We start from the raw sequence: 56,630 nt of genomic DNA, 5'->3' as shown, positions 1-56,630 counted from the left end.
CACGGTGATCGGCTTTTACCTGTTGCTCGCCCTGGGCCCCAACGGCTGGATCGGTCAATTCACCCAGGCCGTCGGGCTGGGCACCCTCACCTTCAGTTTCACCGGGCTGGTGATCGGCTCGGTGATCTACTCCATGCCGTTTGTGGTGCAGCCATTGCAGAACGCATTCTCCGCTATCGGCAGTCGTCCCCTGGAAGTGGCGGCCACTTTGCGGGCCGGTCCCTGGGATACGTTTTTCAGTGTCATCCTGCCCTTGGCCCGCCCCGGTTTCATCACTGCGGCAATCCTCGGCTTTGCCCACACCGTCGGCGAATTCGGCGTGGTGCTGATGATCGGCGGCAATATCCCCGAAAAGACCCGCGTGGTGTCGGTGCAGATCTACGACCATGTCGAAGCCCTGGAGTACGCCCAGGCTCATTGGCTGGCGGCGGCAATGCTGGTGTTTTCATTTCTTGTGCTGCTGGCGTTGTATTCCAGCCGCCGAACCCGGGCCGGCTGGAGCTGATCGATGATTCAAGCGCGTTTTCAGCTCGACCATGGAGACTTCTCCCTGGACCTGGATGTGCAACTGCCGGGCCGTGGCGTGACCGCGCTGTACGGCCAGTCCGGTTCCGGCAAGACCACCTGCCTGCGCTGCATCGCCGGGCTGGAACGGCCGACCCGGGGTTTCATCGAGGTCAACGGCGAAGTCTGGCAGGACAGCGAGCGCGGGGTGTTCGTGCCGCCCCATCAACGGGCGCTGGGGTACGTGTTCCAGGAGGCGAGCCTGTTCGCGCATCTGTCCGTGCAGGCCAATCTGGCGTTCGGCCTCAAGCGCATCGCGCCGGCGCAACGGCGGGTGGACATGGACCAGGCTACCGAACTGTTGGGCATCGGTCACTTGCTCGATCGACAGCCACACAACCTGTCCGGCGGTGAACGCCAGCGGGTCGGCATCGCCCGAGCCCTGTTGACCAGCCCGCGACTGCTGCTGATGGACGAGCCCCTGGCCGCCTTGGATACCCGGCGCAAGAACGAAATCCTGCCTTACCTGCAACGCCTGCACGATGAGCTGGACATCCCGGTGCTGTACGTCAGCCACTCGCAGGACGAAGTGGCGCGCCTGGCCGACCACATCGTGCTGCTGGAGGCCGGTCGCGTGCTGGCCAGCGGGCCGATCGGCGAAACACTGGCGCGGCTCGACCTGCCACTGGCGTTGGGCGATGACGCGGGCGTGGTGGTCCAGGGCAAGGTCAGCGGTTATGACGCTGCCTATCAACTGCTGTCCCTGACACTGCCCGACAGCCTCTTGAACGTGCGTGTCGCCCACACGCCACTGGCCATCGGACAGCCGTTGCGCTTCAAGGTCCAGGCCCGTGACGTCAGCCTCAGCCTGGCGAACGATGCCCAGACCAGCATCCTCAACCGTTTGCCAGTCACTGTGGTCAGCGAACTGGCCGCCGACAACGCCGCCCATGTGTTGATTCGGCTGGAGGCTGCTGGCACGCCGCTGTTGGCGCGCATCACCCGTTACTCCCGGGATCAGCTGAAGCTTCATCCGGGGCAGTTGCTGTGGGCGCAGATCAAGGCGGTGGCGGTGTTGGCGTAGGGTATCGCCCCAGACAAATCCCTTGTGGAAGCGGGCTTGCTCGCGATCGCGGTGGTTCAGTCAACATGGGTGTGAACTGATCTGACGCTATCGCGAGCAGGCTCGCTCCCACAGGTCCGGCGGTCCAACCCTGATTCGTGGGTGTTGCGGGCCACCTCAGAAACTTGGCACGACCGCAATGGGCTGCGGTCAATCGATCACAGGCCCCGGATTTGCTGCCAAGGATTCTTTCATGCCCGACACCCTGCCGCCGGATGCGCTGCCGGCCGATCTGCATTATGTCGATGACACCGCCCCTGGTATCTCCCGCAAAAAGTTGCGGGGCAAGTTCTGCTATTTCGATCCTCAGGGCCAGCGGATCACCGATGCGGCCGAAATCCAGCGCATCAACGCCTTGGCCGTACCGCCGGCCTACACCGATGTATGGATCTGCACCGACCCGCGCGGCCATCTCCAGGCCACCGGTCGGGACGCTCGTGGGCGTAAGCAGTACCGCTATCACCCGCGCTGGCGGGAAGTGCGCGATGCCGACAAATACTCCCGAATGCTGGAGTTCGGCCGTACCCTGCCGCGCTTGCGCAAACGCCTGGAGCAGATCCTGGCCACGCCCGGATTCAGCCGCGACAAGGTCATGGCCACGGTTATCACGTTGCTGGACATCACCCTGATCCGGGTCGGCAACACCCAGTATGCCCGGGACAACCGCTCCTACGGCCTGACCACCCTGCGCAGCAAGCATGTGGAGGTCAACGGCAGCGCAATTGCCTTCCAATTCCGTGGCAAGAGCGGCGTCGAACACCAGATCACCGTGAAAGACCGGCGTCTGGCGCGGATCATCAAGCGTTGCCAGGAGATTCCAGGGCAGAACCTGTTCCAGTACCTGGACGACAACGGCGAACGCCACTCCGTCAGCTCGTCCGATATCAACGCCTACCTCAAGAGCCTCACCGGCGCGGACTTCACCGCCAAGGACTACCGCACCTGGGCCGGCAGCGCGGCGGCTCTGGCGGGGCTGCGACTGCTGTGCTGGGAAACCGAGAGCGAGGCAAAAAAACACCTCGCCGAGATGGTCAGGCAGGTTGCCCGGCAACTGGGCAATACCCCCTCCGTCTGTCGTAAATGCTACATCCATCCCGCCGTGGTGGAGGGTTTCCTGCTGGGTTCGCTGAGGGAGCTGCCCAACCCCCGGGTCCGCAAAGGCCTCAGCGAGGAGGAAGCCGCGCTGGCGATGTTCCTGCAACGCATGGCCCAAACTGCCGAAGCGTGCTGAACCCGGCGAACCACACCTGCGCGAACGCCAACATCCGGCCTCAGACGAGGAACATCCGCGCACCTGCGAACTCCCAACTGTACGGCGCCACCGCTGCGCAGACCGTTCAACGGGAAGTCGACAGGAGTTTGAAATGTCCGAACACATTGTCCATTTTCATTGCCAGATCGATCAGGGAACGACCGAGCGCTTCCGGGACAACTGCCTGGATGCCATTGAAAAAGGCGCCGACTCACTGATGCTCAATCTCTCGACGATCGGTGGCAGTACCAACTTCGGCTTTACCCTCTACACCTTCATCAAATCCCTTCCGGTGCCGGTGCGTGCCGTGAATGCCGGCAATATCGAGTCCATGGGCATCATCATGTACTTGGCCGCCAGCGACCGCACCACCACGCCTCACTCGCGTTTTCTGATTCACCCGATGAACTGGTATTTCGGCCAGAAGTCGGTGGATCACTCGCGTTTGCGGGAATACCTATCCAGCCTGGACAACGACGTGGCGCGGTACGTGGAAATCTACGTCAAGGAAACCGCCGGCGCCGCCACTCAGTTGGACATTTTCAAATGTCTTTGCGCCGAAGAACGGGTCATCCCGGCCGAAAACTCTTTGGCCTTCGGCATCGCGCACCGGGTCGAGCAAGTGGTTTTCCCGGTGGATGCCAAGCATTGGAAAATCAGTGGTGGCGAGGACCAGTGACCCCGTGCGGTCAGTGCGTGCCGTTCGTCATCTGACGAAGCGTTTTCATTAAACTTTTGCCGGCCATTTCCTTTCACAAATTATGCGAGGCTCGTTGCTCGCGTAACCAAAATGAGGATGCTCGAAATGGCCAGTAGTGGAAACAAAAACCAAGGCAACTTCGCAAATGATCGGGAAAAAGCATCGGAAGCCGGCAAGAAAGGCGGCCATGCGTCGGGCGGTAACGTTGCAAGTGATCGTCAGAAAGGCACTGAGGCGGGCCGCAAAGGAACTGACCGCAACCAAGGCGCGGGCAGAAAATCGTAACCTGGAAAATCGCTGGGGCGCACGCCTGCTGCGCTCCGGCGCTTAATCTGTCATTGCCCTGAGGCGTCGATCAGCGTCCGCTATAAGCCTTTTTCACCATGTCGATCCAGATCGGGTCCAGCCGAGCTTGCTCGCTGTCGAGATTGAGCGCCTGCATCCTTGTCAGATGCTCATCAGCCTCTCGGGCGAGTGAGCCCTGGGCGCTGGAGTTGGCGTCCAGTTGATGCATCTGCGTCAATCCCAGATGATAAAACCGTAGCAGCTTCATGGCCGCCACGTCCTGGGCCTGCACACCGGCCTTCACCTGGTGCATCACATTGGTGATGCTCATCAGGCTGCGCTTGAGCTGCCAGCCGTACACCGCCGCGGCCATCCACGGCTGCGACCAGAAATACAGACGCATCAAGGCGACCATCACCAACACCGCGGCAATCACCCCGCCGAGATTGAAGCGAAAATTATCCCCCCCGGGTGTGCCGAACAGCATCACCGAAAGGCTGGACAACAGCATCGCCAGTGCCAGGAACGTCACGGCGACGATGAGGGTACTGCGTCGGGTCTGGCGTCGGTAGACTTCGGCGTCCCACGGCTTGAGCTCGAACATCGCGGTGCAATTTCCTTGTGCGGGGTAAAAAAAGTCCCGCATTATCGCCTGCCCGGTGGATTTAGCTATGCTGGAGCTCATTTTGTGTTGCAACCGACCCGAAGGATCCGGATCAAAGTCCATGGCGATACCGCAAGGATCGTGCGATCTTTCTGCGTGGACGTTTTTTTCAAGATGCCGTCGTTGTGAGTACGGCATCGTTTTCAAGGAAAGCTGAATGAATCAAAGACATGTAATCAACGCCTCGGTCAGCCCGAAGGGCAGCCTGGAGACTTTGTCCCAGCGTGAAGTCCAGCAACTGAGTGAGGCCGGTTCCGGCAGTATCTATACCCTCTTCCGCCAGTGCGCCCTGGCCATTCTCAACACCGGCGCCCATGTCGATAACGCCAAGACCATCCTGGAAGCCTACAAGGACTTCGAGATCCGTATTCACCAGCAAGACCGCGGCGTACGCCTGGAACTGCTGAACGCCCCGGCCGACGCCTTCGTCGATGGCGAGATGATCGCCAGCACCCGCGAGATGCTGTTCAGCGCCCTGCGCGACATCGTCTACACCGAGAACGAACTGGACAGCCAGCGCATCGACCTCAGCTCCTCCCAGGGCATCAGCGACTACGTCTTCCACCTGCTGCGCAACGCCCGCACATTGCGCCCTGGGGTGGAGCCAAAAATTGTCGTGTGCTGGGGCGGCCACTCGATCAACACCGAAGAATACAAATACACCAAGAAAGTCGGCCACGAACTGGGCCTGCGCAGCCTGGACATCTGCACCGGCTGCGGCCCGGGCGTGATGAAAGGCCCGATGAAAGGCGCCACCATCGCCCATGCCAAACAGCGCATCCACGGCGGCCGTTACCTGGGCCTGACGGAGCCCGGCATCATCGCCGCCGAAGCGCCGAACCCGATCGTCAATGAGCTGGTGATCCTGCCAGACATCGAGAAGCGCCTGGAAGCTTTCGTGCGCGTGGGCCACGGCATCATCATCTTCCCGGGCGGCGCCGGTACGGCGGAAGAGTTCCTCTACTTGCTGGGTATCCTGATGCACCCGGCCAACCAGGACCTGCCCTTCCCGGTCGTTCTTACCGGGCCCAAGAGCGCCGCGCCGTACCTTGATCAACTGCATGCCTTTGTCGGTGCGACCCTGGGCGAGGCTGCGCAGAAGCACTACCAGATCATCATCGACGACCCGGCCGAAGTGGCGCGGCAGATGACCCAAGGGCTCAAGGCGGTCAAACAGTTCCGCCGCGAACGCAACGACGCCTTCCACTTCAACTGGTTGCTGAAAATCGACGAAGGCTTCCAGCGTCCGTTCGACCCGACCCACGCCAACATGGCCAGCCTGGGCCTGAGGCGCGACCTGCCCGCCCACGAACTGGCCGCCAACTTGCGCCGAGCGTTCTCGGGGATCGTGGCCGGTAACGTCAAGGACAAGGGTATCCGCCTGATCGAAGAACACGGTCCATACGAGATCCACGGCGATGCCGCCATCATGGAACCCCTCGACCGGCTGCTCCAGGCCTTCGTCGCCCAGCACCGCATGAAACTGCCGGGCGGCGCGGCGTATGAACCGTGCTATCGCGTGGTGACCTGACCGGTTCAACGATCACCACAGATCCAACTGTAGGAGCGAGCCTGCTCGCGATGGCGGCGGGTCAGATTGCATCATTGCTGAATGTGCCGACGCTATCGCGAGCAGGCTGGCTCCCACAGGGGGTCTGCTGCGATCACAGCGTCGGGTTCAGTCGCATCCGTCCGGCCTCATCCACCTCAAGGCCAAGCCCACGGTAATCCTTGATCAGCGGATGGGGGGTGGCCACCGGATGCGTATGCGTCGCCGTCACCACCCACACATCCGCTCCCGCCGCCTCGCCGGCCTTGATACCCGCTTCGGCATCCTCGAACACCAGGCAGTCCTGGGCGGCGACTTGCAGGCGCTCCGCTGCCAGTCGATAACAGGCCGGATTGGGTTTGCCGTCGCTCACATCCTCGGCGGTGACCATCACCGCCGGACGTGGAACGCCGGCCGCTTCCATGCGCCGCAAGGCCAGCGCCATGGGCGCCGAGGTGACGATGGCCCATTGCAGGGGCGGTAGGCTGTTGAGCAATGCCGCAGCACCGGGCACCGGCACCACACCTTCCACGTCTTCGATTTCCTCGCGGGTAATCTGCTCGGCCTCGGCCAGGGCATCCACCCCTGGCAGGCGCTGGCGGGCAATGGTGTCGATGGCGCGCACGCCGTGGATGGTCGGCAGAAAGCTCGCCACCTCCACACCGTGACGAAGGGCCCAGCGCGTCCAGATCCGCTCGGCCGCGGCGATGGAATTGAGCAGCGTGCCGTCCATGTCGAAGAGGAAGGCGCGATAGGAAACACTGGAGGGCGGGCGGGCAGACATCGAAATCCTCGGTGATGGCGGTAGGAGAATGCCGGCCACTGTAACATCGCCAGGCACCGAATCCCTGTGGGAGCGAGCCTGCTCGCAATGGCGGTGGGTCAGCGCGCATCGATGCCGAATGTGCCGACGCTATCGCGAGCAGGCTCGCTCCCACAGGTTTTTTGTTGTGTCAGAAAGCGCAGAGCTACACCAACCGCTCAATCCGCTGATGCTGCCAGACCATCTTGTAGTACAGGGTCTGCAACACCAGCATGCTCAAGTAAGCCACCGGAAACGCCATCCATACCCCTTGCAGGCCGAACTGCGCGTCCAGCAGGTAGGCCACTGGCAGCTGAACGCCGACGATGCAGAAGATCGAAATCGCCACCGGCATCAGCACCGTGCCGCTGGCGCGCATGATGCCGCCGACCACCGCCTGGAAGCCGAAGACCAGCAGGCTCCAGAGCATGATGTGCAGCAGGTGTTCGGCCTGGATTCGCGCCGCCGGGTCGGTGATGAACAGTCCCAGCAGCCAGTGAGACAACAGATACCCCAAGACCACCAGCCCACCGGTGAGCCAGACGTTGATCAACAGCCCGGTGCGCAGGATCGGCCCCAGACGCTCCAGACGCCCGGCACCGATGGCCTGGGCGCCGAGGATCGAGGCGGTGATGGCAATCGACAACGCCGGGAACTGCACGTAATTGACGATCTGCGTCACCGCGCCATAGGCCGCCGTGGCCTGGGACCCGTGGCCATTGACCAGCGCCAGGATCACCAGCTCCGACAGTGAGATCACCACCATCTGCAACCCCGTGGGCAGGCCGATGCGCAGCACCTTGCCGAGGATGTCCATGTCCAGGCGCATCGCCGCGAACAACGCCCGGTCCGGCGCCAGGGCGTGCTCGCGACGGTTCAGGCGCCACGCGAGCATGACCATGGCCGACGCCGTACCCACCAGCCCCGCCAGCGCCGCGCTCTCGATGCCCATCTGCGGCAGCCCCAGCCAGCCGCGAATCAGCGCCGGCGTCAGCAGCAGCCCGACGCTGGTGGACACCAGCAAGGCCAGCATGGGCGACAGCGTATCGCTCACCCCGCGCAGCAACTGGGTAAACACCACGAACACCAGCAGTATCGGCAGGATCCACATCATCACCCGGGCATAGGACACCGCGTCCTCCAGCACATCGGCCGGCGTCCCCAGCCCCTGCAGCGCCTGGCGCGCGAACACAGTGCCGAGCACCGCCGCCACCAGCCCGATGATCGCCGCCAGCAATAACGTGGTGCCGGCAATCGCCTTCACCGTGCCGGTTTCCCCGGCGCCGTAAGCCTGCCCGATCAACACCCCCGCTCCCGCGCCCAGGCCAATCACCAGCGCGATAAAGAAAAACAGGATGGGAAACATGCCTGATACCGCCGCCAATGCCTGGGTGCCGAGCATCTGGCCGATGTAGATGCTATTGAGCGTGCCGGACATCGATTGCAGGAAATTGGACAGGACCATGGGGGCCAGGAACAGAAGGTAGATTTTCCAGAGAGGCTGGGTGGGCATGAGGGCTCGTGATGGCAGGTTCAAAATCCGATGCGGGGTAATTTAGCTTATTCCCGGATGGTGGTGAGGGAATCTGTGGGAGCAAGGCGCAAGGGGTTGTGGGCGACTCATCTGTTCGTCAGGGCGCCTCGACATTTCAGCGACTGCGTCTAATCTCAGATAGCACAGTGCCACTCACTGGGCAGGTCAACGCCCTCGGCCATGCAGGAATCGGACGACCGGTCTTAAAGTCCGGGGTGGGGTCGCAGATAACCAGTTATTCGTAAATAACCTGTTAGCAACACTGTTCAAGGACCGAACCATGACGTCGTATTCACACGGTCATTCCCATTCCCAAACTCCGCCGCGCATCCTTTGGTCCAGCTTGTTTGTGGCCCTGATCGCGAGCGTCGGCCTGTTGGTTCTCAACGGCCCAAGTACACAAAACCTGGGGTTGTGTGCCGTGCTCCTGGCCATTGGCGCCGGGGTCGGCGTGTGGGCTGCCCGCGCCCAGCACCAGCAGATCGACAAAGCCGTCGCCGCCGCCATTGCCCATCACGCGCTACACGCCGCCGACCACTTGAACCATAAGGCCAGCGCGCAACTCAACGAAGTCATCCTCGGTGCCATGCCGATCTGGGCCAAGCAGGTGGAAAGCTCCCGGCAGCAGACCGAAACCGCGATCGTCTCGCTGACCAATCGCTTCACCGGCATCTCTTCACGCCTGGAAGATACCGTGCAAGCTTCGCAACTGGCCGCCGGTGAGCTGGCCGGCAACAGCAGTGGCGGCGCCGTGCAGGTGCTGGCCCAAAGCGAAGGTGAGCTGGTCCAGGTCATCGACTCCCTGAAAGCCACCCAGGCCAGCCGCGATGAAACCCTGGCCCAGGTGCGCAACCTCACCGCCTACACCGGCGAGCTGCGGACCATGGCCGCCGATGTCGCGGCCATTGCCGCGCAAACCAACTTGCTGGCCCTCAACGCCGCCATCGAAGCCGCCCGTGCGGGCGAAGCCGGGCGCGGTTTTGCGGTGGTGGCCGACGCCGTGCGCAGCCTGTCGAGCAAGTCCAGCGAGACTGGCCAGCAGATGTCGGCCAAGGTCGACATCATCAATAGCGCCATCACTCAACTGGTCCAGGCCGCCTCCAGCGGCGCGGATCAGGACAGCCAGTCGGTCAGCGTCTCCGAGGACAGCATCCAGCGCGTGCTGGAACGCTTCAAGAGCGTCACCGGGCGGCTGGCCGAATCGGCCGACCTGCTGCAGCAGGAAAGCTTCGGTATTCGCGACGAGCTCACCGAAGTGCTGGTCAACCTGCAATTCCAGGATCGGGTCAGCCAGATTCTCAGCCACGTGCGCGACAACATCGAGGACCTGCATGTGCATATGCAGCAGGCCAGTCAGTCGCCCGACCAGGCCGTTTCCATCGATGCCCGCCAATGGCTGGCGCGCATGGAAACCACTTACGCCACCGAAGAACAACGCCGCAACCACCACGGCGAATCGGGCGCGCACCAGAATTCACAGGAAATAACCTTCTTCTAGGAGAGCCGTTCATGGCTAAAAGTGTATTGGTTGTCGACGACTCCGCGAGCGTCCGGCAGGTCGTCGGCATCGCGTTGAAAAGTGCCGGCTACGACGTGATCGAGGCCAGCGATGGCAAGGATGCACTGGGCAAGCTCAATGGCCAGAAGGTGCACCTGATCATCAGTGACGTGAACATGCCGAACATGGACGGCATCACCTTCGTCAAGGAGGTCAAGAAGCTGGCCAGCTACAAGTTCACGCCGATCATCATGCTCACCACCGAATCCCAGGAGTCGAAAAAACTCGAGGGCCAGGCGGCGGGTGCCAAGGCCTGGGTGGTCAAGCCGTTCCAGCCGGCGCAGATGCTGGCGGCGGTGTCCAAGCTGATTCTTCCTTGATTCGCGGAGAGTGAAATGCCCTTGCTGTACGAAACACAGGACGACACCGCGCAGGTGCAGATCGACGGCGAGCTGACGATCTACACCGCCGCCGACCTCGCCGCGCAGTTGCTGCCGCGCCTGGGGGCGACGCCGCGCATGGCGCTGGATCTGTCGCAGATTACGGAAATGGACGGCGCCGGCCTGCAACTGCTGATGATGGTCCAGCGCGAGGCTCCCAAGGCCGGTACCCGCCTGGAGATAACGGGCCACAGCAAGGCCGTCACGGAAACACTCGCCCTGTGCAACCTGGTTGTATAGAGACCTCGCAACACGTCGGACACGACAAAGGATATGAGCGTGAGCATCAATCTCGATCAGGCACAACAAACGTTCATCGTCGAGGCACGGGAACAGTTGCAGGCGATGGAAGAGTCCCTGCTGCAACTGGAAAGCGACCCGGGCGACGATGATGCTATCGGCGCGATCTTCCGGGCGGCCCATACGATCAAGGGCTCGGCCGGGCTGTTCGGCCTGGAACCCATCGTCAGTTTCACCCACATCGTCGAAGACGTGCTCGATCGGTTGCGCAATGGCAGCGTCGAAGTGGACGCCGGCCTGATCGCCGTGCTGCTCAAGTCCAGTGATCACATGCTGGAGCTGATCAATGTGGTGGCCAACCAGGGCGCGAAACTGGCGCCCCCGGCCCTGGCCCGGGAAATGGAGCTGTGCCAGATCCTTCAGGAATATCAGGCGCCCTCGCCTGCCGAAGCCCCGAAGCCCGCCGAAGCAAGCGACACACAAGCGCCCGCCGAAACGCGCCTCTGGCATATTGCCCTGCGTTTTGGCCCGGAGGTGTTCCGCAACGGCATGGACCCGCTGTCATTTCTGCGTTACCTGCAAACCCTCGGTGAGATCATCCACATCACCACGCTGACCGACGCAATGCCCTCGGCCGAAACCTGGGATGCCGAGTCCTGCTACCTGGGGTTCGACATTGAGTTCAGTTCGGCTGCCGGCCACGGGGCGATCAACGAAGTCTTCGATTTCGTGCGCGAAGATTGCCAGATCCAGATCGTCGCCATTGATGACCCCGTGCCGCAGACGAACACCGGGCTGGTTGCCACCACTCAAGAGCAGGCTGACCCCAACACGGCAATGGTCACCACCGGCGAACTGATGCCGGACCAGCGTTCGGCTGCGCGCATGCCCGCTCAGGTCACGCCCGACAAGCAACCGGCAACCAGCGACGGCAAGGCCAAGGACGGCGCCTATGTGCGGGTCAACGCCGACAAGCTCGACGAGTTGATCAACCTGGTGGGCGAGCTGGTCATCGCCAGCGCCGGCGCCAGCCTGCTGGCCCGCCACTGCAACGACGACTCGTTGCAAGAGTCAACTTCAACGGTGTCCGGGCTGGTGGAAGAGATTCTCGACGGCGCCTTGCGTCTGCGCATGATCCCCATTGGTGAAACCTTCAACCGGTTCCGCCGGGTGGTGCGCGATGTCAGCCAGGAACTGGGCAAGGACATCGACCTGATTATCAGCGGTGCGGAGACCGAGCTGGATAAAACCGTGGTGGAAAAAATCGGTGACCCGCTCATGCACCTGTTGCGCAACGCCATGGACCACGGCATCGAAACCGCTGAGGCGCGGCTGGCAGCGGGTAAACCGGCCAAAGGTCATCTGCACCTCAATGCCTATCACGACTCAGGCAGCATCGTGCTGGAAATCGCCGACGACGGCGCCGGCCTGAACCGTGACCGGATCCTGGAAAAAGCCCAGGAACGCGGCCTGGTTGCCCTTGGCGCCAGCCCCACCGACCAGGAAATCTACAACCTGATCTTCGAGCCGGGTTTCTCCACCGCCCAGGCCGTCACCAACCTTTCCGGGCGTGGCGTGGGCATGGATGTGGTCAAGCGCAACATTACCCTGCTGCGCGGCACTGTCGACCTGGACAGCCAACCGGGCCAGGGCACCGTGGTGCGCATCCGCCTGCCGCTGACGCTGGCGATCATCAATGGCTTTCTGGTGGGCATCGGCCAGTCCACGTACGTCATTCCCCTGGACATGGTTCAGGAATGCATCGAGCTGAGCGAGGACGACGGGGTTTGCAGCCGCGAACAAGGCTACCTCGACCTGCGCGGCGAAGTGCTGCCGCTGGTGTACCTGCGCGATCACTTCAACCACGAAGGCCCGGCCTCGCGCCGGCAGAACGTGGTGGTAGTGCGCTACGCCGAACTCAAGGCCGGGCTGGTGGTGGATGACCTGCTCGGTGAATTCCAGACCGTGATCAAACCCCTGGGCAAGTTGTTCGGCGCGCTGCGCGGCATCAGCGGCTCGACGATCCTGGGCAGCGGCGCTGTGGCGTTGATTCTCGACGTGCCGGCGCTGCTCACGCAGATCGCCCAAATAGACAACCGCTACACCTCGACTCAATCACAACAAGCCACTGCTCGCTGACGCTTTAGCAATTCCATGGAGAGGTACTTCCCAATGAAATGGTTCTACGATCTTAGAATCGCCACCAAACTGATCACCTCGTTTCTGGTGGTGCTCGCGTTGACCGCCGTCATGGGGGTGTTCTCGATTATCCAACTCAACGAGGTCAACGGCACAACCATCGAGATCCGCGAAAACTGGATGACTTCGATGCGCGCCGCCTCGGGCATGCGCTTCTACGCGGCGAACTATCGCCTCAAGGAAAATCGCCACATTTCCGCTGACTCCGAGCAGGAGCGCACGGCCATCGAAAAAGAAGCGGACGAAGCCAAGCAGGGTTTCGAAACGCGTCTGGCGACCTATGAAAAACTGCTGTCCAGTGCCGAAGATCGCCAGCTGTTCGACACTGCCCGCAGTGACTGGGCCGCGTACCTGGCCGTTAGCAAAGACCTGTTCGCACTGTCCCGACAAAATCTGCTCAACGAAGCCCAGACGTTGCTCAAGGGCGAATCCAAACGTCATTTCGACCTGGTGACCGCCGACCTGCAGAAACTGGTTGAGCTCAATGCCGCCGGGGCCGACGTGGCCAGCGCCCATGGTACGGAACTGTATGAGAATGCGCGTCTGTCGATCATCGCCGTGCTGGTTGCCGCCCTGCTGGTGGGCCTGGGCCTGGCACTGTTCATTTCCCGGATCATTTCCCGCCCCCTGAAACAGGCGGCCTTGGTTGCCGAGCAACTGGCCGAAGGCAACCTGAACGCGAAAATCGAAAGCGGCTCCAAGGACGAAACCGGCATGGTGCTCAACGCCATGCAAAACATGGTGGGCAAGCTGTCCCATATCATCGGTGAAGTGCGCAACGCCGCCGACAACCTGGCCAGCGCCTCCGAAGAAGTCAGCGCCACCGCGCAATCCATGAGCCAGGCCACCAGCGAGCAGGCGGCCAGCGTCGAAGAAACCAGCGCCTCCATCGAACAGATGAGCGCCAGCATCAACCAGAACACCGAGAACGCCAAGGTCACCGACGGCATGGCCAGCAAAGCCGCCAAGGAAGCCACCGACGGCGGTGAATCGGTGCAGCAGACCGTGGTGGCGATGAAGAAAATCGCCCAACGCATCAGCATCATCGACGACATCGCCTACCAGACCAACCTGCTGGCGCTCAACGCTGCAATCGAAGCGGCCCGCGCCGGTGAGCACGGCAAAGGCTTCGCGGTCGTCGCCGCCGAGGTGCGCAAACTGGCTGAACGCAGCCAGGTGGCGGCCCAGGAGATCGGCGAGCTGTCGTCCAGCAGCGTCGACATGGCCGAGAAGGCCGGGCATCTGCTCAACGAAATGGTCCCGTCCATCAACAAGACCTCGGACCTGGTGCAGGAAATCAGCGCCGCTTCCGAAGAACAGGCCGCCGGCGTGGCGCAGATCAACACAGCCATGACCCAGCTCAACCAGGTGACCCAGCAGAATGCTTCCAGCAGCGAAGAATTGGCCGCCACCGCAGAAGAGATGAGCAGCCAGGCCGAACAGCTGCAACAGGCCATGAGCTTCTTCACCTTGGACGCACCAGCCAAATCGGCCAGCCAGCCACTGAAGGTGGACAACACGCCAGGTCCGTCCAGTCGCAAGACAGCCCGTGCGCCCGCGGCGGTGATGCCCAAGGCATTTGCCTACAACATGGCCAGCGCGCCAGACGAATCCGAATTCACCCGGTTCTGACGGTCCGGCCCTACGGGCTTCGCTTAAAAGGAGAAAAGGCATGGGCGCCATCGCGACCACACGTCAAGCCGCCATCGCGGTTGAGGAAGAAGCGCAATACCTGACGTTTATGCTCGGCACGGAGATGTTTGCCATCGGCATCCTGTGCATCAAGGAAATCATCGAGTACGGCAACCTGACGGTGGTGCCGATGATGCCGGCCTTCGTACGCGGGGTGATCAACCTGCGCGGCGCGGTCGTGCCGGTGGTGGACCTGTCGGCCCGGTTCGGCCGACAGAACTCGGCGATCACCCGGCGTTCGTGCGTGGTGATCATCGAGGCCAACACCGAGGACGGCCCCGCCCAGGACATCGGCCTGCTGGTGGACACGGTGTCGGCGGTGCTGGAGATCCCGGCTTCGCAGATCGAACCGCCACCGAGTTTCGGGGCGAAGATCCGCGCCGATTTCATCAGCGGCATGGCCAAGGTCGACGGCAAGTTCGTGATCGTACTGGAGGTAGACCGAGTGCTGTCCATCGATGAAATGTCGCAGCTGGCCCAGGCCAGCCCTGCCGCGCTGGAAGCTGAAAACCAATGAACGCAGACACCTGCAAGGAACGCACTGTGAACTCATTGGCGCTCAATGACCGTGAGTTCAGCCAGTTTCAAGCCTGGCTGTATCAAGCCGCGGGCATCAACCTGTCACCGGCCAAGAAGGCCTTGGTGGCCGGGCGGTTGTTCAAGCGCCTCAAGCACTATGAGCTGGGCAGTTATGGCGAGTATTTCAAGCTGATCATGAGCGGCCAGCGCACCGAGGAATTGCAGGTGGCGCTGGACCTGCTCACCACCAACGAAACCTACTTTTTCCGCGAGCCCAAGCACTTCGATTTCCTGCGCGAACATGTGCTGCCCCATGCAACGCCGGGTAAAACCTTCCGCCTGTGGAGCGCCGCCAGTTCCTCGGGTGAAGAGCCCTACAGCCTGGCCATGACCCTGGCCGAAGGACTGGGCACCACACCTTGGGAAATCATCGGTTCAGACATCAGCAGCCAGGTACTGGCCAAGGCCCGTTCCGGACATTACCCCATGGAACGCGCCCGTACCCTGCCCCAACCGTTGCTGGTGAAATATTGCCTGAAGGGCACCGGCAGCCAGCAAGGCACATTCCTCATCGACCGGGCGTTGCGCAGCCGGGTCAACTTCATCCAGGTCAACCTCAACGACACCTTGCCGGAGCTGGGCGAGTTCGATGTCATTTTCCTGCGCAACGTCATGATCTATTTCGACCAACCCACCAAAAGCAAAGTGGTCGCCCGATTGCTCCCACGGCTCAAGTCCGGCGGGTATTTCATCGTGAGCCACTCCGAAAGCCTCAACGGCGTATCCGATGCGTTGAAACTGGTGGCACCTTCGATTTATCGCAAGCCATGAGCGCCGCGCTCAAGCAAATGCCCGAGGTGTATCTGGCGCCCGGCGAGTTTCGTTTCGCCACCAGCCCGACTCGCCTGCGCACCATTCTCGGCTCTTGCGTGGCCGTCACCCTGTGGCATCCGGAGCGCAAGATCGGCGGCATGTGCCATTACATGTTGCCCAGCCGGGCGCGCTGCTCCACGGCGCTGAACGGCATGTACGCCGACGAAGCCATCGAACTGTTCGTCCGCCAGGCAAAGGCCCATCGCACCGAACCCGAGGATTACCAACTCAAGCTGTTCGGCGGCGGCGAAATGTTCCCGGAGCTGCAACGCCAGGTGCCGTTCGGCGACGTGGCGCGGATGAACGTCAACGCAGCGCTGGAAATGGCCGCGCTGTACCGCCTGGACCTGATCGCCCAGGACATGGGCAGCACGGGCTACCGAAGCATCATCTTTGACCTGTGCAGCGGCGACGTGTGGGTCAGGCATCAACCGATAAGGACCCGGCATTAACCATGTCAAAAAAGATAAATGTACTGCTGGTGGATGACTCTGCCGTGGTTCGCCAGGTACTGCTGGCGATCCTCAGCGACACGCCGGACATCCATGTGATGGGTGCGGCGTCCGATCCGATTTTCGCCATGGACAAACTGGCCCGGGAGTGGCCCGACGTGATCGTGCTGGATGTGGAGATGCCGCGCATGGACGGCATCACCTTCCTGAAGAAAATCATGAGCGAGCGTCCCACGCCGGTGGTGATCTGCTCGTCCCTGACGCCCAGGGGCGCCGAAACCACCTTGCAAGCCATGGCCGCCGGCGCGGTGGAAATCATCACCAAGCCCACCAGCGGCTTGAAGAATTTCCTGCTGGAGTCGGCACCGGAGCTGATATCGGCCATTCGCGCCGCCGCCCAGGTCAACGTCAAAAACCTGGGCCGGCGCCCTGCCCCGGCGCCGCTGACCCCAGCCACCAAACTCACTGCCGATGCCATGCTGCCAGCCGCCAACGGCCATGCCATGGCCCAGACCACCGAACGCATCGTCGCCCTCGGCACGTCCACCGGCGGCACCCAGGCCCTGGAAGCGGTGCTGACCGCCTTGCCACGGGTGTGCCCAGGCATCGTCATCGTCCAGCACATGCCGGAAAAATTCACCGCCTCGTTTGCCGCCCGACTCAACAGCCTGTGCCAGATTGAAGTACGCGAAGCCCGCAACAACGACCGTATCCACCCGGGCCTGGCCCTCATCGCCCCAGGCGGCAAACACATGATGGTGACCCGCAGCGGCGCGTTCTATCACGTACAAGTGGTGGATGGCCCCCTGGTCAACCGCCACCGCCCATCGGTGGACGTGCTGTTTCGCTCAGTGGCCAAATTCGCCGGCCGCAACGCCACCGGCATCATCATGACCGGCATGGGCGACGACGGCGCCCGCGGCCTGAAAGAAATGCTCGACGCCGGCAGCAGCACCGTGGCCCAGGACGAAGCCAGCTGCGTGGTCTTCGGCATGCCCAAGGAAGCCATCAAACTCAACGCCGCGCAGCGGGTGATGGGGTTGCAGGAGATTGCGCAGGTGATTTTGCATCGGTAGGCGCTAAGGACTGCTCCCCCGATCCACACAGAACTCATTGTGGGAGCAAGGCTTGCCCGCGATGCAGGCGATACAATCTTTCAGCAACCGAGGCGCCTGCTTCGCGAGCAAGCTTTGCTCCCACAACGGGGATAAATCCCCTCGCCACAAAAAGCGACCGGGTTTGCTTCAGTATTCCGCTGAAGCATTCCTTTGCCACAGGGCCACCTTGTCTGCGGGCTTGTGTCTACACCGGCGAAATCGTCGCCAGCACGCCAATCAAAAGGGTCAGTGCCAAAAAACCACCCAAAAAAATCGCCATCTTCGTCATGAGCACTCCTGGAGCAGAAAACTGCGCTACACGGGCGGTTTGATAGGCAAACCGCGTGGCTATTCTGAGGTGGGAACTGGGTTGATTACAGCGGCAGCTTTAACAGAAAAATACGGATCAGACAGAACGCGTAGAACCGTGCCTCACGACCGTTGTGAAGTCAGCCGACGACTCTCGTTTTCGCCATTGCAACGGTTCGTCAAGCTGGAGTTGCCTTTCGCAACCCTCCGACGTCATTGCCTACAACCACTACAGAATCAGCTGGCATTTGCCCCCTTCACCGGCTCAAGATTCAACGCCAGCATGTTCATCAACACGATAACCGCCCCAACCACCACCATCACTGACGGGCGCTCGGCCAGCACCAAAGAAGCCATCAACATCGCGGTGGGCGGTATCAGGTAAAGCGCCATGGAGGCGCGGCTCACGTTGCTATGCGCCAGCACGTAAGCCCATGCGAGGTACGCCAGCGCGCTGGGAAAAATACCCAATATCAGCACCGCCAGATTCACCGAAACAGAAGCGTGTTGTGCGTCAATTAGCAGTCCCGGCGCGAAAATAAATAGCAGGACTGTGCCCGACCAGACGGTGTAGCAAACCATGGTCAATCCATCGTATCGATAGGCATGACGTTTCTGGAGAGAGAAATACAGACTCCAGGACAGCGCCGCCAGCAGGATCAAGAGTCCATGGGCGTTCATATCACCCAAGCCACGATCCCCCGCCACGACCACGGCAGCGCCAAACAAGCCGCACACTACGCACCCCCACTGCCAACCACTGACTCTGTCCTTGAAGAAAAAATGTGCGAGTAAAGCGCTGAACAAAGGCGTGGACTGGGCGAGCACACTGGCGGCCCCGGCACTGACACCACGCTGACCGTAATTGAGCGCAATGTGGTGCAAGCTCACAGCGAAGAAACCCAGCACCGCCAGCAATGGCAGGTCCCTGAGACGCGGCCGGGAAATACCCTTGACCATCGCGACCAGGGCCATGAACACCGAAGCGATGAGAAACCGCATCAGCGCCAAGTGACCCGGATCGTAAGCCTGCAAGCCAATGCGAATGCCAATCGGAGAATAGGCCCAGCAAAAAATCACGAACATCGTCGCGAGGATAATTCTCGCACCGGGTTTGCTGGAGGAACCGTCGAACGACACACAACGCGTTTCCATTTAGAAGTCCCTGCCCCATTGAGCGTCTGCCGATTTGCCTCGAAGTATCGAAACCACCTCACATCAGCACAAGTGACTTAAACTCAACCCACCATTCACTTTGGGTGAGCTATGGAACTGTCCCAACTGCGCATGCTCAAGACGGTCTGCGACACCGGCAGCATCGCCCGTGCCGCTGAAGTGCTGCACTGTGTGCCGTCCAACATCACCGCACGCCTCAAGTCCCTGGAGCGGGAGCTCGGCACGCCGTTGTTCTTCCGCGAAGGTCGCGGACTGCGAGTCAGCCCGGCGGGTGAAGTGTTTGTGGGGTACGCGACAAAAATACTGAACCTGACAGAAGAAGCCCGCCGCGCAATAGCCCCTGATAGCGCGCCGAGCGGCCCGTTGCGCATTGGCGCGATCGAGTCCAGCGCCACGGGGCGTCTGCCCCAGTTGCTGGCCAAATACCACGCGCAGTACCCGCAAGTATCCCTGGAACTGAGCACGGGCACCTGGGCTCAGCTGCTGGACGATGTCCAGCATCACCGGCTCGATGGCGTGATCGTAGCGGTGGACATGGAGCGACCTGGACTCAAGCGAGCCGTGATGTACCGCGAAGACCTGGTGCTCATCGCCTCCGAGTCCCACGGCCCACTGCGCAGCGCGGCAGATTTGCGAGGCAAAGCGATCTTCATGTGGCCCACGGGCTGTCCGTACCGCTTGGCGCTGGAGCAATGGCTGCTACGCCATGAGCAAACGCAGCCGATCATCAGCATCGCCAGCTACGGCGCCATCGTCGGCTGCGTCAGTGCAGGTGCAGGTGTCTCGCTGGTGCCCCGTGGGATCTATGAGCAATACCGCCAGGGGGCTGGTTGGACGGGGTATGAATTTCCCGAGCTGGCGGGGATCGATAACCTTTTTTATTGGCATGAAAACGCCGGTCGGCATCCTGCCAGAGAGGCGTTTTTGGCGATGCTGCAAACGGAGTTCGAGGGCTAGCTGCACCGCCCTCCCTGTGGCGAGGGGATTTATCCCCGCTGGACGTCTTGCACGCAACCGCTGATTACCGCATCCGTGTGGTGACTCAAGTACTGGAAAACATCGCGTTCCGATCCGAGATCGCCAGCGACACAGTGGTGCTTTCGGACTTGGCGCAACTTTTGGTAATTCCGTTGCGTGATGGGTGTGATTTGCTGGAAGTGATTGGTCGACGGCTTCAGGCGCAGGTTGAACATTGACAGCGTTTCGGGCGCTTAAAGCGCCCGTTTCTGCTTAGCTGGCCGATGAGTTCTGCACGGACTTCCCTCGTTGCATGCATTCGACCTTACCTGCCATTTACATCGGATTTGACCACCTATGATTGGCAGAGAATGGCCTTTGCTGCCCATCGCACGCCCTCACCGCACTGATGCCTGATAATCACCCAGAAGTACCGCAGCTTACTAAGCCGTTTCGCAAGAGCGAGCTCGCGGCAAATCACTGGACGAAGTTTCCGAGGGTGAAGTTGTAGCGAACTGAGTCGTTTCAGCTAGCCAACCCTCAGCGCGCCTCCCTGTTAGTCTTGCGCAGCAGTTCGTGGGCCATCTCGATGGCCTGCTCGCGTGAGGCGGCGAACAGCAGCGGGTAGCCCCAGACCTTGGCGAACAGGCCGGCGAATGCCTTGAATCCCAGGCGCTTTGCCGCGCTGGGTTCGACCATGATCAGGGCCAGAACCAGGCTGCGCAGTTGCGCCTTGTGCTTCTTCATCCACAGCGTGGTGCGTTTCTTTTCTTCTGGTGAGTGCTCATGGTCATCGCCGGGTGGCGTTTCGCTGAGCAGCACGAAGGGTTCGCCGCGCTGCAGGTTGGCTGCGAACTCGTCGAAGTCCTTCTGGGTATCGTGCCCGGGCTCGTGGGCGAAACTCATCCACACCAGCGGGAATTCAGCGCTATTCATCGGCATGGCGGGTTCCTTTGCGGTTGAGGTGACGCCAGCTGGCGGCGATGGCGAACACTCCGGGCAGGGTGATGAAGAATACCGCCGAGAAGGCGACGTACCAGCCGTCGCGCAGCCCGTCGGTGACTCCGCCCAGGGTATTGAGCACGACCAGCAGGCTGCCGAGGATCAGGACAGCCCACTGGGCCTTGCGGGTTTCGATCAGGGCGAGGAGCACCGTGACGATCCAGGAGCCATAGAAGGTAGGAAACACCCAAAGCATGCCGGGCTCGAAGGTAATCGCCGGGGCGGTGCCCTGTGCTCTCACAAAGTCGTTTACGTAGAAGAACAACTGGAAGGTCACGAAGAGCACTGCGCCAGCAGTAGTCGTCAACCAGAACAAGGTGACCTTGTTCGCATTGTGTATCGCCAATACGTGAACCGGGTTTTGGGTAGGCATGAGCACGTTCTCGATGTTCAAGGCGGTAGGGGCGCGAGTCGCCGGCAGCGATCCGCGTACTGCGGGCAATCAGTAGCGGTAGTCCAGCGTGGCCATCAGGTTGCGCGGGGCGCCATAGGTCACGGTGTCGAAGTCACCCTTCTGCAAGGCGTACTTCTTGTCGAATAGGTTGTTGACGTTGAGGCCCAGGTCGATGTTCTCGCTCAGGGCGTAACGCCCCATCACCGAGGTCAGGGCATAGGCGCTCTGTTCGCCGCCCAGCGTGCTGGTGCCAACGCCCGGCGCCTGGTAAAAGCGGCTCTGCCACTTCACGCCTGTGCCCAGGGTCAGCTTGTTCCACGCGCCAGGCAGCCGGTAGGTGGTGAAGAACTGGGCCGTGGTGCGCGGTAGCTGGGAGTTCAGGCGCTCGCCGTCGCCATCCTCGGCGGTGAAGTGGGCGATACCGGCGTAGATGTTCCAGCCAGTGGCCAGCTCGCCCTGCAGGTCGAACTCGATGCCGCGAGACTTGGTGCCGTCGGCGCCGGTATAGGCGTTGGCTCCGCCTGGGGTGAACGCGCCGGGGACCAGTTGCGCGGCGTTGTCCAGCTTGGTCTCGAACACCGCCACGGCAGCATTCAGGCGCCCGTCCAGATAGGCGGCCTTGAGGCCGACTTCCTTGGTCTTGCCCTTGGACGGCGTGAGCACGTTGCCGGTCGTGTCGCGGAAGTCGGTTTGCGGGTTGAAGATGCCCGTGTAGCTGACGTAAGCCGAGTAGGTACTGTCGATGTCGTAGACCAGTCCGACGTACGGGGTGAATTCGTTGTTTTTCTTGTAGTGCAGCGTGCTGCCGTTGGCGTCGTCGTCGACCTCGTAATAGTTCAGGCGCCCGCCGACGATGAGCTTCAGCGGATCGGCCAGGGAGAAGCGGGCCGCACTATAGATGCCGCTCTGCTTGACCTCGGTGCGGGTCGGGATATGCGGTATGGCATCAAAGTTGGGCCGTGGCGTGCCTGGGCTCAGGCTATGGATGTTGATCGGCGTAAAGCCTGCGAAGAACGGCGCTACATCGTCCTGACTGGCCTTGCGGCGTGAACTTGTCGCGCCGACCACCAGGTCGTGCTGGCGACCGAGCATTTCGAAGGGGCCGCTGGCCATCACGTCAAAGGTGTTCTGGCGACTGCGCCCCTCGGACGCCACTGCGAACGGGAAGGCGCCCAGCCCCGTGACGGGGTCAGGCCGGCCACCCAGGGAGACCAGTTCGGATTCGCTTTCGGTGCGGTACTGGTTGAACACGCCCTTGAGCGTCCAGCCGTTGTCGAAGCGGTGCTCGACTTCGGCAAAGGCGGTCTTGAGGGTGTTGTCGAAATGGCTCCAGTCCTGCCCATAGCTCTTGGAGCGGGAATAATCGATCTGCGAACCGTCGCTGTACCACAGCGGCAAGCCGCCCCAGGTGGCGCCCTTCGGCGTAATGTCCTGGTAGTCATAGCCCAGGCTCACCGTGGTATCGGCGGTCAGGTCGGCCTCGACGATGCCGTAGAACGCCTTGCGCTCGGGCTTGTAGCCGTCCAGGTAGGAGTTGCCGTCCTGATAGGTGCCTACCAGGCGCGCGCGGATGCGGCCGTCCTCGGTCAGCGGTGTGGAGACGTCGCCCATGCCGCGGTGGGTATCCCAGCTCCCGGCGCCGAGGGAGGCGGATGCGGCGAATTCAGGTGTCGGCCGTTTGCGCACCAGGTTGATGGAGGCTGAAGGGTTTCCGGTGCCGGTCAGCAGGGCCGAGCCGCCACGCACCACCTCGACACGGTCATAGAAGGCGGTGTCCAGGGCGCTGATGCCGCTGCCGTTGACGGCGTTGCCGATCACGGTGGGGATGCCGTCGTACTGCACGTTGTTAATCAGCAACCCCCGCGAATAGAAGCTGGTGCGCTCGCTGTCGGCCTGGCGCGCGGTGACACCGTTGGTGTTCTCCAGCACGCTCTGCACCGTGTTGAGTTGCTGGTCGTCCATGCGCTGGCGCGTGATCACGGTCACCGCCTGGGGCGTTTCCTTCAGCGTCATCGGCAGGCGCGTCGCCGCTGCCGTCTCGCCGGTGGTGTAGGAGCCGGTTCCCTCGGTGGTCGCGTTGTCCATTTGGCCTGTCACGCGGATTGCCGGCAGGGCCACTTCCTTCTGGGCTGAGTCTGCTGCCTTATTTTGCGGCTGCGCCGTCTCGGCGGCAAATGCGCCCGGCGCACTGAGCACAAGCGCTGCCGCAATCGCCGAGCCCAGCGCGCTGCAGGGCGCGTTTTTGAGGTGCCCGGCGAGCGGCGGGCAGACGACTGAATCGGCGCACAGAGCAAGAGACGAGCGAAACTTCCCTGTAATGGATGAAGTTTTCATTTAAGCAATACTCATTTGCATTTAGATGGCGCATTTAACAACAAAGGCAATGCGCCATGATGGTGAAATCAGGCCAGATTGTTATTCGATTCGGCCAATAATGATCACACCCTCCCGCTGGCCGTTTTGAGTAATAGTCATGGTTGATTACGGAATATGGTCGACTTGCCAGGCAGACTGACGAGGGGCAAACGGCCGGCGTGACATGCGGCGATGTCGCCGTTATGCGCGGTCGTCTTCATGGGCGAGCGACGTTGCAGGGTGTGTGGGGGGTGCTGAAGTCCGCGGCTTTTTAATAAAGCAGCGCAGGCTTGCGTCAGGACAGGCGGATTGGATCAGAGGGCGATCGGATCGGGGAGCATGATTCCGGGCGCAGCTGCCGTCACCGCGCTGCCGGTGCGATCCGAAAGGTAGCGAGCCGGCGGCTTGCCCACCGCCTTGCGAAACATCGTGACGAAGCCGCTGGCGTTTTCGTAGCCCAGTTCCAGCGCCACCGTTTGCACGCTGTCACCCTTGGTCAGCCTTTGCAGCGCCAGGATCACGTGCAGCTGCCGACGCCAGCGCCCGAAGCTCATGCCAATTTCCTGCAGCAGCAGGCGGCTCATGCTGCGCTCGCTCATACCTATGCGCGTCGCCCAGGCGGTCTTCGACGTCTTGTCAGCCGGCGTCGCCAGGATCATTTCCGCGAGGCGACGCAAGCGTGGGTCACGCGGCATGGGCAGGTGCAGGTCCTCCACCGGCGCCGCCACCAGCTCGTCGAGCAACACCGCCAGCAACCGTTCCTCCCGTCCGCCTGGGGCGTACAGCTCGGGAACGGCGGTCGCCTTGAGCAGCAACTCGCGCAGCAGCGGCGATACCGAAATTGTGCAGCAGGTGGTCGGCAGATCCGGCGCGGCATCCTGCTCGACGAACAGGCAGTAGCACTCCACTTCACCGGAACCCCAGGCCGAGTGGGGCAAGTCGCCGGGGATCCACAAGGCGCACTGCGGCGGCACGATCCAGACGCCTTCTTCGATTTCGCAGTTGAGGATGCCGCGAACCGAGTAGATCAACTGCGCCTTGCGGTGCTGATGCGTGGCATTTTCCCAGTCCTTGGCGACCAATGTGGCACTCAGAGCCACAACCGGCCGCGAGACGCTGTCGACGTCCATGGTGGAGGTCAGATCGGTAACGGCGATGCTCGACATGAGGTGTAGAGACTCGGATAGAAAAGGAGGCCTTGGCCTAGCTGGAAAGTATCACGAGCCGCTAGTGTAATGACATCCGGCCTTCCCTCCACGTCAGCAGATGTGGATTTCGTGCACATGCGCGATTTCCAGTCCGGTTTTGAGTACCTGTCGCACTCGAAAACGTTTTTACACAGCCTCGGCCGAAAACAGACGAAAGCCCACCCCATCCCCCGATCTACTCCACAACCCCATTAAAAACAACAGTCCCATCCCCCTCCTTCTTAACCGTCAACCTATTCCCCTCCACCACAACCTCAACCAACTCAGAACACCCAGCCACCTCCCGCTTCCCATCAACACGCTCGACCTTGGCATCAAAACTAAAAACATAAGTAGACGCCGGGCAAGCATTCCCACCCTCCCCCGTGGAAACAACCACCACATACCGGCTCGGCCCAAACGTATAAGCCTTTTCAATCGCCACATACCCGGTGTACTCAGCCTCCTCGACAATTGCCTCCATGACATTCACCACCCCAGCGCGCGTTTGATAATTCAGCGCGGTCCCCGTCCCTTGGGTCTGGGTCGTAAAAGGCCCGGCACGCTCGGCACTGACGGGCAAGGTTTCATAGGCAACGCCGGGGGGCGCTGGGGGCGCGATTTGAGTCGTGGCGGTGGGTTTTGCAACGAGGCTTTGCTGGGGTTCAGGAAGATCGCATAGGCCGTTTTTGCAAATGAAATCCCCTTGGCAATCGATATCTTCCGAGCACTGGTTGGTTTCTTCGAAGGTGCTCTGGTTGGCTTTGGCGTAGCCGACGACGGCCAGTGCAAGGAGGGTGCAGACGAACAGACGCTTCATCGGTGAAGTCCTTTTCTTGGATGGTGATCAGATGATAACTGCAAACCTTCCGGGTTTGTCTCTGGTCACTTTCGATTTTGCAGTGTCGGGTGGTCCAACTTTGCTTTGAATACTAGCCTTGTAAACGTGCGCACAAGGAAGTCGAGAAAACCATGACTGACCGCGATCAACTCCATCGAGATGGTTACGCTCTGCTCCGCCAAGCGATCCCAACCGAATGGCTGGAAGACCTGCGTGCCGCGTTCGATGCTGGTGTGAGGCCGTCGGACCAATGGCCCGTGCCGCGTGGCATGGACTGGCGTCATTCGCTGTTGGACGATGATGCGAAGGTTCAGGCTGTGTGTCGTCTGCCCCAGGTGCTGGCGGTCGCGGGGGAGTTGATCGAGGAGCGGTTCTTTCTGTCGCAGGTGGAGGGGCGCGAGCCTCTTGCCGGTGGCGGCCATCAACCGCTGCACCGCGACTTGTCGGCCCAACGGCCAGGCGACATTGCCATGGCCCTGGCTTTTTTTGACGACTATGGCCCTGAGAACGGTGCGACACGCATCGTCCCCGGCAGCCATCGCCCCGAGCCAAGCGAGCAGCCATTCGACTTCACCAACGAATCACGCTCCGTACAGCTTTCAGGTTGCGCCGGTGACATCCTGGTGTTCGATGTGGACTTGGTGCATGCGGGCAGCCTGAACTCGGTGGGCTCGCACCGTCGTTCGATTTTGATCAGTTATTTTTCGGAGCAGTTGTACGCTTCACACTTGGAAACCGTGGGCCTGCGTAATGTTCGTATGGCCACGAGTGAGCGGTTCGAGCCTTTGGATTTTGTCTTCGGTCTACGCTCGCCTAGGTAAAGATGCAATCATTTGCGCATGACACACCGCCAGAATTTCATCGGCCAGCGCCGAGTCGTCAGGACAGGCGCGCGATAGCATGATCGCGCCGACCGCGTGCGCCAGCAGGTCGATCATTTTCCCCCTCGCCTCACCCGGCGCCGCATCCGGCCCGGTCGGGTATTTTTCGCCGAGAGTTTGCAACATGCGCTCGATGCCTTCAGCGAATGCCGCCTTCAAATCGTCCGACTGACGTGCCGCGTCACCGCACAACGCTGCCATGGTGCAACCCGTGGCGCGCCCGTCGCGATGGTCCCGTGACACATACACATCAATGAAGTCCTTCACGCTCAATGCGTCGACGCCGATCAGTGACTGCTCAAGACTCTTCGCCGAGGCTTCGGCCATCAGGTCAGCCTTCGAACCGAAATGTTTGTAGAAACCGCCATGGGTGAAGCCGGCGGCGGCCATCAGGTCGGCCACGCCAACCCCGTCAAAACCGCGCTCGCGAAATACGACTGAGGCTGTTTCGACGATGTGTTCCCGATTTGCCTGGGCCTGGGCTTTGGTCACGCGCATGTTTCGATACCTCGTTACCGCTGGAAATTCATCGACTGATCATACATTGATGTTGATCATAATCAAAACCGTTGACAGTTTAGATTTCGATCATCATCATAATTTCCAACGATCTGACCAGTTACCAACGGACACGGAACAACCTCCCATGAGCGACCTGAATCTGTTTACCGCCTATACCTTGGCCCAGGCACTGGCTGATCGAGCCTGACTTTTTCTCATGCATCAATCCCAATCCATGTTTCTCACAAAGAGCTGACATCATGACTACTCGCCCTACCGTTCTCATCACTGGCGCGTCCACCGGCATTGGCGCGGTTTACGCTGAGCGTTTCGCCCAACGCGGACATGATCTGGTGTTGGTCGCCCGCGATCACTCGCGCCTGGAAACGCTGGCCGCGAAGTTGCGTGGCGAGCACAACGTCGCCGTTGAAGTGCTGCAGGCCGACCTGACTCAACTCACTGACCTGCACAGCGTCGAAGCGCGCCTGCGGGATGATGCGCGCATCGGCATCCTCGTCAACAATGCCGGCGCCGCACAGTCCGGCACCTTCATCGAGCAAAGCACCGACAGCGTTGCACAACTGGTAGCCCTCAACACCACCGCACTGGTGCGGCTCACCAGCGCCATCGCGCCGCGCTTGGCCAAAGCAGGTGAAGGCGCGATCATCAACATCGGCTCGGTGGTGGGTCTGGCGCCTGAGTTCGGCATGACGGTCTACGGTGCGACCAAGGCGTTCGTGCTGTTCCTGTCCCAAGGCTTGAGCCTGGAACTGTCGCCTCAGGGTGTCTATGTGCAAGCCGTACTGCCCGCAGCCACCCGCACGGAGATTTGGGATCGCGCCGGTATCGACATCAACACTTTGAGCGAAATCATGGAAGTGGGTGATCTGGTCGATGCCGCACTGGTGGGCTTCGACCGTCGCGAACCGGTGACCATTCCTCCGCTGCATGAAGGCGAGCGCTGGGATGCCCTGCAAACCGCGCGTCAGGGTCTTTTGTCGCAGATCAGGCAGTCCGCTGTGGCGCAGCGCTATTTGACTCAAGACTGACCCATGCCGACAGGTCGGCCTCGCCCCACTCTCATTCCCCCGACAAGAGCAGCTGCAACATGAAGGCATTTTTTATCGACCGCTACGGCAAGCAGAACGGAATGATTGGCGAAGTGCCCGACCCTGTGGTCGGTGTGCATGACGTTCTGGTTCAGGTGCATGCAACCAGCGTGAACCCGTTGGACTCGAAGATCAGAACGGGGGAATTCAAACTGATCCTGCCCTATACATTTCCATTGGTATTGGGCAATGACCTGGCCGGAGTGGTTGTTAGCACGGGTTCGGCGGTGAAGCGATTCAAGCCAGGCGACGAAGTCTATGCACGTCCTCCAGAGGCACGGATCGGGACGTTTGCTGAACTGCTCGCCGTGAACGAAAACGCGCTCGCGCTGAAACCCTCCAATCTCGACATGGCCGAAGCGGCTGCCATCCCCTTGGCGGGTTTGACGGCCTGGCAGGCGCTGGTTGAGACCGCCCAGCTGAAAAAAGGCCAGAAGGTGTTGATTCATGCTGGATCAGGCGGAGTCGGCACGTTTGCTATCCAGCTCGCCAAACACCTTGGCGCCTTCGTTGCGACCACCACCAGTACGGCGAATGTTCAATGGGTGAAAGCACTCGGGGCGGATGTGGTCATCGATTACAAACAGCAGGATTTTGCAAAGGAGTTGCGCGATTTCGACGTGGTGTTGAACAGCCTCGGCGCCGATGTACTGGAGAAATCGATCAAGGTGCTCAAGCCTGGTGGACAGCTCATTTCCCTTTCAGGGCCGCCGACCGTGCAATTTGCCCAAGAGCAAGGCCTGTCCTGGGGGCTGGGGCAAGTCATGCGCCTGCTGAGCAGCGGTATTCGCAGAAAAGCCCGCAGACATGGGGTGAGCTATGCGTTTTTGTTCATGCGAGCCAACGGGATACAACTGCAGAAAATCACCTCGCTTATCGAGGCTGGGGTCATCAAACCGGTCATCGATCGCTCCTTCCCTTTTGCATCGACCGCAGAGGCGTTGCGCTACGTCGAGCAGGGCAGATCAAAAGGCAAAGTCACCATAACAATCAAATAAGCGCGCGACAAAAGATGTCAGTAGATGATGTGCATACCGCCAAGTACCCGACTGCGGCGCCTGAACCAGAGGAGCCGCCAGCGCACGACAAGCCCATAGACGAGCAGTTGCCACCGGAACCCGCACGGGTAGAAAAGCCGATCATCTTTTGGCGTGGTTTGATGCTTGAGCAGTAACCGGGAAACGGTTCAAAAAGCAGGCGGTCGGCCAGGTCGGAGTTGCTCTGGGATACCAGACCTGGCTGCATTTACACCCCCATGCCTACTCCACCGCCTCAGCCACGCCCTGATCCTCCCCCAGAAATCCGCCACTCTGGTGATGCCACAACCGCGCATAGGTGCCGTTTTTCCCGAGCAATTCGGTGTGGGTGCCTTGTTCGATGATGCGTCCATCATCCATGACGATCAGCCTGTCCATCGCCGCAATCGTGGACAATCGATGGGCGATGGCGATCACGGTCTTGCCCTGCATCATTTCATCGAGGCTTTCCTGGATGGCGACTTCGACCTCTGAATCCAGGGCGCTGGTGGCCTCGTCAAGCAGCAGGATCGGGGCATTTTTGAGCATTACCCGGGCAATGGCGACGCGTTGACGCTGGCCGCCCGAAAGCTTGATACCCCGCTCGCCCACCAGGGTGTCGTAGCCGCTGTGGCCCTGCTTGTCGCTCAGTTGGCTGATGAACCCATCGGCTTGGGCACTGGCCGCGGCGCTGCGGATTTGCTCGTCGGTGGCATCGGGGCGTCCATAGGCGATGTTGTCGCGAATGGAGCGGTGCAGCAGCGAAGTGTCCTGAGTCACCATGCCGATGGCGCTGCGCAGACTGTCCTGGGTGACGTGCGCGATGTTCTGCCCGTCGATGCGAATCTCACCCTTGTCCACGTCGTAAAAGCGCAGCAGCAGGTTGATCAGCGTGGATTTACCGGCACCGGAGCGGCCCACCAGCCCGATCTTTTCGCCCGGGCGAATGCTCAGGCTCAGGCCATCGAGCACCTGGCGTTCGCCGTTGTAATTGAAGCTCACATTGTCGAAAGTCACCGCGCCGCCCGTGGTGACCAGCTCCCTGGCGTCCGGGGCATCCTGCACCTTGGGGCCGCAGGCCAGGGTCGCCATGCCATCCTGCACGGTGCCGATGCTCTCGAACAGCGAGGTCATTTGCCACATGATCCAGTGCGACATGCCATTGATGCGCAACGCCATGGCAATAATCGCCGCCACCGCACCCGCGCCCACTTGACCTTGGTGCCATAGCCATAGGGCATAACCGCCTGCCCCCATGATCAACCCGACCACCAATGCCTGATTGACGATCTCGAACTGGCTGACCAGGCGCATCTGGCGAAAGCCGGTCTGCTTGAAATCCTCCATGGCAGCGCGCGCGAAGTGGGCTTCACGTTTGGAATGGGAGAACAGCTTTACCGTGGTGATGTTGGTGTAGGCGTCTGAGATACGCCCGGTCATTGATGACCGCGCATGGGCCTGCTCCTGCCCTACTTTCTCAAGGCGGGGCACGAAGTAGCGCATGGCAAGACCGAACAACGCCACCCAGACAATGAACGGCAGCATCAGCTTCAAGTCAAAGCCGCCGGCCAGCGCGATGATCGCGATGAAGTACACCCCGATCCCCGGAGCGATCTCGATAATGGTGAATAACACCTCGCGCACCGACAGCGCCGTCTGCATCACCTTGGTGGTGACCCGGCCGGAGAACTCATCGGAGAAGAACGAAAGGCTTTGCCGCAGCATCAGCCGGTGAAAATCCCAGCGCAACCGCAACGGCAGGTTGATCGCCAATATCTGGTGCTGCACCATCGTGCGCATCGCTACCAGCCCAATGCTAGTCACCAGCACCACGCCGATGCCCCACAGCACGCGACTTTCCTGCCTGGCCGCATCGCCGCCTGCCTGCCAGATCGATAGCATGTCCACGACCTGCCCGAGAAAAGAAAACAGCCAGGCTTCGTAAATCGACACAGCGGCACTGAGCAGCGCGAGCGCGAGAATGTAACCGCGAGCGCCCCGCGTGCAGGCCCACAGGAACCGCGCCAGACCTTCAGGTGGCGGAGGTGCCTCGTCGGGCGGAAAAGGATCGAGCCGTTGTTCAAATGCGTGAAGCATGGTGATCTCCAAAACCATCTGGTAAAGAGATTCTGGCATTTAAAGGTTGCTTTGAGGGGTTTGGGTGGAGGAAAGGTTGTTCGCCCGGCACAAGGAGGGTGCACGGGAGCAGACGTTTCATGCCTCACAAGGAAACCGAGAACGCCATGATCGACCGCAAACAACTGCATCAGGACGGCTATGCCCTGTCCGCCAAGCGATCCCGGCCGAGTGGCTGGATGGCCTGCGTGCCGTGTTCGATGCCGGGGTGAAACCGTCGGACCAGTGGCCAGTGCCGCGTGGCTTGGACTGGCGTTACTCGATGCTGGACGACGATGCGAAGGTTCAGGCGGTATGTCGCCTACCACTGGTGCTGGCAGTGGTGGGGGAGCTGATCGGGGAGCGGTTCTTTCTCTCGCAGGTGGAGGGCCGCGAGCCTCTGATCGGTGGTCACCAACAACTGCACCACAACTTGTCGGCCCAACGGCCAGGCGACATCGCCATCGCCCTTATTGCCCGACGGGCCGCTCATACCGCCGCTGAATCCGCTCCACCTCGCCAGAGCGCCGCAACTGCTCCAAAGCCTTGCTCCACGCGGCCACCACCTCATCGTCAGAGTCAAGGCTGAAGGCGATGTACAGCGATGACCGATAGAGTTCGATGGGGATTTTGCGCAGTGTGCCCGGTGCGATATTCAACTGGCGGCTGTAGTAAGCCACCCCGGCGTCGGTATCACCTACGATGATCTTGGTGCGCCCGGCGAGCAGCATGCGGTAGAGCAGCTTGCTCTCGGTTGCACTTTTGTCCAGGTTGTTGAAGCCCAGCGACTGCAGCATCTGCGGCACCAGGCCGGCATGTCGCGTGGTGATCTGCGGGGCGTGCAGCAGTTGTTCCAGGGAGTTCACCGGCGGCGTACTGGCCAACTGATAGGCATGAATGGACTCTTCCACGATCGGCCCGACCCACTTGTACAACGGCTCGCGCTCCGCCGTGCGAAACAGCGAGAACATGATGGTCTTGCTTCGGGTCCTCAGTACCTGGGTGGCGCGCATGCTGGGCTGCAGCAGCACCTCGAAGTCATCCCCGGTCAGTGCCATGATGGCTCGCACGATTTCAGTGGTCATGCCGGTGAGCTGGTTGTTCTCCTGATAGTTGTACGGGGCCCATTCTTCGGTGACCACCTGATACGGCTCGGCCCTGGCAACGCCAGTACCGAGCAGCAGACAGAGCAGCGCTGCGACAGGTGTCGATTGTTTCACGGGTTCTCCTGATGGGCAGCCTGGTGTTTATGGGGGACCTGATAAGCATAGCCTTAAACACGCACCAAACAGTTGGTGCGCCCCCTTCAGCGGAGATAAATCCCCTCGCCACGGGCTCACCCAAGCGCGTCACTGCGCCCAGCCATTAGCCACAACGATGCGTCGTATAACCGAGGCAGGCGTTCCCCCCGCACCGCCGTCGACTTATCTTTGCTCCAGCGATCAATGAGGTTCGCGCTGCCCAGGATTCCTGCCATGCACACCCAATCCATTCTCCATCGCACAACATTGCTAGCTGCCCTTTTTCTCACGGCAGCGATCTACCCCCTGACTTCCACCGCAACGCCAATAGAAGCCTCGCGATCACACAAACCCCAGCTGCCGGGCGTCTATCGATTCCAAGTGGGTGAGGTACAGGTCAGCGCACTGAGCGACGGTACGCTACCGCTTAATCTTCACCCGCTGCTGCGGGGCATCAGCACCGGGCAAATAGACGCGCTGTTGCAGAAAGGCTTCGTCCGTAACCCGGTGGAAACCTCGATCAACGCCTACGTGATCGACACCGGTTCTCATCTGGTACTGGTGGATACAGGCGCCGGCGAACTGTTCGGCAATGTAGCCGGCAAACTGCCCCAGAGCCTGGCCGCCGCTGGCTATCGGCCAGAGCAGATCAGCGACATTCTGATCACCCACATTCACACCGATCATTCCGGCGGGCTGACGCGGGATGGGCAGATGCTATTCCCCAACGCGACCATTCACGTGGGTCAGGCCGATGTGGATTTCTTCCTGGATCCGGCCAACCTGAGCAGCGGACTCCAACCCAAGCACCTGGAAGAAGCGCGCAAGACGATTGGCCCCTACCTTGAGGCGGGCAAGGTCAAGACGTTCACCGCAAAGACCACCCTCCTCCCCGGCATCACCGCCATCCCGACACCGGGCCACACGCCGGGCCATAGCTTCTACAGGGTCGAGAGTCAGGGTCAAAGCCTCGATTTCTGGGGGGATATCCTGCACGTCGGCCTGATCCAGTTCGCCCGGCCCGAGGTGACCATCAGTTTTGACGTCAATCAGGACAACGCACGAGCCCAGCGGCTGCGTCAGTTCGAAACCTCAGCCGATGAAATGCGCCTGTCTGCGGTCGCGCATTTGCCCTTCCCCGGTATCGGCCATATTCGACGCGAAGCCGGAAAGTATGAGTGGGTGCCGGCCCAGTATCGCAATCGCGACTGAAACGCTTGATCTTGTGGGAGCGAGCTTGCTCGCGATGGCGGCGGCACATTCAACATCTTTGCTGACTGATACACCGCTTTCGCGAGCAGGCTCGCTCCCACAGGGGATCTGCGGTGAATGAAGATTCTGCGGCTGGCGCCGATCAAGGGTGGGAGCGAGCTTGCTCGCGATGGCGGCGGCACATTCAACATCTTTGCTGACTGATACACCGATTTCGCGAGCAAGCTCGCTCCCACAGGGGATCTGCGGTGAATGAAGATTCTGCGGCTGGCGGTGATCAAGGGTGGGAGCGAGCCTGCTCGCGATGGCGGCGGCACATTCCCCATCGGCGCTGACTGACACTCCGCTTTCGCGAGCAAGCTCGCTCCCACAGGGGATTTGCAGTGAATGAAGATTCTGCGGCTGGCGGCGATCAAGGGTGGGAGCGAGCTTGCTCGCGATGGCGGCGGCACATTCCCCATCGGCGCTGACTGACACTCCGCTTTCGCGAGCAAGCCCGCTCCCACAGGGGATTTGCGGTGAATGAGGATTCTGCGGCTGGCGGTGATCAAGGGTGGGAGCGAGCCTGCTCGCGATGGCGGCGGCACATTCCCCATCGGCGCTGACTGACACTCCGCTTTCGCGAGCAAGCTCGCTCCCACAGGGGATTTGCGACGAATGAAGATTCTGCGGCTGGCGGTGATCAAGGGTGGGAGCGAGCCTGCTCGCGATGGCGGCGGCACATTCCCCATCGGCGCTGACGGACACACCGCTTTCGCGAGCAAGCCCGCTCCCACAGGGGATTTGCGGTGAATGAAGATTCTGCGGCTGGCGGTGATCAAGGGTGGGAGCGAGCCTGCTCGCGATGGCGGAGGCACATTCAACATCTTTGCTGACTGATACACCGATTTCGCGAGCAAGCTCGCTCCCACAGGGGATCTGCGGTGAATGAAGATTCTGCGGCTGGCGGTGATCAAGGGTGGGAGCGAGCCTGCTCGCGATGGCGGCGGCACATTCCCCATCGGCGCTGACTGACACTCCGCTTTCGCGAGCAAGCTCGCTCCCACAGGGGATTTGCGACGAATGAAGATTCTGCGGCTGGCGGCGATCAAGGGTGGGAGCGAGCCTGCTCGCGATGGCGGCGGCACATTCAACATCTTTGCTGACTGACACTCCGCTTTCGCGAGCAGGCTCGCTCCCACAGGGGATTTGCGGTGAATGAAGATTCTGCGGCTGGCGGTGATCAAGGGTGGGAGCGAGCTTGCTCGCGAAGGCGGCGGCACATTCAACATCTTTGCTGACTGATACACCGCTTTCGCGAGCAGGCTCGCTCCCACCTGCGCAACGCTATACAAACCGGCACCTTGTTTGATTTCATGCCCGCACAGCAGCCTGTCTGATGGCGCTGATCGGGAGATGAAGATGAACTACACAGATTTCGACGGAGCGTTGCTGCTGGCACTCAAGGCGCTGCTGCAAGAGCGCAATGTCACACGTGCCGCTGCCCAGTTGGGCATCAGCCAACCGGCTCTGTCGGCACGGCTGGCGCGTCTGCGGGATATCCTGGCGGATCCGTTGTTCGTCCCGGCGGCGAACGGTCGTGGCGTGGTCCCCACACCCCGGGCGCAGGCACTGGAGCAAGAGTTGCTGCAAGTGCTCGAAGGGCTCAAACGCCTGGTCAGTCAACCGGAACGCTTCGATCCGGCCACCACGACCCGCACCTTCGTCATCGCCTTGTTCGAAACGCCGGCGGCCGTTCTGGCGCCGGATCTCTGCGCCCGTCTGAAGCATGAGGCAAAGCATGCAAAGCTGGCGTTCATCCATCCCCCACGCGACGTGTTCGAGCGTCTTGAGCAAGGCCAGATCGATCTTCTGATCACCGTGCCAGGCGCTCTTCGCGACGACCTCATGCAGCGACCTCTTTGGGAGGATGGCTTCCTGACCGCCCAGCGCAAGGGCCATCCTCGCGGCACGGGACCACTTGATCTCGAGACGTTTTGCGCCCTTGATCATGTGCTCGTGTCCTCGGAAGGCGGGCGTTTTGCCGGGGTGGTCGACGAGGCACTGGTGGAGATCAACCAGGTTCGCAACGTCGCCTTCTCCATTCAGAATTATGCACTGGCGCCGCTGCTCGTTGCGTCCACCGATACCCTGTGCACACTGCCCTCGCGCTTCCTCTGCCAGTACCGCGACCGGTTGGACCTGTTCGAACCACCCCTCGAGCTGACGGCGCTGCGCCTGGTGCTGGCCTGGCACCCGCGCAATAACAAGGATGCCGGCCATCAATGGCTGCGCCGCCAGGTCTATCTCAGCGCGGAACTGGAGCCCGCTTGAGTGCTCCAGCGTAGGGGGTCCATCCAAGCGCGCCGCAACCATCGGTTATGCGTATAGCAGCTATCGATAGCGCAGCGGTTCTCGGTAGCAGCCTCTCTCTCTAATCTGCCCACCAACGCGATCGACGGCGGTCGCGACAGGTCAAACCGACCCCTATGGAGAGAGACGATGAACACACTCAACCGCACCATGGCCATCGCGACGCTGGCACTGGCAACCCTCAGCGCAGAAGCTGCCTCCCCCGCCCAGACCGCTGCGAGCATGTCCGCCGTCGGCAGCATGATCCAGTCCGCCAGCTATATCACCACCCGGGATGGCGTGCAGCTGTACTACAAGGATTGGGGTCCACGGGATGGCCAGGTAGTCACCTTCAGTCACGGCTGGCCGCTGAACGCCGACAGCTGGGAAGCGCAGATGATGTTCCTCGCCTCGAAGGGTTATCGCGTCGTTGCCCACGACCGTCGCGGTCATGGCCGCTCCAGCCAGCCGTGGGAAGGCAACGATATGGATCACTACGCCGACGATCTGGCGGCGGTGATTGAAGCGTTGGACTTGAAGGATGTCACCCTGGTGGGGTTCTCGACGGGGGGCGGCGAAGTGGCTCGCTACATCGGTCGCCATGGTACAAGCCGGGTGAAGAAGGCCGTGCTGGTTTCCGCCGTCCCACCGCTGATGCTCAAGACCCAAACCAACCCCGGCGGTCTGCCCATCGAGGTGTTCGACGGGCTGCGCAAGGCGTCCCTGGAGAACCGCTCACAGCTTTACCTGGACATCGCCTCCGGTCCTTTCTTCGGTTTCAACCGCGAGGGTGCCAAGCCATCCCAAGGGCTGATCCAGTCGTTCTGGGTGCAGGGCATGCAGGCGGGCAGCAAGAACACCTATGAGTCGATCGCGGCGTTCTCGGCGACCGATTTTCGCGACGACCTGAAGAAGTTCGATGTGCCGACGCTGGTCGTTCATGGAGACGATGATCAGATTGTTCCCATTGATGCTTCCGGTCGGGCCTCGGCGGCGCTGATCAAGGGTGCACGTCTGATCGTCTACCCCGGCGCGCCGCATGGCCTGACCGATACGCACAAGGACCGGCTGAACCAGGATCTGCTGACGTTTCTTCAGGAATAAAACAGGACATCCACCGCATGACCTGTGTGGGAGCGAGCCTGCTCGCGATAGCGTCGGAACATTCACGACCCCGGCCAGGCGACCTAGCGCCATCGCGAGCAAGCTCGCTCCCACCTTTGTCCAGGGGCGCCCAGATTCTGCGCCCACTTTGCAGAGCCCTTCTCAGGAAGGGCTTTTGCGTTCTACGCCTCTCACGTCAAACGGCTTGTGGTCGGCACGCTTATCAATTCATGTGAACCTAGCCGTCCTGCAACCCTCGGATATTCAAGACGTACCAAGGGTGATCCACATGACAATCGAAGACACTTTATTACGTCAACGCAAGGTACTTGCCGAGTTCGGCGAGCTAGCCCTGGTTTCAGACGATTTTGAACACATCCTCGACGAGGCGTGTCGTCTGGTCGGCGAAGCACTGGAAACCCATTTGGCGAAGTTCATGTCGCTGGAAGACGACGGTGTCACTTTCCTGGTGCGCAACGGTGTGGGCTGGTTGCCGGGGGTCGTTGGCGAAGTCCGGGTTCAGGCACTGGAAGGCACCCCGGAACGGTATTCCCTGGACTCCGGCGGCGCCGTCATTTCCACGGACATTGCGACAGAAACACGCTTTCACTATCACGACTTCCAAACGCGCAACGGCGTCCAGGCGTTCGTCAATGTGCTGGTATACGGCGCCACCGAGACGCGGCCCTTCGGCATCTTCGAAGTCGACAGCCGCAGCCCCCGGCAGTTTAGCGAGAGCGACATCGACTTTCTGCGCGTCTACAGCAACCTGCTGGGTGCGGCGTTGAAACGCGCCAAAACCATGCAGGCCATGCGCCTGACTGAAGAAAAATTGCGGGAAAGCGAAAGACACTATCGAATCGCCGCGCAGCTTAATCCACTCTGGCCCTGGACGGCCGACAGCCATGGCGCGGTGACATCGCTGGATCAACGCTGGTATGAATACACCGCACGGTCGCCGGAACAGACACTGGGGCGCCAGTGGTTGAACGCAACGCACCCCGATGACCGCATATCATTTGCCCGGTTGTGGAATCAGTCGCTGGCGAGTTTGCAACCCTTCGACGCACAGATCCAGTTGCGAAAATCCACGGGGGAATATCGATGGTTCAGAATCCGCGCGTTTTGTAGCCTGGATCCCGAGGGACGATGCGAGCGCTGGTATGGCACCGTCGAAGACATCAACGAGCGGGTGCAGCTAGAGGCGGCGCTCAGGGACTGGAACGACCTGCTCGAAGACCGGATTGCAACCCGTACCCAGCAGCTTGAAGCCGAACAACAGGAGCGTGCGCTGGCCGAGTCGAAACTGCGGCAAAGTCAGAAGATGGAAGCGGTAGGCCAACTGACGGGGGGTATTGCCCACGACTTCAACAACCTGCTGGCTGGCATCAGTGGCAGCCTTGAGCTGATGCAACGGCACATCGACCGTCAACGCTACGACGAACTGTCTCGCTACAACTCCGTCGCCCTGACCTCAGCGACACGCGCAGCCGCACTGACCCAGCGCCTGCTGGCATTTTCCAGGCAGCAATCGCTAGAACCGGAAGTTCTCGAACCGCGCAAAGTGGTGGCCGGCCTGGAAGAAATGATCCGACGCTCCGTGGGCCCGAGCATTCATGTCGAATGCGCTTTCAGGGGGCATGATCCGATCAAATGCGACCCCAATGGACTGGAGAACGCCCTGCTCAATCTGGCCATCAACGCCCGGGATGCGATGCCCGGTGGCGGAACCTTGAAACTTGACGTGCAACGCTGCGTTATCGACGCGACATCTTCCAGCGAAAAAATGATGCCGCCGGGCCCATATGTGGCGATCTCGGTCACCGACTCGGGCACGGGGATCAGCGCCGACATCCTGTCTCGGGTATTCGATCCGTTCTTCACCACCAAGCGCATTGGCGAAGGATCCGGCCTGGGCCTGTCGATGATCTACGGGTTTGCCCAGCAATCCGGAGGGCAGGTGAAGATTCAGAGCAGCGTCGGCGTGGGCACGACCGTGACAATGTATTTTCCGGTTGTCAGCCAGTCCCCCATCAGGGTGAAAAGCGCGCATCTGGATGACACCGCACCCTTGCAGCCCGGCGCCAACGAAACCATTCTGGTGGTGGATGACGAAGCGGCGATTCGCCAGTTGGTCTCGGAATTCCTGACTGAAACCGGCTATCACGTCATCGATGCGCTGGACAGCGTCTCTGCCCTCAAGCAGGCCGATAAGACCGAGCATATCGATTTATTGCTGACAGATATCGGCCTGCCGGGAACCATGAATGGCATCAGCCTGGCGAATGAAATGAAGGCCAGATATCCCTCGCTGAAAGTGTTGTTCATCACCGGATTTGCCGAGGGGAAAAATCTGGTTTCGGTCGACACCACGACCCACGTACTGGCCAAACCTTTCAGCTTGACTGACCTGGGCCGACGGGTGAGTGCGTTGATTCACGCCAGTGAGGACAGCGCTGGATGACGGGGCCCCTTTTCCTTTGAATCAGTGCCGCAACAGTTTGCGCAACGGAATCTCGTCCTTGCGCACAGGCGACTTGATGACGATGTAGCTGAAGTATTTGGAGATGCCGATGTTCTTGTCCAGCAGGCTTTCCATCACATCCTGGTAATCCTGGATGCTGCGGGTCATGAAGCGCACCAGGTAATCGTAGCCACCGCTGATCAGGTGACACTCGAGCACTTCATCCACCAAGCGGATGTTGGATTCGAATTTGGCGAAGTCCTCGCGCTTATGGTCGCTCAAGGTGATTTCGGTGAAGACCGTCACCGAGTCGGTAATCTTGGCCAGGTTCAAATGGGCCTTGTAGCTGGAGATGTACCCCAACGACTCCAGCCGTTTGACCCGTTGCAGGCATGGGCTGGCGGACAAGCCAACGGCATCGGCCAGGCTGACGTTGGTCATGCGACCGTCTTTTTGAAGCTCTACCAGAATGCTGATGTCGATCCGGTCCAGTTTCGCTACACCTTCCATCACCTACCTCTGTCTGCCATTTGTAAGACAATCTTCTAACAAAATCAGCACCGTAAAGACAGCTGATGCTGAGCCACCAGATCGGCCATGCTGTTGATGCAATACTGGCCCGCGCACGGCTTGGGCGGGTTGTCGGGGTTGCGACAGATCAGGCAAACCGCCCCAACCTTGGCGGGACGGGCGCCAGGTCGGGTCACTTGAAGAATAGCCTGCGCATCGAGGTCGTTGGCCTTGAGCCAAACGGTATCGTGCAAAGGGTCACTGGCCAGTGAAATAAAATCCTCCGGCTCGATGCCCAGGCGCTCGCACAACGCGCCCCGGTCTTCTGCATCGCGGTCGCCCAACACGAGCAGGCGATAGAACTTGCGCAGATAGAGCATCGCCCCCGGCGCATCCTCGAACAACGTCCAGGCGGCGGCCGAGCGGGCGAAGCTCATGCCCTCCTCCCAACTGACCTTGAGTTTCCAGCGCTCAGCCAACTGACGGTGGGCGAAACACAGCAAACCGCTGAAGCCCAACTCGCCGAAGCGCGGATACAGCGCTTGCAGCACCTCATCGAACTCGGCCAGCACCTGGGTTTTTTCCGGCGATTCGCCGTGGTTTTCCAACAGCGGCTGCAGCGCCGTCCAGATGGCGGAGTCCCGATCCACCAGGACCTCATCGCAGTCGATCAACAATGCCCGATACTCAGTCAACCTCATGGGTAAAGCCTCCGCTGATGTCCCATCGATCCACGCTCCTTTGATTTGCATTGGCGCTTGCCCTGGCAAACGCCATGAACACCAGGCCTTCAGCCCATGACCCGTGCCAGCGCAGCGTCGAGAATCTGCAAGGCCTCATCGACCTGCGCCTCGCTGGTCACCAGAGGGGCAAGGAAGCGCAATACGTTGCGGTACACTCCGCACTTGATAACCAGCAATCCACCGGCCCGGGCTTCGTCGATCAAGCGCTGGTTGAGGTCGGCATCCGGGGTGCGCGCCAGGTCATCCTTGATCAGTTCGATCGCCAGCATGAAGCCGCTGCCACGCACGTCGCCAATGCGCGGGTAGCGGGTTTGCAGACGTAACAGCCCCTGACGCAGACGCTCGCCCAGGGCTTCGCCACGGGCCAACAGGTGTTCCTGCTCGTAAGCGTCAATCACCGCCAGCGCCGCCGCGCACGACAGCGCGTTACCGCCATAGGTGCCGCCCAGTCCACCAGGCAGCGGCGCATCCATGATTTCGGTCTTGCCGACCACACCCGACAGCGGCAAGCCGCCGGCGAGGCTTTTGGCGACGGTGACCAGGTCTGGCTGGATGCCGGCATGCTGGAAGCCGAACCATTTACCGGTGCGACCAAACCCGGTCTGGATCTCATCAAGAATCAGCACAATGCCGTGTTTTTCCGTCAGCGCGCGCAGGCCTTGGAGGAACTCGACGGGCGCCGAGAGGAAACCACCGTCGCCTTGCACCGGCTCGATGATGATTGCTGCGACCCGCTCAGGTGCCACTTGAGTCGCCAACAGTTCGTCCAGCGCCTGGAGCGCCATTTCGCTGGTGACACCCCGATAGGCATTCGGATAGGGCGTATGAAAGACCTCCGGCGCGAACGGCCCGAAATTCTGTTTATAAGGCTGGCTCATGCCGGTGAGCGTGGTACCCAGCAACGTCCGGCCATGGAAGCCGCCGCGAAAGGCGATCACCGCCGAGCGCTGAGTGTAGGCTCGGGCGATCTTCACCGCGTTTTCTACGGCTTCGGCGCCTGAGGTAAAGAACGCCGCCTTATAGGCTTGCTCACCCCCGATCATTTCGCACAGGCGCTTGGCCAAGTCCAGATAAGGCTGGTAGGCCACGACCTGGAAACAGGCATGGGTGACTTTTTGCAGTTGGGCTTGCACCGCCGCGACCACCTTGGGGTGATTGTGGCCGATGTTCAGCACACCGATGCCGCCGACGAAGTCCAGGTAGCGCTTGCCGTCCACGTCCCACAACTCCGTGCCCTGGGCCCGGTCGATCACCAGCGGATGGGCAGTGACCAGGCCACGTGGCACGAATTGATCGCGCTGACGGAGCAGACTTGGGGTTTCTTCGACTTTACTGTTCATGGCATTTCCCATCGTGAGCCTCGCAACCAGGAAGCGGCTGCGGTGTGTTCACAGGTTAAGCGTTCGACACGATTGTCTAAGCCGAACTTGGTCGTTGAGAAATTCGGATCGACTGTTTACACCCCGACAAACAGCAGAATCCTCCAAGGGCGCCTCGCACCATGGAATCTACCGGCAGAGGTGCCTTGCAACGCAGCCTCGTGCTGCTGCACAGGCCCTTTCGACAGATCCTGCTCTGACATTGAGGCATGCTTGATACTTCCCTTTTACATGCGAGAAATGCCCCATGGCCCTGCTGTATAAAGCTGACCCGGTCCGCGGCGAACAATGGCAGCGTCTGTTCGCCAAACATGCCCCGGATATCCAATGGCGTGCCTGGCCGGACATCGGCGATCCTCGGGATATTCGTTACCTGGCGGCCTGGCAGGCACCGGACGATATCGAAACCGTGTTGCCCAACCTAAAAGTGCTGTTCGCCTTGTCGGCGGGGGTCGATCAACTGGATCTGGGGCGCTTGCCGGCGACGCTGCCGGTGGTGCGATTGCTCGACCCCGGCATCAGTCAGGGCATGTGCGAATACGCCAGTTTCGCCGTACTCAGCTTGCACCGCGACATGGTGCGCTATCGCCAGCAACAGACCGAGCGGTGCTGGCAAGCACACCGGTTGGTGCCTGCGCAGCAGCGCCGGGTCGGGGTCATGGGCCTGGGGTTGCAGGCCCGTCACATACTCAACACCCTGAAGCCCTTTGGTTTCGCCTTGTCGGGCTGGGCGCGCAGTGAACATCACATTGATGGAGTGGAGTGCTTTGCCGGAACCGGGCAACTGCCGGCCTTCCTCAGCCAATGCGATATTGTGCTGTGTGTCTTGCCGCTGACCGAACAAACCAAGGGAATTCTCAACCGTCAGTTGTTCCAACACCTGCCCAGGGGCGCGGCCCTGGTCAACATGGGCCGCGGAGGGCATCTGGTAGAAGCGCATTTGCTTGAAGCGCTTGCCAGCGGCCAGCTGAGCGCGGCGGTGCTCGACGTACTGGAACAGGAACCGGCCGCGCCGGATCATCCGTTCTGGAACCATCGGCAAATAATACTGACGCCCCATATCGCAGCGATGACTCAACCCGAAAGTGCGTTTGGCGTGTTATTGGACAATATTCGCCGCCACCAACGGGGCGAAACGATGCTTGGCCTGGTGGACCGTGAGCGCAGCTACTGAACCGTGCGTGACGAGGTGCATCGAGCAAAAAACCATCCGGTATTTACTGCTGGCCCGGCCGCTGATTTGAGCAAGAAATGTGGCCGCAAGAGGCGTTGCAGAAGGAACCTGCCGAATCGTTTTGCGACCCTTGTCAGGCCTGCTTGCAGGTGAGATACAAGCATCACCCGCGGATAAATCCGACCGTTTACACCCTCTCTCAATGGTGATCTGCCATGTCCACTTCGAAACGCCCTGACTACGTCTATCGTGCCATGACCGCCACCGATGTCCCCTCGGCACACGCCTTATCCGTGCAGTTGAAATGGCCTCATCGTCTGGAGGACTGGGCGATGCTGCAGCGCGTCGCCCAAGGTTTTGTCGTTGAGGATCAGGGCCGTTTGATCGGCACTGCATTCACCTGTGCCCAGGGAGACTACGCCACCATCGGCCTGGTGATCGTCGATGACGAATACCAGGGCCAGGGGATCGGTCGCAAACTGATGGAACTGGCCATTGAAGCGTGCGGCTCGCGTACTGCCATCCTCAATGCGACGCTGGCCGGTGCCCCGCTGTATGCCAGCCAGGGATTCGTTGACTTTGGGCATATCCAGCAACATCAGGGCCTGGCTTTACCGCCTGTACCGCAGGGGTTGGCCGACGACGAACGCTGCCGCGCGCTGACCGAAGCCGATCACGCTCAAATGATCAGACTGGCCAATGCGGGAAGTGGCCTGGACCGTCAGGCCGTGCTCACCGATCTGTTCGATGTCGTTGAGCATGCAGTGGGTATTGAGCGGGACGGCCAGTTGTGCGCTTTCGCCCTGCTGCGCCCCTTCGGTCGTGGCCGTTGCATCGGTCCGGTCATCGCGCAGAACCCTGAACAGGCCCGGCATCTGATCGCCGTGTTGCTGGCACGGGTGCCGGATGCATTCGTTCGGATCGACATTCCTTCCGACACGGGGCTGGGCCCCTGGCTCGAAGAAGCGGGCCTCAAGCAGGTCGACACCGTCGCCCAGATGGCTCGTGGCACGCCCCCGCAAGCGACCGGCTCAGTGCGGCAGTTCGTGCTGGTGACCCAGGCCGTTGGCTGACAAATCCCATCGCTTATCCAGGTCTTTTTTGGAGAATCATGTTCATGCCCGAACCCACTGCAGTGCTGTTGGCGCATGCCGACGGCAGCCCCGCCTCAACCTCGTTCACCCCAGGCTCATTGGGGGCCAATGATCCGTTCGACAGGCTCATCGCTTATGCCGGGGCGGATGGCATCGCCGCTGGTGTCGTCCGGGCCAGCGGTCGGTTCAGTAGCGACCAGTATCCCTTCAGCGAAATGATCGTGGTGCATGCCGGAGGCGTTGAACTGCGCAGCCAGGCACAAACGCTGCGACTCAGCGCCGGTGAAAGTGCGGTGATCGCCCGTGGTACGGCGGTTGAGATCGACGCGCAACCCGAGTCTTTCTGGGCCTTCTGTGCCGATACCCAGCGCGTGAATGCCAGCGAGCCCGGGCTGACAGCACTCCCGACGCACACGATGCTCTCGCCTTCGGCGGCCCCCGACGACGCAATACTGCTCAGCCCACCCCCGCAATGTCGCTCGCACAATCTGTTTGTCGAAAAAGCGACCAACCTGCGCATTGGGATCTGGGACTCAACGCCGTACACCCGCCGGACCAGGCCTCACAAGCTGCATGAACTGATGCACCTGATCGAAGGCAGCGTCACCCTGCAGACAGCCGACGGAAACGACCTGACGGTCAACGCCGGCGATACCGTATTCGTCCCCCTGGATGCACCCTGCGCCTGGGACAGCAGCGTTTATGTACGCAAGGTCTACGTCGTCAAATAGCACCGCTATCGCGAGCAGGCTCGCTCCCACAGGGGATCTGCGGTGGATGTGAATCTTGCGGTCACCCCAAAAAAACTGTGGGAGCGAGCCTGCTCGCGATGGCGACGGCACTGTCAAAATCCCCGCTGACTGACACTCCGCTATCGCGAGCAAGCTCGCTCCCACAGGGGATCTGCGGTGGATGTGAATCTTGCGGCCACCCCGAAAAAACTGTGGGAGCGAGCCTGCTCGCGATGGCGACGGCACGGTCAAAAACCCCGGTGGCTGACACCCCGCTATCGCGAGCAAGCCCGCTCCAACAGGGGATCTGCGGTGGATGTGAATCCTGCGGTCACCCCAAAAAAACTGTGGGAGCGAGCCTGCTCGCGATGGCGACGGCACTGTCAAAATCCCCGCTGACTGACACTCCGCTATCGCGAGCAAGCCCGCTCCAACAGGGGATCTGCGGTGGATGTGAATCTTGCGGTCACCCCAAAAAAACTGTGGGAGCGAGCCTGCTCGCGATGGCGACGGCACGGTCAAAAACCCCGGTGGCTGACACCCCGCTATCGCGAGCAAGCCCGCTCCAACAGGGGATCTGCGGTGGATGTGAATCTTGCGGTCACCCCAAAAAAACTGTGGGAGCGAGCCTGCTCGCGATGGCCGCGGCACAGTCGAAATCCCCGGTGACTGACACTCCGCTATCGCGAGCAAGCTCGCTCCCACAGGGGATCTGCGGTGGATGTGAATCGTGCAGCCACCCCGAAAAAACTGTGGGAGCGAGCCTGCTCGCGATGGCGACGGCACTGTCAAAATCCCCGGTGACTGACCCTCCGCTATCGCGAGCAAGCTCGCTCCCACAGGGGATTTTGAGTTTTGCGATCGAACTCCAAAAAAAAGCCCGCAGTGTGAGCGGGCAAAAAGGTGTCACAGGTTAGTAAAGCGTCAAAGCGCCGCAACGATGGCCCTGCCGACATCCTGGGTCGAGCCCTGTCCGCCCAGGTCGGGGGTGATCGGCCCTTGGGCAATCACTTGTTCAATGGCCTTGAGAATCCCGTCATGGGCGGCGCGATAACGTTCATCACCATTGCCCAGGAAATCGAGCATCAACGCCCCTGACCAGATCATCGCAATCGGGTTGGCGATGTTCTGTCCATAAATATCCGGCGCCGAGCCATGCACCGGTTCGAACAACGACGGGAAGCGCCGCTGCGGATCGAGGTTGGCCGACGGCGCGATGCCGATGGTGCCGGCGCAGGCCGGGCCGAGGTCGGAGAGGATGTCGCCGAACAGGTTTGACGCCACCACCACATCAAAACGGTCCGGCTGCAGAACGAAACGCGCACACAGGATATCGATGTGCTGTTTGTCCCATTGCACATCCGGGTACTGCTCGGCCATCAACGCCGTGCGCTCGTCCCAATACGGCATGCTGATGGAGATCCCGTTGGACTTGGTCGCCGCGGTCAAGCGCTTGCGCGGTCGGGTCTGGGCCAGATCGAAGGCGAACTTGAGAATCCGATCGACGCCGCGCCGGGTGAACACCGACTCCTGGAGCACGAACTCATGCTCGGTGCCTTCAAACATCTTGCCGCCCACGGAGGAGTATTCGCCTTCGGTGTTCTCACGGATCACCACGAAATCGATATCCCCCGCTTCTCGCCCGGCCAAGGGGCACGGCACGCCCGGGAACAGTCGCACCGGGCGAATGTTCACGTACTGGTCGAAGTCGCGGCGGAACTTGAGCAGCGAGCCCCACAGGGAAATGTGATCCGGCACTTTGTCCGGCCAGCCCACGGCGCCGAAGTAGATCGCATCGAAGCCCTTGAGTTGCTCGAACCAGTCAGCGGGCATCATCTGCCCGTGTTCCAGGTAGTAGTCGCAGTGGGCCCAATCGAGCACTTCGATGCTCAACGACAACTGCCATTTTTTCGCGGCCTGCTCCAGTACCCGAAGCCCTTCAGGCAGGACTTCCTTGCCGATGCCATCGCCGGCGATGGCAGCGATTCGAAATGGTTTGCTCATCAATCGTGGCTCCCTGGTAGGTGTGCAAACAATGGACACATCACAGCCCACCGATGTGGAAGGCCTTGATTTCAAGGTATTCATCCAGGCCGTACTTGCTGCCTTCACGGCCCAGGCCCGACTGTTTGACACCACCGAAGGGCGCGACTTCCATGGAAATGAGTCCAGTGTTAAGACCGATCATGCCGAACTCCAGTCCCTCGCCGAACCGCCATGAGCGGCGCAGATCCTGGGTAAAGAAATAAGCCCCCAAGCCATACGGTGTGGCGTTAGCCAGCGCCAGCGCCTCTTCCTCGGTGGAAAAACGCATCAGCGGCGCAACCGGGCCAAACGTTTCCTCACTGGCCAGCAACATGCCAGCGTGGGCCTCGCCAAGCACCGTGGGCTGGACGAACTGGCTGTCACCCTCGGGAATGCCGCCACAGAGCAGACGCGCGCCCTGACTCAACGCATCATCGATATGCCGAGCGACTTTGCTCACCGCCGCCATGTTGATCAGCGGACCGATCATCACGTCGGCCTCCAGGCCATTGCCGACCTTGAGCTTGCCCACTTCTTGCACCAGGCGCTCGGCGAAGCGCTGGTAAATACCGTCCTGCACCAGGATGCGGTTGGCGCAGACGCAGGTCTGGCCAGCGTTGCGAAACTTGCTGAGCATGATCCCGGCCACGGCCTGCTCCAGGTCCGCGTCGTCAAACACAATGAACGGCGCGTTGCCGCCCAGCTCCAGGCTCAGGCGCTTGATGTGTTCGGCGCTCTGGCGCATCAGCAGGCGACCGACCGCCGTGGACCCGGTGAAGGAAATCTTGCGCACCGTCGGGTTGCCGGTCAGTTCTTCGCCGATGCCCGCCGGCATGCCGGTCACCACGTTGAACACTCCCGCCGGAATCCCGACCCGCTCGGCCAGCACCGCCAGGGCCAGGGCCGACAAAGGTGTCAGGTCCGACGGTTTGACGATCACCGGGCACCCCGCCGCCAAGGCTGGCGCGCATTTGCGGGTGATCATCGCGTTGGGGAAATTCCACGGAGTGATCGCCGCGCAGACACCCACTGGCTGCTTGAGGGTGAGCAGACGACGGTCGCCGCTGGGGGCCGGGATGGTTTCGCCATAAACCCGGCGAGCCTCTTCGGCAAACCATTTGGCGAAGCCGGCGCCGTAGCGAATTTCGCCTTTGGCTTCGTTCAGCGGCTTGCCCTGTTCAAACGTCATGATCAGCGCCAGATCGTCCAGGTTGTCGATCATGGCCTGATACCAACGCTCCAGCAGCACCGCGCGTTCCGCCGCCGGGCGCGCACGCCAGGCCGGCCAGGCACGCTCGGCGGCGTCGATGGCACGCCGGGTTTCCACCCCCTGCATGGCCGGCACCCGAGCGAGCACTTTGCTCGTGGCCGGGTTGATGACGTCGAGCGTGGCGGCGTCATCGGCACCGATCCACTGCCCGTCGACGTAGGCGAGTTCTGCTAAAAGGCTGGGGTCTTTCAATTGATTCTTGAGCATGATCGCGTCCTGTTCCGAGGTATTTCCAGTCTAGGGAGATGCCGCGGATGAGGATGCTGAAAGCGGGTTTTGGGCAGTGTTGGATGCTGAAGTTTCGAGGTGGGACGGCAGGCTCTACCGAAGCCCCAGGCTAAACACCGAAACCTGTGGGAGCAAAGCTTGCTCGCGATTGCGGTGGATCAGACACTGATCAAGACCATGTCATCGTTCATCGCGAGCAAGCTGTGCTCCCACACGAGTACTCCCACATTTTGTTCTGTGTATGGCTTAGATTTTCAAGGAGCCCAGCAACCCTTCCAGAAACCGCTCCCCCGCTTCCATCTGGCTGATTTCAATGAACTCGTCGGGCTTGTGCGCCTGCTCGATGGAGCCCGGGCCGCAGACCACCACCGGCACATCCAGGCGCTGCTTGAACAGCCCTCCCTCGGTGCCGAAGGAAACCTTGGCGGTGCCGGTGTCCGCTGCGGCGAAGTTCTTCAGAAAGCGCACCGCCTCAACGCTCGGATGAGTATCCAGCCCCGGATAGACGTTCAGGGTTTCGATCTCGATGTCCGCCACGCTGGAGAGTTTCCTGGCCTCGCGCACGATCACTTCGGCGTGCTCGCGCAGTTGCTCGAGGAACTGATCCAGATCGTCGGCCGGCAGGTTGCGCACTTCGAAATCCAGGGTGCACAGGTTTGGCACGATGTTCAACGCCTTGCCACCGACAATCTGCCCGACGTGCACGGTGCTGTAGGGCACGTCGTAATCGGCGTCCCGGGCGCCCTGCTCTTGCAGCTGCTGCTGGCTCTGGCGCAACGCGGCGATGAAGTCGCAGGCCACATGAATCGCATTGACCGAACGCGGCGCCAGGGACGAGTGCGCCTCCAGGCCACGGCAGTAAGTGCGATAAGAGCCTTTGCCCTTGTGCCCGAGCACGAACTGCATGTTGGTCGGCTCGCCGATCACGCACAAAAACGGCCGCACCGGTGCCAGGTGCAGCACGTCAAGCAAGCGGCGTACACCCACGCAACCGATTTCCTCGTCATGGGAGAGCGCCAGTTGCAGCGGTCGGTTCAGGGGATGGTCGGCGGCATCGAGCATGGCATCGATGGCCAAGGCGATGAACCCTTTCATGTCGCAACTGCCACGACCGTACACCCGCCCGTCCCGCACCGTCGCCTGGAACGCCGGAACGGTCCAGGCCTGCCCCGCCGCTGGCACCACGTCGGTATGTCCGGACAGCAGGATCCCCGGCAATTCCCGTGGGCCGGTACTGGCGAAAAGGTTGGCCTTCTTGCCGCTTTCATCCTTGACGATCAGCGACTCGATGCCCTTGCTCAGCAGCAGTTCGCGCACGTACTCGATCAGGGCCATGTTCGACTCTGAAGAGACCGTTTCAAACGCCAGCAGGCGTTCGAAAATAGCTAGCACGCGAGGTTTCATGAGGCTTTGCTCCGTTGCTCGGCAGTGGGGGCGAACCGGCGAATGGAGAACGGTTCGATCGAGGTGCTGGTACTGCCGGTGCTGATCAGCTCGGCCATGACGTCGCCAACCCCTGGCCCGAGCTGAAAGCCGTGGCCGCAGAAACCGAACGCATAATACAAGCCGTCCACGTTGCCGCTGGGGCCCATCACCGGCAGGGAATCGGGCAGATAACCTTCGATGCCGCTCCACACGCGAATGATGTTCAGGTTGCCGACGCCTGGGAGCAAGCGACGCATCTGGTCAAGCTGGTTGAGAATGCTGCGCGGCTCGACATAGGCCCGGCGGTTGAGCATGTCCGGCTTGCTGCGATAGCCGCCACCGATGACGATGTTGCCCCTGGGAATCTGCCGGAAATAGATCACTTCCTCAGGAATTTTGGTGTACACGCCGATCACCGTCGGCAAGGCATAAGGCACCGGTTCGGTGACGGCCATCTGTGGGCCGTTAGTGTCCAGCGGCACCGGCTCACCAAACTGCGCCGAGAGTTTCTGCCCCCAGGCACCCGCCGTAATCAGCAGTTGAGCGGCGCTGAACTGACGGCCATCGGTGGTTGTGACACTGAAATCACCATTGGCCTTCTGCACTTCAGCCACTTCTGTCCGCTCCTCGATGCGTGCGCCGAGTCGCCGCGCCGCCCTGGCAAACGCCGGGGCCGCCAGACGTGGGTTGGCGTGACCGTCGTGCGGCGCATAGGAGCCGCCCTTGACGTCTGGCCCGAGGAACGCAAAACGCTCGTGCAGCTCAGCGCCACGAAAGATCTTCAAGTCCAACTGCTCTGCCTCAGGGGCGTCGGCATAGGCTTGCAGTTCGGCGATCTCCTCTTCGCGATAACACACGCGCATATGCCCGCTGGCGATGAACTCCAGGTCGTCGTCGATCAGTTCCGGCAGGCGCTTCCACAGCGCCCAGGAACGATTCGCCAGTTCCAGCTGGCCAAGAAAACGCCCCTGGCGCCGCACGTTGCCGAAGTTCACGCCACTGGCGTACTGACCGATCTGGTCACGCTCCAGCAGGATCACCGACTGGCCCCGCTGACGCAGGAAAAATGCCGCCGCCGAGCCCATCAAACCACCGCCGACGATGACCACATCAGCTTTATTGACCGTCATGGCGTCACCTCCCGAGTGAGCATCGAAAGCGGTTTGACCGGCGCCTGTCCGCGTTGCCGGCCCACTTCCTGAACGTGGACACCGGCGGCTGCGGCAATGACCTCGGCCCCGGCCTGAGAGCAATAACGCCCTTGGCAGCGGCCCATGCCCACCCGACTGAAGGCCTTGGCCCGGTTGACTTCACAGGCGCCCTTTTCACTGACGGTACGGCGCAATTCGCCGGCGCTGATCATCTCGCAGCGGCAGACAATGGCCTCATCCGGCAAGGCTTTGGCTTGCGCGGCGGGCCAGGGAAACGCCTGGGCCAGACCGAGACGAAATTGATCCATGACGTTGAGCGCCTGACGCTGCGCGGCGACCTGCGCGACGTCCACCGGTTGCTGCAAATCGCTCAACAACGCCAGGGCGACCAGGCGCCCGGCATGCTCGGCGGCATCAGCACCACGGATCTTCGACCCATCTCCGGCGGCATAAACACCGCTGACCGAGGTCCGGCCGTCTTCGTCCGTGTCCAGCCACCATTGGCCTGAAGCCTCGTCAAAACGCAGAGCACAACCGGCCAGGTCGGCCAGCTGGGTTTCCGGGCGCAGGTGATAACCCAGCGCCACCGCGTCGCAATCCACGGTCAAGGTTTCACCGGCCGCCGTGCGTACCCGCACGCCACTGACGCCGGAAGTCGCCTCACCCAACACTTGCAACGGAGAGACACCCAGGTGCACCGGGATTTTCGCCCGATACAATTGAGCCAACAGCTTCATGCCGGTAAACAGCAATCCGGGGCGCGCCATGAGTTTGGGCAAGGCTTTGATGCGCAGGCCCAGCGGCGCGGTGTCCAGCACCGCCGCCACGTTGGCACCGGCCTTGAGGTATTGGCTGGCAACCAGATACAGCAGCGGCCCGCTGCCCATGAACACCACGCGGTGGCCGATGGACACCGCCTGGGCCTTCAAGGCTATCTGCGCCCCACCGAGGCTGTAGGTACCGCCCAACTGCCAGCCCTCGATCGGCATCAAGCGGTCAGTGGCGCCGGTGCAAAGAATCAATGCATCGTAATCCACCGTCGAATGCAGGCCCTGGCTGACGCAGCACAGTTGCCCGGGCGTAAGGTTCCACACCAGCGTGTCCGGACGATAGTCAATCTGTGGGCGCAAACGGTCGAAGCTTTCGTGCAAGTCCCGGGCTTTGTCCGCCTCGGTGCCGTAAAGCGTGGCGTAGTTGCGGGTGAAGCCTTCAGGCTGGCGCCGGTAGATCTGTCCGCCGTCACGACGATTTTCGTCGATCAGGATCGGCTTGAAGCCCGCCGCGACCAGGGTTTGGGCGCAACGGATGCCGGCCGGCCCGGCGCCGACAATGACGACTCGATGATTGCTCAGCCGCGCAGTGGCCATATCGCCTCCGGTTGCTTGGTGATGATGTCCAGCCCTTCGCGCACTTCATTGGAACAGGCACGCAGCCGTTCGCCGCTGCGGGTCCAGACCCAGCAATCCTGGCAGGCGCCCATCAGGCAGAAACCGGCCCGGCTGCCAGGATCGAACTCCGACTGGCGCAACGCCGGGCCCCGAGTCAGCAATGCGACCATGAGTGTGTCCCCCTGCAAGGCTTCGATGGGTTCGCCATCGACTTTCAAATGGACGACGGGCCGGCCCTGCTCGGCCAACCTCACGAAACGAGCGTTCATGCGTAGGCTCCCATGATCATGCTGTTGGCATCCTGTTGGCTCTTGAGCAGCTCGGCGCTGTCGTGATGGCAGAGGACTTCACTGCCACCGTCGATGATTCGCCGGGGTGGCGCGGTGTGGTTGCACAGGCCATCGACCCGCACCGGGCAGCGATTGAGGAACGTGCAGAGCGCCGGCTCAGTGGCCTTTGCTCCCAAAGCGGGCAGCGTGCCGCAGGTGGTGGTGCCACAGTTTTCCAGCCAGCCCTGGCGCAATTCCGGCACCGAATGGATCAGCAGGTCGGTGTAAGGATGAAAGGGTGGCTGGGCGAACGATTGCCGGGTGCCCTCTTGAACCTTGTGGCCGCTGTACATCACCACAATGTCGTCGCACAGCGCCCGCACCGTGGAGATGTCGTGACTGATGAACAGGTACGAAACCCCCAATTGCTGGCGCAGGTCGCGCAGCAGCTCGAGGATGGCCGCGCCGACCACCGTATCGAGTGCCGAGGTCACTTCATCGCACAGGATCAGATCCGGCTTGGCCGCCAGCGCCCGAGCCAGGTTGACCCGCTGTTTTTGCCCGCCTGAGAGTTCGCTCGGGCGGCGTTCGGCCAGGTCCCGAGGCAAACGCACCAGGTCCAGCAACTCGCCGATACGTTCACGTAGCGCCGCGCCCTTGAGGCCGAAATACATCTTCAGTGGCCGGCTCAGAATGTTGCTGACGCTGTGCATCGGGTTGAGCGCGGTGTCGGCGTTCTGGAAGACCATTTGGATGCGCCGGAATTGCTCGTCAGTGCGCTCGGACAGGCTGCCGCCCAAGGGTTGACCGTCAAACGTCAACCCGCCGAGGGCCGGGGTCAACAGCCCCGCCACCACCCGGGCCAGGGTTGATTTGCCCGAGCCCGATTCGCCGATCACACCGATGGCCTGGCCCCGGCGCACGGTCAGGTCGATGTCTTCCAGCACCCGGATCGACGGCATGCCCTGTTGATTCTTGTTGCCGTAGCCAGCGGTCAAGCCCTGGATAGTCAGCAGCGGCGCATCGCCAGCCACGCCGCAGGGCGGACGGATCGTCGTATCCGGCCGCGCCGCCGCCAGCAGGCTGCGGGTGTAGGCGTGCGCCGGGCCTTTGAGCAGTGGCGCGGTGGCGCTCTGCTCGAAGATCTGCCCGCCGTTGAGCACCACGATCTGATCGGCCATCTGCGCGACGACCGCCAGGTCGTGAGACACATAGACCGCCGTCGCGCCCCGCTCGCGCACAACGCGCTTGAAAGCGCGCAACACGTCGATCTGGGTGGTCACGTCCAGGGCTGTAGTCGGTTCATCGAGCACCACCAGCAGCGGATCGCTGATCAGCGCCATGGCCGCCATCACCCGTTGCAGTTGCCCACCGGACACCTGATGGGGATAGCGTTGGCCGATGCGCTCGGGATCGGGCAGCGCCAGGTCGCGGAACAGTTCGATGGCCTTGGCTTCCAGTACGGGCCGGCTGCCCAGGCCATGAATCAACGCCCCTTCCACCACCTGGTCGATGAGTTTTTTCGCCGGGTTGAACGCCGCGGCGGCGCTTTGGGCGATATAGGACACACGATTGCCGCGCAGACTTTGCAGCTCGCCTTCGCTCAACGCCAGCATGTCATGTTCGCCAATCTGCACCACGCCACCGGCCAGGCGACAGCCGCGCCGGGCATAGCCGAGCAACGCCAGGGCTATGGTGGTCTTGCCGGAACCGGACTCGCCGATCAGCGCCAGCACCTCACCTTTCTCCAGGGAGAAACTCACGCTCTTGACGATCTCCACCTCACTGCGCTCGCCGCAAGCGACTACCCGCAGGTTTTCGACTCGGATCAATTCGCTCATTTCAATGCCCCCCCGTACGTCGACTACGTCGCGAAGACAGGCGGTCGATAAACAGATTGACGCCAATGGTCAGGGTGCCGATGGCCAGGGCCGGAATCACGATGGCCGGCGCTCCCTGATTGAGCCCGCCAATGTTTTCGCGAACCAGCGAGCCCAGGTCGGCATCCGGTGGTTGCACACCCAGGCCGAGGAAGCTCATGCCGCTGAGCAGCAGCACGATGAAGCCGAAACGCAAGCCCAAGTCAGCCAGCACAGGGTTGAGCATGTTGGGCAGGATCTCCACGCAAGCGATGTACAATCGACGTTCGCCACGGGTGCGGGCCACTTGCACGTACTCCAGCGCCTCGATGTTCACCGCCATGCTGCGGGCAATACGGAACGCGCCCGGCGAGAAGCTCAGCACCGCCGTACACACCAGTAAAGTCACCGACGAGCCAAATGCCGAGACCATGATCAACGCCAGCATCTTGCTCGGGATCGAAATAAAGGCGTCCATCAGGCGACTGATCAGCTCATCCAGCCACTTGGGTGATACCACCGACAGCAGTGCGCAACTGGTCCCCAGCCCACTGGCCAGGACCGCAGCCACCAGCGCAAGGCCCACGGTGAACTGTGCGCCGACCAGCACCCGACTGAGCATGTCGCGGCCCAGGTAATCGGTGCCTAACGGATAAGCGACGCTGAGGCTGTCGAAAACATTGTCAGAGACCACTTCCCCCACCGGGTGCGGTGCCAGCCACGGACCGAAGATCGCCACCAGCAACCAGAAGACACACATCGCGGCGCCCACCAGTCCCAGCCAGGACGTGGCGTGAGCGTCTTTGCCCAACGCCAGAGCGACCGCCGCGGTCGGGGATTTCCCAATGAGATTGTTCATTGATTTCTCAGCCTCGGGTTGGAAAGGATCGCGCACAGATCAGCAATCAACACCAATGTCAGGTACGCGGTACAAAACAACATGGTGCAGGCCTGGACCAACGCCATATCACGGTTGGTCACGGCATCGACCATCAGGCTGGCAATGCCGGGATAGTTGAAAATTGTCTCGACGATCACCACCCCGCCCAGCAGGTAGGACAGACTCAAGGCGATGGCATTGGCGATAGGCCCGATGGCGTTGGGCAACGCATGACGCAGTACCACCCGCACCGGGCTCACACCTTTGAGACGGGCCATCTCCACGTAGGGGCTGTCGAGTTGATCGATCACCGCCGCCCGGGTCATGCGCGCCATTTGCGCGATGATCACGCAACACAGGGTCATGACCGGCAAGGCGTAGGTGCGCATGAATTGCCACGGTGAGGTGATCTCGCTGGAATAGGACAACGCCGAGAGCCAACCCAGGTTCACCGCGAAAATCAACACTGCCAGGGTGGCGACCAGAAACTCCGGTACCGCCACCATCATCAAGGTAAAAAAGCTGATGAAGCTGTCGACGCGACCACCACGCCCCATCGCCGAACCAATGCCCAGGGTCAGTGCCACTGGCACCGATACCAGCGCTGTGGCGGCCGCGAGCATCAGGGTGTTGGGCACCCGTCCGGCCATCAGTTCCGTGACCGGCACGGCGTTGGACACCGACACGCCCATGTCGCCGCTGAGCAGGCTCGTCAGCCAATGCAGGTAACGCAACACACCCGGCTGATCGAGGCCCATTTTCACCCTCAGGGCCGCCACCTGCTCCGGCGTGGCGAACTGTCCCAGGGCCTGTTGCGCCGCGTCTCCCGGCAACACCGCCGTGATGGCGAACACCACCATCGAGACGATCAACAACGTCACGATCG

General features: G+C 61.3%; 50 protein-coding genes and 2 pseudogenes (2 of these 52 cut by a window edge). 28 read left to right on the top strand and 24 right to left on the bottom strand.

Annotation, left to right across the window (positions count from 1 at the left end):
- The 5 genes from modB to AC3I65_RS09990 all read left to right on the top strand — a co-directional run.
- Nucleotides 1–505 carry the 3' portion of a molybdate ABC transporter permease subunit gene (gene modB / locus AC3I65_RS10010; protein WP_047227648.1) on the top strand. Its footprint begins 176 nt before the window's first position, so 505 of the gene's 681 nt are visible here — the last part of the coding sequence; its start codon lies off the left edge, out of view; it ends in the stop codon at nucleotides 503–505.
- Nucleotides 506–508: 3 nt separating this feature from the next.
- The gene (modC, locus tag AC3I65_RS10005; protein WP_047227649.1) at nucleotides 509–1,588 is read left to right on the top strand and encodes a molybdenum ABC transporter ATP-binding protein; all 1,080 of its coding nucleotides are present in this window, start codon (nucleotides 509–511) and stop codon (nucleotides 1,586–1,588) included.
- 232 nt (nucleotides 1,589–1,820) lie between these two features.
- Nucleotides 1,821–2,858 carry a DNA topoisomerase IB gene (locus tag AC3I65_RS10000; RefSeq protein WP_322834484.1) on the top strand — a complete coding sequence of 346 codons (1,038 nt, stop codon included), beginning with the start codon at nucleotides 1,821–1,823 and terminating at the stop codon, nucleotides 2,856–2,858.
- Between the two features lie 133 nt (nucleotides 2,859–2,991).
- Nucleotides 2,992–3,558: an ATP-dependent Clp protease proteolytic subunit gene (locus tag AC3I65_RS09995; RefSeq protein ID WP_047227651.1), complete on the top strand. Its 567-nt coding sequence runs from the start codon at nucleotides 2,992–2,994 to the stop codon at nucleotides 3,556–3,558.
- 126 nt (nucleotides 3,559–3,684) lie between these two features.
- A complete protein-coding gene (locus tag AC3I65_RS09990) occupies nucleotides 3,685–3,864 on the top strand; it encodes a con-10 family general stress protein (RefSeq protein ID WP_047227652.1) in 180 nt (59 codons plus the stop codon).
- Nucleotides 3,865–3,934: 70 nt separating this feature from the next.
- On the opposite strand, the gene AC3I65_RS09985 is transcribed toward AC3I65_RS09990, so the two are convergent.
- The gene (locus AC3I65_RS09985) at nucleotides 3,935–4,468 is read right to left on the bottom strand and encodes a DUF3087 family protein (RefSeq protein ID WP_160892857.1); all 534 of its coding nucleotides are present in this window, start codon (nucleotides 4,466–4,468) and stop codon (nucleotides 3,935–3,937) included.
- 217 nt (nucleotides 4,469–4,685) lie between these two features.
- On the opposite strand from AC3I65_RS09985, the gene ppnN reads away from it, so the two are divergent.
- Complete coding sequence (gene ppnN / locus AC3I65_RS09980; protein WP_047227654.1) at nucleotides 4,686–6,059, top strand: nucleotide 5'-monophosphate nucleosidase PpnN; 1,374 nt, start codon at nucleotides 4,686–4,688, stop codon at nucleotides 6,057–6,059.
- Nucleotides 6,060–6,192: 133 nt separating this feature from the next.
- Here ppnN and AC3I65_RS09975 read toward each other — a convergent pair whose 3' ends face one another.
- Both AC3I65_RS09975 and AC3I65_RS09970 read right to left on the bottom strand, forming a co-directional pair.
- Nucleotides 6,193–6,861 carry an HAD-IA family hydrolase gene (locus tag AC3I65_RS09975; protein WP_488523675.1) on the bottom strand — a complete coding sequence of 223 codons (669 nt, stop codon included), beginning with the start codon at nucleotides 6,859–6,861 and terminating at the stop codon, nucleotides 6,193–6,195.
- A gap of 184 nt (nucleotides 6,862–7,045) precedes the next feature.
- A complete protein-coding gene (locus tag AC3I65_RS09970) occupies nucleotides 7,046–8,392 on the bottom strand; it encodes an MATE family efflux transporter (protein ID WP_047227656.1) in 1,347 nt (448 codons plus the stop codon).
- Nucleotides 8,393–8,966: 574 nt separating this feature from the next.
- On the opposite strand from AC3I65_RS09970, the pseudogene AC3I65_RS09965 reads away from it, so the two are divergent.
- The 9 genes and pseudogenes from AC3I65_RS09965 to AC3I65_RS09925 form a co-directional block, all read left to right on the top strand.
- Nucleotides 8,967–9,911, top strand: a pseudogene (locus AC3I65_RS09965) (methyl-accepting chemotaxis protein); the annotation flags it as partial.
- Nucleotides 9,912–9,922: 11 nt separating this feature from the next.
- Nucleotides 9,923–10,291 carry a response regulator gene (locus tag AC3I65_RS09960; RefSeq protein WP_047227658.1) on the top strand — a complete coding sequence of 123 codons (369 nt, stop codon included), beginning with the start codon at nucleotides 9,923–9,925 and terminating at the stop codon, nucleotides 10,289–10,291.
- Between the two features lie 15 nt (nucleotides 10,292–10,306).
- Complete coding sequence (locus tag AC3I65_RS09955; RefSeq protein WP_047227659.1) at nucleotides 10,307–10,591, top strand: STAS domain-containing protein; 285 nt, start codon at nucleotides 10,307–10,309, stop codon at nucleotides 10,589–10,591.
- Nucleotides 10,592–10,630: 39 nt separating this feature from the next.
- Nucleotides 10,631–12,730: a chemotaxis protein CheA gene (locus tag AC3I65_RS09950; protein ID WP_454864861.1), complete on the top strand. Its 2,100-nt coding sequence runs from the start codon at nucleotides 10,631–10,633 to the stop codon at nucleotides 12,728–12,730.
- A gap of 33 nt (nucleotides 12,731–12,763) precedes the next feature.
- Complete coding sequence (locus AC3I65_RS09945) at nucleotides 12,764–14,422, top strand: methyl-accepting chemotaxis protein (protein ID WP_047227660.1); 1,659 nt, start codon at nucleotides 12,764–12,766, stop codon at nucleotides 14,420–14,422.
- A gap of 40 nt (nucleotides 14,423–14,462) precedes the next feature.
- On the top strand, nucleotides 14,463–14,999 hold the full coding sequence (locus AC3I65_RS09940; protein ID WP_047227661.1) for a chemotaxis protein CheW: 537 nt from the start codon (nucleotides 14,463–14,465) through the stop codon (nucleotides 14,997–14,999).
- On the top strand, nucleotides 14,996–15,832 hold the full coding sequence (locus AC3I65_RS09935) for a CheR family methyltransferase (RefSeq protein ID WP_047227662.1): 837 nt from the start codon (nucleotides 14,996–14,998) through the stop codon (nucleotides 15,830–15,832). Before AC3I65_RS09940 ends, AC3I65_RS09935 begins: the two co-directional genes overlap by 4 nt.
- Nucleotides 15,829–16,326 (top strand): chemoreceptor glutamine deamidase CheD, encoded by a 498-nt coding sequence (gene cheD, locus AC3I65_RS09930; RefSeq protein WP_047227663.1) that lies wholly within the window; start codon nucleotides 15,829–15,831, stop codon nucleotides 16,324–16,326. The genes AC3I65_RS09935 and cheD overlap by 4 nt, the downstream gene beginning before the upstream one ends.
- A 2-nt stretch (nucleotides 16,327–16,328) precedes the next feature.
- The gene (locus tag AC3I65_RS09925; protein WP_047227664.1) at nucleotides 16,329–17,402 is read left to right on the top strand and encodes a protein-glutamate methylesterase/protein-glutamine glutaminase; all 1,074 of its coding nucleotides are present in this window, start codon (nucleotides 16,329–16,331) and stop codon (nucleotides 17,400–17,402) included.
- Nucleotides 17,403–17,969: 567 nt separating this feature from the next.
- On the opposite strand, the gene AC3I65_RS09920 is transcribed toward AC3I65_RS09925, so the two are convergent.
- A complete protein-coding gene (locus tag AC3I65_RS09920; protein ID WP_488523674.1) occupies nucleotides 17,970–18,887 on the bottom strand; it encodes a DMT family transporter in 918 nt (305 codons plus the stop codon).
- Between the two features lie 111 nt (nucleotides 18,888–18,998).
- Between AC3I65_RS09920 and AC3I65_RS09915 the strand changes: the two genes are divergently transcribed.
- Complete coding sequence (locus AC3I65_RS09915) at nucleotides 18,999–19,865, top strand: LysR substrate-binding domain-containing protein (RefSeq protein WP_274091202.1); 867 nt, start codon at nucleotides 18,999–19,001, stop codon at nucleotides 19,863–19,865.
- A gap of 14 nt (nucleotides 19,866–19,879) precedes the next feature.
- A complete protein-coding gene (locus tag AC3I65_RS09910) occupies nucleotides 19,880–20,104 on the top strand; it encodes a hypothetical protein (protein ID WP_076385358.1) in 225 nt (74 codons plus the stop codon).
- A 301-nt stretch (nucleotides 20,105–20,405) separates the two neighbouring features.
- Here the strand turns inward: AC3I65_RS09910 and AC3I65_RS09905 are convergent, their stop codons facing one another.
- The 5 genes from AC3I65_RS09905 to AC3I65_RS09885 all read right to left on the bottom strand — a co-directional run bounded on the left by AC3I65_RS09905 (nucleotide 20,406) and on the right by AC3I65_RS09885 (nucleotide 25,623).
- Nucleotides 20,406–20,807 (bottom strand): hypothetical protein, encoded by a 402-nt coding sequence (locus AC3I65_RS09905; protein WP_076385360.1) that lies wholly within the window; start codon nucleotides 20,805–20,807, stop codon nucleotides 20,406–20,408.
- On the bottom strand, nucleotides 20,794–21,240 hold the full coding sequence (locus AC3I65_RS09900) for a hypothetical protein (protein ID WP_139050612.1): 447 nt from the start codon (nucleotides 21,238–21,240) through the stop codon (nucleotides 20,794–20,796). The genes AC3I65_RS09905 and AC3I65_RS09900 overlap by 14 nt, the downstream gene beginning before the upstream one ends.
- 69 nt (nucleotides 21,241–21,309) lie before the next feature.
- Nucleotides 21,310–23,346 (bottom strand): TonB-dependent siderophore receptor, encoded by a 2,037-nt coding sequence (locus AC3I65_RS09895; protein WP_256676893.1) that lies wholly within the window; start codon nucleotides 23,344–23,346, stop codon nucleotides 21,310–21,312.
- Nucleotides 23,347–23,930: 584 nt separating this feature from the next.
- Entirely contained in the window at nucleotides 23,931–24,782 is an 852-nt protein-coding gene (locus AC3I65_RS09890) for an AraC family transcriptional regulator (RefSeq protein WP_028941359.1), read from the bottom strand.
- 217 nt (nucleotides 24,783–24,999) lie between these two features.
- Complete coding sequence (locus tag AC3I65_RS09885; protein WP_305468147.1) at nucleotides 25,000–25,623, bottom strand: hypothetical protein; 624 nt, start codon at nucleotides 25,621–25,623, stop codon at nucleotides 25,000–25,002.
- A gap of 152 nt (nucleotides 25,624–25,775) precedes the next feature.
- Between AC3I65_RS09885 and AC3I65_RS09880 the strand changes: the two genes are divergently transcribed.
- Nucleotides 25,776–26,465 (top strand): phytanoyl-CoA dioxygenase family protein, encoded by a 690-nt coding sequence (locus AC3I65_RS09880; protein WP_305468145.1) that lies wholly within the window; start codon nucleotides 25,776–25,778, stop codon nucleotides 26,463–26,465.
- On the opposite strand, the gene AC3I65_RS09875 is transcribed toward AC3I65_RS09880, so the two are convergent.
- Nucleotides 26,448–27,023, bottom strand: a complete 576-nt coding sequence (locus AC3I65_RS09875; protein ID WP_107322767.1) for a TetR/AcrR family transcriptional regulator — start codon at nucleotides 27,021–27,023, stop codon at nucleotides 26,448–26,450. The two genes, AC3I65_RS09880 and AC3I65_RS09875, sit on opposite strands and share 18 nt — an antisense overlap.
- A gap of 263 nt (nucleotides 27,024–27,286) precedes the next feature.
- On the opposite strand from AC3I65_RS09875, the gene AC3I65_RS09870 reads away from it, so the two are divergent.
- The gene (locus AC3I65_RS09870) at nucleotides 27,287–28,075 is read left to right on the top strand and encodes an SDR family NAD(P)-dependent oxidoreductase (protein ID WP_488523673.1); all 789 of its coding nucleotides are present in this window, start codon (nucleotides 27,287–27,289) and stop codon (nucleotides 28,073–28,075) included.
- A gap of 59 nt (nucleotides 28,076–28,134) precedes the next feature.
- Nucleotides 28,135–29,133, top strand: a complete 999-nt coding sequence (locus AC3I65_RS09865) for an NADP-dependent oxidoreductase (protein ID WP_139050617.1) — start codon at nucleotides 28,135–28,137, stop codon at nucleotides 29,131–29,133.
- A 261-nt stretch (nucleotides 29,134–29,394) separates the two neighbouring features.
- Here AC3I65_RS09865 and AC3I65_RS09860 read toward each other — a convergent pair whose 3' ends face one another.
- On the bottom strand, nucleotides 29,395–31,248 hold the full coding sequence (locus AC3I65_RS09860) for an ABC transporter ATP-binding protein (protein WP_107322768.1): 1,854 nt from the start codon (nucleotides 31,246–31,248) through the stop codon (nucleotides 29,395–29,397).
- 146 nt (nucleotides 31,249–31,394) lie between these two features.
- Here AC3I65_RS09860 and AC3I65_RS09855 point away from each other — a divergent pair.
- A pseudogene (locus tag AC3I65_RS09855) lies at nucleotides 31,395–31,738 on the top strand (phytanoyl-CoA dioxygenase family protein); the annotation flags it as partial.
- Here the strand turns inward: AC3I65_RS09855 and AC3I65_RS09850 are convergent.
- Entirely contained in the window at nucleotides 31,737–32,486 is a 750-nt protein-coding gene (locus AC3I65_RS09850; RefSeq protein ID WP_076385378.1) for a substrate-binding periplasmic protein, read from the bottom strand. The pseudogene AC3I65_RS09855 and the gene AC3I65_RS09850 sit on opposite strands and share 2 nt — an antisense overlap.
- Nucleotides 32,487–32,741: 255 nt before the next feature.
- Here AC3I65_RS09850 and AC3I65_RS09845 point away from each other — a divergent pair, with 255 nt between their 5' ends.
- The 4 genes from AC3I65_RS09845 (at nucleotide 32,742) to AC3I65_RS09830 (ending at nucleotide 39,618) form a co-directional block, all read left to right on the top strand.
- On the top strand, nucleotides 32,742–33,719 hold the full coding sequence (locus AC3I65_RS09845; protein ID WP_419418072.1) for an MBL fold metallo-hydrolase: 978 nt from the start codon (nucleotides 32,742–32,744) through the stop codon (nucleotides 33,717–33,719).
- Nucleotides 33,720–35,120: 1,401 nt separating this feature from the next.
- On the top strand, nucleotides 35,121–36,032 hold the full coding sequence (locus AC3I65_RS09840; RefSeq protein ID WP_083714446.1) for a LysR family transcriptional regulator: 912 nt from the start codon (nucleotides 35,121–35,123) through the stop codon (nucleotides 36,030–36,032).
- A 168-nt stretch (nucleotides 36,033–36,200) separates the two neighbouring features.
- Entirely contained in the window at nucleotides 36,201–37,154 is a 954-nt protein-coding gene (locus tag AC3I65_RS09835) for an alpha/beta fold hydrolase (protein WP_076385384.1), read from the top strand.
- A gap of 289 nt (nucleotides 37,155–37,443) precedes the next feature.
- Nucleotides 37,444–39,618 carry an ATP-binding protein gene (locus tag AC3I65_RS09830; RefSeq protein WP_281459355.1) on the top strand — a complete coding sequence of 725 codons (2,175 nt, stop codon included), beginning with the start codon at nucleotides 37,444–37,446 and terminating at the stop codon, nucleotides 39,616–39,618.
- Nucleotides 39,619–39,639: 21 nt separating this feature from the next.
- On the opposite strand, the gene AC3I65_RS09825 is transcribed toward AC3I65_RS09830, so the two are convergent.
- From AC3I65_RS09825 to gabT, 3 genes are all read right to left on the bottom strand, one after another.
- Entirely contained in the window at nucleotides 39,640–40,128 is a 489-nt protein-coding gene (locus AC3I65_RS09825; RefSeq protein WP_076385388.1) for an Lrp/AsnC family transcriptional regulator, read from the bottom strand.
- A 44-nt stretch (nucleotides 40,129–40,172) separates the two neighbouring features.
- On the bottom strand, nucleotides 40,173–40,829 hold the full coding sequence (locus AC3I65_RS09820; RefSeq protein WP_160892883.1) for an HAD family hydrolase: 657 nt from the start codon (nucleotides 40,827–40,829) through the stop codon (nucleotides 40,173–40,175).
- Between the two features lie 89 nt (nucleotides 40,830–40,918).
- Nucleotides 40,919–42,211 (bottom strand): 4-aminobutyrate--2-oxoglutarate transaminase, encoded by a 1,293-nt coding sequence (gene gabT / locus AC3I65_RS09815; protein ID WP_488523672.1) that lies wholly within the window; start codon nucleotides 42,209–42,211, stop codon nucleotides 40,919–40,921.
- Nucleotides 42,212–42,497: 286 nt separating this feature from the next.
- Here gabT and AC3I65_RS09810 point away from each other — a divergent pair, with 286 nt between their 5' ends.
- The 3 genes from AC3I65_RS09810 to AC3I65_RS09800 all read left to right on the top strand — a co-directional run bounded on the left by AC3I65_RS09810 (nucleotide 42,498) and on the right by AC3I65_RS09800 (nucleotide 45,249).
- The gene (locus AC3I65_RS09810) at nucleotides 42,498–43,424 is read left to right on the top strand and encodes a 2-hydroxyacid dehydrogenase (RefSeq protein ID WP_107322775.1); all 927 of its coding nucleotides are present in this window, start codon (nucleotides 42,498–42,500) and stop codon (nucleotides 43,422–43,424) included.
- 215 nt (nucleotides 43,425–43,639) lie between these two features.
- A complete protein-coding gene (locus AC3I65_RS09805) occupies nucleotides 43,640–44,497 on the top strand; it encodes a GNAT family N-acetyltransferase (RefSeq protein WP_107322776.1) in 858 nt (285 codons plus the stop codon).
- Between the two features lie 44 nt (nucleotides 44,498–44,541).
- Nucleotides 44,542–45,249: a cupin domain-containing protein gene (locus AC3I65_RS09800; RefSeq protein WP_107323294.1), complete on the top strand. Its 708-nt coding sequence runs from the start codon at nucleotides 44,542–44,544 to the stop codon at nucleotides 45,247–45,249.
- Nucleotides 45,250–46,173: 924 nt separating this feature from the next.
- On the opposite strand, the gene AC3I65_RS09795 is transcribed toward AC3I65_RS09800, so the two are convergent.
- The 9 genes from AC3I65_RS09795 to AC3I65_RS09755 form a co-directional block, all read right to left on the bottom strand.
- Nucleotides 46,174–47,253: a tartrate dehydrogenase gene (locus AC3I65_RS09795; protein WP_076385398.1), complete on the bottom strand. Its 1,080-nt coding sequence runs from the start codon at nucleotides 47,251–47,253 to the stop codon at nucleotides 46,174–46,176.
- Between the two features lie 40 nt (nucleotides 47,254–47,293).
- Entirely contained in the window at nucleotides 47,294–48,751 is a 1,458-nt protein-coding gene (locus AC3I65_RS09790) for an NAD-dependent succinate-semialdehyde dehydrogenase (protein ID WP_488523671.1), read from the bottom strand.
- A 267-nt stretch (nucleotides 48,752–49,018) separates the two neighbouring features.
- Nucleotides 49,019–50,176: an acetylornithine deacetylase gene (argE, locus tag AC3I65_RS09785; protein ID WP_281459357.1), complete on the bottom strand. Its 1,158-nt coding sequence runs from the start codon at nucleotides 50,174–50,176 to the stop codon at nucleotides 49,019–49,021.
- A complete protein-coding gene (locus tag AC3I65_RS09780; RefSeq protein WP_076385404.1) occupies nucleotides 50,173–51,327 on the bottom strand; it encodes an NAD(P)/FAD-dependent oxidoreductase in 1,155 nt (384 codons plus the stop codon). Before AC3I65_RS09780 ends, argE begins: the two co-directional genes overlap by 4 nt.
- Entirely contained in the window at nucleotides 51,324–52,715 is a 1,392-nt protein-coding gene (locus AC3I65_RS09775) for an FAD/NAD(P)-dependent oxidoreductase (RefSeq protein WP_439125668.1), read from the bottom strand. Before AC3I65_RS09775 ends, AC3I65_RS09780 begins: the two co-directional genes overlap by 4 nt.
- On the bottom strand, nucleotides 52,697–53,005 hold the full coding sequence (locus AC3I65_RS09770; RefSeq protein WP_281459359.1) for a (2Fe-2S)-binding protein: 309 nt from the start codon (nucleotides 53,003–53,005) through the stop codon (nucleotides 52,697–52,699). Before AC3I65_RS09770 ends, AC3I65_RS09775 begins: the two co-directional genes overlap by 19 nt.
- Nucleotides 53,002–54,846: an ABC transporter ATP-binding protein gene (locus AC3I65_RS09765; RefSeq protein ID WP_305468131.1), complete on the bottom strand. Its 1,845-nt coding sequence runs from the start codon at nucleotides 54,844–54,846 to the stop codon at nucleotides 53,002–53,004. Before AC3I65_RS09765 ends, AC3I65_RS09770 begins: the two co-directional genes overlap by 4 nt.
- 1 nt (nucleotide 54,847) lies before the next feature.
- On the bottom strand, nucleotides 54,848–55,723 hold the full coding sequence (locus AC3I65_RS09760; RefSeq protein ID WP_488523670.1) for an ABC transporter permease: 876 nt from the start codon (nucleotides 55,721–55,723) through the stop codon (nucleotides 54,848–54,850).
- Nucleotides 55,720–56,630, bottom strand: partial view of an ABC transporter permease gene (locus tag AC3I65_RS09755; RefSeq protein WP_076385414.1) — the 3' portion only. Its footprint extends 46 nt past the window's final position; 911 of the gene's 957 nt are visible here — the last part of the coding sequence; its start codon lies beyond the right edge, outside the window; its stop codon occupies nucleotides 55,720–55,722. Before AC3I65_RS09755 ends, AC3I65_RS09760 begins: the two co-directional genes overlap by 4 nt.

It is taken from the genome of Pseudomonas sp. N-1-13 (assembly GCF_057787095.1).
This window is presented reverse-complemented; position numbering and strand designations above follow the sequence as displayed.

Excerpts from the sequence above, each read along its gene's own strand:
- modC (WP_047227649.1), top strand. The coding sequence starts at position 509 with ATGATTCAAGCGCGTTTTCAGCTCGACCATGGAGACTTCTCCCTGGAC.
- AC3I65_RS10000 (WP_322834484.1), top strand. The coding sequence starts at position 1,821 with ATGCCCGACACCCTGCCGCCGGATGCGCTGCCGGCCGATCTGCATTAT.
- AC3I65_RS09995 (WP_047227651.1), top strand. The coding sequence starts at position 2,992 with ATGTCCGAACACATTGTCCATTTTCATTGCCAGATCGATCAGGGAACG.
- AC3I65_RS09990 (WP_047227652.1), top strand. The coding sequence starts at position 3,685 with ATGGCCAGTAGTGGAAACAAAAACCAAGGCAACTTCGCAAATGATCGG.
- AC3I65_RS09985 (WP_160892857.1), bottom strand. The coding sequence starts at position 4,468 with ATGTTCGAGCTCAAGCCGTGGGACGCCGAAGTCTACCGACGCCAGACC.
- ppnN (WP_047227654.1), top strand. The coding sequence starts at position 4,686 with ATGAATCAAAGACATGTAATCAACGCCTCGGTCAGCCCGAAGGGCAGC.
- AC3I65_RS09975 (WP_488523675.1), bottom strand. The coding sequence starts at position 6,861 with ATGTCTGCCCGCCCGCCCTCCAGTGTTTCCTATCGCGCCTTCCTCTTC.
- AC3I65_RS09970 (WP_047227656.1), bottom strand. The coding sequence starts at position 8,392 with ATGCCCACCCAGCCTCTCTGGAAAATCTACCTTCTGTTCCTGGCCCCC.
- AC3I65_RS09960 (WP_047227658.1), top strand. The coding sequence starts at position 9,923 with ATGGCTAAAAGTGTATTGGTTGTCGACGACTCCGCGAGCGTCCGGCAG.
- AC3I65_RS09955 (WP_047227659.1), top strand. The coding sequence starts at position 10,307 with ATGCCCTTGCTGTACGAAACACAGGACGACACCGCGCAGGTGCAGATC.
- AC3I65_RS09945 (WP_047227660.1), top strand. The coding sequence starts at position 12,764 with ATGAAATGGTTCTACGATCTTAGAATCGCCACCAAACTGATCACCTCG.
- AC3I65_RS09940 (WP_047227661.1), top strand. The coding sequence starts at position 14,463 with ATGGGCGCCATCGCGACCACACGTCAAGCCGCCATCGCGGTTGAGGAA.
- AC3I65_RS09935 (WP_047227662.1), top strand. The coding sequence starts at position 14,996 with ATGAACGCAGACACCTGCAAGGAACGCACTGTGAACTCATTGGCGCTC.
- cheD (WP_047227663.1), top strand. The coding sequence starts at position 15,829 with ATGAGCGCCGCGCTCAAGCAAATGCCCGAGGTGTATCTGGCGCCCGGC.
- AC3I65_RS09925 (WP_047227664.1), top strand. The coding sequence starts at position 16,329 with ATGTCAAAAAAGATAAATGTACTGCTGGTGGATGACTCTGCCGTGGTT.
- AC3I65_RS09920 (WP_488523674.1), bottom strand. The coding sequence starts at position 18,887 with ATGGAAACGCGTTGTGTGTCGTTCGACGGTTCCTCCAGCAAACCCGGT.
- AC3I65_RS09915 (WP_274091202.1), top strand. The coding sequence starts at position 18,999 with ATGGAACTGTCCCAACTGCGCATGCTCAAGACGGTCTGCGACACCGGC.
- AC3I65_RS09905 (WP_076385360.1), bottom strand. The coding sequence starts at position 20,807 with ATGCCGATGAATAGCGCTGAATTCCCGCTGGTGTGGATGAGTTTCGCC.
- AC3I65_RS09900 (WP_139050612.1), bottom strand. The coding sequence starts at position 21,240 with ATGCCTACCCAAAACCCGGTTCACGTATTGGCGATACACAATGCGAAC.
- AC3I65_RS09895 (WP_256676893.1), bottom strand. The coding sequence starts at position 23,346 with ATGGACAACGCGACCACCGAGGGAACCGGCTCCTACACCACCGGCGAG.
- AC3I65_RS09890 (WP_028941359.1), bottom strand. The coding sequence starts at position 24,782 with ATGTCGAGCATCGCCGTTACCGATCTGACCTCCACCATGGACGTCGAC.
- AC3I65_RS09885 (WP_305468147.1), bottom strand. The coding sequence starts at position 25,623 with ATGAAGCGTCTGTTCGTCTGCACCCTCCTTGCACTGGCCGTCGTCGGC.
- AC3I65_RS09880 (WP_305468145.1), top strand. The coding sequence starts at position 25,776 with ATGACTGACCGCGATCAACTCCATCGAGATGGTTACGCTCTGCTCCGC.
- AC3I65_RS09875 (WP_107322767.1), bottom strand. The coding sequence starts at position 27,023 with ATGCGCGTGACCAAAGCCCAGGCCCAGGCAAATCGGGAACACATCGTC.
- AC3I65_RS09870 (WP_488523673.1), top strand. The coding sequence starts at position 27,287 with ATGACTACTCGCCCTACCGTTCTCATCACTGGCGCGTCCACCGGCATT.
- AC3I65_RS09865 (WP_139050617.1), top strand. The coding sequence starts at position 28,135 with ATGAAGGCATTTTTTATCGACCGCTACGGCAAGCAGAACGGAATGATT.
- AC3I65_RS09860 (WP_107322768.1), bottom strand. The coding sequence starts at position 31,248 with ATGCTTCACGCATTTGAACAACGGCTCGATCCTTTTCCGCCCGACGAG.
- AC3I65_RS09845 (WP_419418072.1), top strand. The coding sequence starts at position 32,742 with ATGCACACCCAATCCATTCTCCATCGCACAACATTGCTAGCTGCCCTT.
- AC3I65_RS09840 (WP_083714446.1), top strand. The coding sequence starts at position 35,121 with ATGAACTACACAGATTTCGACGGAGCGTTGCTGCTGGCACTCAAGGCG.
- AC3I65_RS09835 (WP_076385384.1), top strand. The coding sequence starts at position 36,201 with ATGAACACACTCAACCGCACCATGGCCATCGCGACGCTGGCACTGGCA.
- AC3I65_RS09830 (WP_281459355.1), top strand. The coding sequence starts at position 37,444 with ATGACAATCGAAGACACTTTATTACGTCAACGCAAGGTACTTGCCGAG.
- AC3I65_RS09825 (WP_076385388.1), bottom strand. The coding sequence starts at position 40,128 with ATGGAAGGTGTAGCGAAACTGGACCGGATCGACATCAGCATTCTGGTA.
- AC3I65_RS09820 (WP_160892883.1), bottom strand. The coding sequence starts at position 40,829 with ATGAGGTTGACTGAGTATCGGGCATTGTTGATCGACTGCGATGAGGTC.
- gabT (WP_488523672.1), bottom strand. The coding sequence starts at position 42,211 with ATGAACAGTAAAGTCGAAGAAACCCCAAGTCTGCTCCGTCAGCGCGAT.
- AC3I65_RS09810 (WP_107322775.1), top strand. The coding sequence starts at position 42,498 with ATGGCCCTGCTGTATAAAGCTGACCCGGTCCGCGGCGAACAATGGCAG.
- AC3I65_RS09805 (WP_107322776.1), top strand. The coding sequence starts at position 43,640 with ATGTCCACTTCGAAACGCCCTGACTACGTCTATCGTGCCATGACCGCC.
- AC3I65_RS09800 (WP_107323294.1), top strand. The coding sequence starts at position 44,542 with ATGCCCGAACCCACTGCAGTGCTGTTGGCGCATGCCGACGGCAGCCCC.
- AC3I65_RS09795 (WP_076385398.1), bottom strand. The coding sequence starts at position 47,253 with ATGAGCAAACCATTTCGAATCGCTGCCATCGCCGGCGATGGCATCGGC.
- AC3I65_RS09790 (WP_488523671.1), bottom strand. The coding sequence starts at position 48,751 with ATGCTCAAGAATCAATTGAAAGACCCCAGCCTTTTAGCAGAACTCGCC.
- argE (WP_281459357.1), bottom strand. The coding sequence starts at position 50,176 with ATGAAACCTCGCGTGCTAGCTATTTTCGAACGCCTGCTGGCGTTTGAA.
- AC3I65_RS09780 (WP_076385404.1), bottom strand. The coding sequence starts at position 51,327 with ATGACGGTCAATAAAGCTGATGTGGTCATCGTCGGCGGTGGTTTGATG.
- AC3I65_RS09775 (WP_439125668.1), bottom strand. The coding sequence starts at position 52,715 with ATGGCCACTGCGCGGCTGAGCAATCATCGAGTCGTCATTGTCGGCGCC.
- AC3I65_RS09770 (WP_281459359.1), bottom strand. The coding sequence starts at position 53,005 with ATGAACGCTCGTTTCGTGAGGTTGGCCGAGCAGGGCCGGCCCGTCGTC.
- AC3I65_RS09765 (WP_305468131.1), bottom strand. The coding sequence starts at position 54,846 with ATGAGCGAATTGATCCGAGTCGAAAACCTGCGGGTAGTCGCTTGCGGC.
- AC3I65_RS09760 (WP_488523670.1), bottom strand. The coding sequence starts at position 55,723 with ATGAACAATCTCATTGGGAAATCCCCGACCGCGGCGGTCGCTCTGGCG.